Annotated in this window: 58 protein-coding genes (1 of these 58 cut by a window edge); 36 read left to right on the forward strand and 22 right to left on the reverse strand. The window is 61.1% G+C overall.

From position 1 onward, the window contains the following. On the forward strand, positions 1 to 1278 hold the 3' portion of the coding sequence (locus CQ041_RS05165) for an MFS transporter (protein WP_105521394.1). It extends 33 nt beyond the left edge of the window; the window shows 1278 of its 1311 coding nt (coding positions 34–1311); its start codon lies beyond the left edge, outside the window; its stop codon occupies positions 1276 to 1278. A gap of 58 nt (positions 1279 to 1336) precedes the next feature. Here CQ041_RS05165 and CQ041_RS05170 read toward each other — a convergent pair whose 3' ends face one another. The 3 genes from CQ041_RS05170 to trpB form a co-directional block, all read right to left on the reverse strand. Further along, on the reverse strand, positions 1337 to 1780 hold the full coding sequence (locus CQ041_RS05170; protein WP_105521395.1) for an anti-virulence regulator CigR family protein: 444 nt from the start codon (positions 1778 to 1780) through the stop codon (positions 1337 to 1339). Between the two features lie 137 nt (positions 1781 to 1917). Next, complete coding sequence (gene trpA / locus CQ041_RS05175) at positions 1918 to 2727, reverse strand: tryptophan synthase subunit alpha (RefSeq protein ID WP_105521396.1); 810 nt, start codon at positions 2725 to 2727, stop codon at positions 1918 to 1920. Continuing rightward, a complete protein-coding gene (trpB, locus tag CQ041_RS05180) occupies positions 2727 to 3953 on the reverse strand; it encodes a tryptophan synthase subunit beta (protein ID WP_105521397.1) in 1227 nt (408 codons plus the stop codon). Before trpB ends, trpA begins: the two co-directional genes overlap by 1 nt. 110 nt (positions 3954 to 4063) lie before the next feature. On the opposite strand from trpB, the gene CQ041_RS05185 reads away from it, so the two are divergent. Further along, positions 4064 to 4960, forward strand: a complete 897-nt coding sequence (locus CQ041_RS05185; RefSeq protein WP_105521398.1) for a LysR family transcriptional regulator — start codon at positions 4064 to 4066, stop codon at positions 4958 to 4960. On the opposite strand, the gene CQ041_RS05190 is transcribed toward CQ041_RS05185, so the two are convergent. Continuing rightward, entirely contained in the window at positions 4957 to 5283 is a 327-nt protein-coding gene (locus CQ041_RS05190) for a YqjD family protein (RefSeq protein WP_032885107.1), read from the reverse strand. The two genes, CQ041_RS05185 and CQ041_RS05190, sit on opposite strands and share 4 nt — an antisense overlap. A gap of 156 nt (positions 5284 to 5439) precedes the next feature. Between CQ041_RS05190 and CQ041_RS05195 the strand changes: the two genes are divergently transcribed. Together CQ041_RS05195 and CQ041_RS05200 are read left to right on the forward strand one after the other, a co-directional pair. Then, on the forward strand, positions 5440 to 5655 hold the full coding sequence (locus CQ041_RS05195; RefSeq protein ID WP_005783406.1) for a dodecin: 216 nt from the start codon (positions 5440 to 5442) through the stop codon (positions 5653 to 5655). 113 nt (positions 5656 to 5768) lie between these two features. Continuing rightward, positions 5769 to 5996 carry a DUF1161 domain-containing protein gene (locus CQ041_RS05200; RefSeq protein WP_105521399.1) on the forward strand — a complete coding sequence of 76 codons (228 nt, stop codon included), beginning with the start codon at positions 5769 to 5771 and terminating at the stop codon, positions 5994 to 5996. Between the two features lie 58 nt (positions 5997 to 6054). On the opposite strand, the gene CQ041_RS05205 is transcribed toward CQ041_RS05200, so the two are convergent. After that, a complete protein-coding gene (locus CQ041_RS05205) occupies positions 6055 to 7056 on the reverse strand; it encodes an LLM class flavin-dependent oxidoreductase (RefSeq protein ID WP_105521400.1) in 1002 nt (333 codons plus the stop codon). A gap of 220 nt (positions 7057 to 7276) precedes the next feature. On the opposite strand from CQ041_RS05205, the gene CQ041_RS05210 reads away from it, so the two are divergent. Together CQ041_RS05210 and CQ041_RS05215 are read left to right on the forward strand one after the other, a co-directional pair. Next, a complete protein-coding gene (locus tag CQ041_RS05210; RefSeq protein ID WP_105521401.1) occupies positions 7277 to 7708 on the forward strand; it encodes an OsmC family protein in 432 nt (143 codons plus the stop codon). 210 nt (positions 7709 to 7918) lie between these two features. Then, entirely contained in the window at positions 7919 to 8158 is a 240-nt protein-coding gene (locus CQ041_RS05215) for a DUF1161 domain-containing protein (protein ID WP_017734725.1), read from the forward strand. Here CQ041_RS05215 and CQ041_RS05220 read toward each other — a convergent pair whose 3' ends face one another. Beyond that, positions 8159 to 8581 carry a hypothetical protein gene (locus CQ041_RS05220; RefSeq protein ID WP_105521402.1) on the reverse strand — a complete coding sequence of 141 codons (423 nt, stop codon included), beginning with the start codon at positions 8579 to 8581 and terminating at the stop codon, positions 8159 to 8161. It abuts the gene before it with no gap. Positions 8582 to 8700: 119 nt separating this feature from the next. Between CQ041_RS05220 and CQ041_RS05225 the strand changes: the two genes are divergently transcribed. Continuing rightward, a complete protein-coding gene (locus tag CQ041_RS05225; protein ID WP_105521403.1) occupies positions 8701 to 9747 on the forward strand; it encodes an aminopeptidase in 1047 nt (348 codons plus the stop codon). A 5-nt stretch (positions 9748 to 9752) separates the two neighbouring features. On the opposite strand, the gene CQ041_RS05230 is transcribed toward CQ041_RS05225, so the two are convergent. Together CQ041_RS05230 and CQ041_RS05235 are read right to left on the reverse strand one after the other, a co-directional pair. Continuing rightward, a complete protein-coding gene (locus CQ041_RS05230) occupies positions 9753 to 10412 on the reverse strand; it encodes an HAD family hydrolase (RefSeq protein ID WP_105521404.1) in 660 nt (219 codons plus the stop codon). After that, entirely contained in the window at positions 10409 to 10951 is a 543-nt protein-coding gene (locus CQ041_RS05235; protein WP_105521405.1) for a gamma carbonic anhydrase family protein, read from the reverse strand. The genes CQ041_RS05230 and CQ041_RS05235 overlap by 4 nt, the downstream gene beginning before the upstream one ends. Positions 10952 to 11005: 54 nt before the next feature. On the opposite strand from CQ041_RS05235, the gene prlC reads away from it, so the two are divergent. From prlC to CQ041_RS05275, 8 genes are all read left to right on the forward strand, one after another. After that, entirely contained in the window at positions 11006 to 13105 is a 2100-nt protein-coding gene (prlC, locus tag CQ041_RS05240) for an oligopeptidase A (protein WP_177429350.1), read from the forward strand. Next, positions 13102 to 13377 carry a YheV family putative zinc ribbon protein gene (locus CQ041_RS05245; protein ID WP_017528719.1) on the forward strand — a complete coding sequence of 92 codons (276 nt, stop codon included), beginning with the start codon at positions 13102 to 13104 and terminating at the stop codon, positions 13375 to 13377. The genes prlC and CQ041_RS05245 overlap by 4 nt, the downstream gene beginning before the upstream one ends. Before the next feature lie 248 nt (positions 13378 to 13625). After that, positions 13626 to 14378, forward strand: coding sequence for a gluconate 2-dehydrogenase subunit 3 family protein (locus CQ041_RS05250; protein ID WP_105521407.1), 753 nt, complete (start codon positions 13626 to 13628; stop codon positions 14376 to 14378). Positions 14379 to 14380: 2 nt separating this feature from the next. Next, a complete protein-coding gene (locus CQ041_RS05255; RefSeq protein WP_105521408.1) occupies positions 14381 to 16165 on the forward strand; it encodes a GMC family oxidoreductase in 1785 nt (594 codons plus the stop codon). A 12-nt stretch (positions 16166 to 16177) separates the two neighbouring features. Continuing rightward, on the forward strand, positions 16178 to 17476 hold the full coding sequence (locus CQ041_RS05260; protein WP_105521409.1) for a cytochrome c: 1299 nt from the start codon (positions 16178 to 16180) through the stop codon (positions 17474 to 17476). An 80-nt stretch (positions 17477 to 17556) separates the two neighbouring features. Next, the gene (locus tag CQ041_RS05265; RefSeq protein WP_105521410.1) at positions 17557 to 18615 is read left to right on the forward strand and encodes a PA0069 family radical SAM protein; all 1059 of its coding nucleotides are present in this window, start codon (positions 17557 to 17559) and stop codon (positions 18613 to 18615) included. Positions 18616 to 18841: 226 nt separating this feature from the next. Continuing rightward, complete coding sequence (locus CQ041_RS05270) at positions 18842 to 19573, forward strand: carbonic anhydrase (RefSeq protein ID WP_105521411.1); 732 nt, start codon at positions 18842 to 18844, stop codon at positions 19571 to 19573. 85 nt (positions 19574 to 19658) lie between these two features. After that, positions 19659 to 21194 carry a SulP family inorganic anion transporter gene (locus CQ041_RS05275; RefSeq protein ID WP_105521412.1) on the forward strand — a complete coding sequence of 512 codons (1536 nt, stop codon included), beginning with the start codon at positions 19659 to 19661 and terminating at the stop codon, positions 21192 to 21194. A 70-nt stretch (positions 21195 to 21264) separates the two neighbouring features. Here CQ041_RS05275 and CQ041_RS05280 read toward each other — a convergent pair whose 3' ends face one another. Beyond that, the gene (locus CQ041_RS05280; protein WP_105521413.1) at positions 21265 to 21912 is read right to left on the reverse strand and encodes a hypothetical protein; all 648 of its coding nucleotides are present in this window, start codon (positions 21910 to 21912) and stop codon (positions 21265 to 21267) included. A 368-nt stretch (positions 21913 to 22280) separates the two neighbouring features. Here CQ041_RS05280 and coxB point away from each other — a divergent pair, with 368 nt between their 5' ends. From coxB to CQ041_RS05300, 4 genes are all read left to right on the forward strand, one after another. Beyond that, positions 22281 to 23408 carry a cytochrome c oxidase subunit II gene (coxB, locus tag CQ041_RS05285; RefSeq protein WP_105521414.1) on the forward strand — a complete coding sequence of 376 codons (1128 nt, stop codon included), beginning with the start codon at positions 22281 to 22283 and terminating at the stop codon, positions 23406 to 23408. Between the two features lie 58 nt (positions 23409 to 23466). Beyond that, on the forward strand, positions 23467 to 25053 hold the full coding sequence (gene ctaD / locus CQ041_RS05290) for a cytochrome c oxidase subunit I (RefSeq protein WP_105521415.1): 1587 nt from the start codon (positions 23467 to 23469) through the stop codon (positions 25051 to 25053). Positions 25054 to 25125: 72 nt separating this feature from the next. After that, positions 25126 to 25677, forward strand: a complete 552-nt coding sequence (locus CQ041_RS05295) for a cytochrome c oxidase assembly protein (RefSeq protein WP_105521476.1) — start codon at positions 25126 to 25128, stop codon at positions 25675 to 25677. A 35-nt stretch (positions 25678 to 25712) separates the two neighbouring features. Then, a complete protein-coding gene (locus tag CQ041_RS05300; RefSeq protein ID WP_105521416.1) occupies positions 25713 to 26600 on the forward strand; it encodes a cytochrome c oxidase subunit 3 in 888 nt (295 codons plus the stop codon). Positions 26601 to 26606: 6 nt separating this feature from the next. Here CQ041_RS05300 and CQ041_RS05305 read toward each other — a convergent pair whose 3' ends face one another. Beyond that, entirely contained in the window at positions 26607 to 26810 is a 204-nt protein-coding gene (locus tag CQ041_RS05305; protein ID WP_105521417.1) for a twin transmembrane helix small protein, read from the reverse strand. Between the two features lie 28 nt (positions 26811 to 26838). Between CQ041_RS05305 and CQ041_RS05310 the strand changes: the two genes are divergently transcribed. From CQ041_RS05310 to CQ041_RS05330, 5 genes are read left to right on the forward strand one after another with little or no spacing between them, the layout of a single operon-like run. Next, on the forward strand, positions 26839 to 27603 hold the full coding sequence (locus tag CQ041_RS05310; RefSeq protein ID WP_105521418.1) for an SURF1 family protein: 765 nt from the start codon (positions 26839 to 26841) through the stop codon (positions 27601 to 27603). Then, the gene (locus CQ041_RS05315; protein WP_105521477.1) at positions 27569 to 28153 is read left to right on the forward strand and encodes a hypothetical protein; all 585 of its coding nucleotides are present in this window, start codon (positions 27569 to 27571) and stop codon (positions 28151 to 28153) included. The genes CQ041_RS05310 and CQ041_RS05315 overlap by 35 nt, the downstream gene beginning before the upstream one ends. Positions 28154 to 28163: 10 nt before the next feature. Beyond that, positions 28164 to 29243 carry a heme A synthase gene (locus CQ041_RS05320; protein WP_105521419.1) on the forward strand — a complete coding sequence of 360 codons (1080 nt, stop codon included), beginning with the start codon at positions 28164 to 28166 and terminating at the stop codon, positions 29241 to 29243. Then, on the forward strand, positions 29231 to 30130 hold the full coding sequence (gene cyoE, locus CQ041_RS05325; RefSeq protein WP_105521420.1) for a heme o synthase: 900 nt from the start codon (positions 29231 to 29233) through the stop codon (positions 30128 to 30130). Before CQ041_RS05320 ends, cyoE begins: the two co-directional genes overlap by 13 nt. After that, positions 30127 to 30762, forward strand: coding sequence for an SCO family protein (locus tag CQ041_RS05330; protein WP_105521421.1), 636 nt, complete (start codon positions 30127 to 30129; stop codon positions 30760 to 30762). Before cyoE ends, CQ041_RS05330 begins: the two co-directional genes overlap by 4 nt. 80 nt (positions 30763 to 30842) lie before the next feature. On the opposite strand, the gene CQ041_RS05335 is transcribed toward CQ041_RS05330, so the two are convergent. From CQ041_RS05335 to CQ041_RS05345, 3 genes are read right to left on the reverse strand one after another with little or no spacing between them, the layout of a single operon-like run. After that, entirely contained in the window at positions 30843 to 31613 is a 771-nt protein-coding gene (locus tag CQ041_RS05335; protein ID WP_105521422.1) for a MetQ/NlpA family ABC transporter substrate-binding protein, read from the reverse strand. 52 nt (positions 31614 to 31665) lie between these two features. Next, complete coding sequence (locus CQ041_RS05340; RefSeq protein WP_099488106.1) at positions 31666 to 32340, reverse strand: methionine ABC transporter permease; 675 nt, start codon at positions 32338 to 32340, stop codon at positions 31666 to 31668. Beyond that, complete coding sequence (locus CQ041_RS05345; protein ID WP_105521423.1) at positions 32340 to 33347, reverse strand: methionine ABC transporter ATP-binding protein; 1008 nt, start codon at positions 33345 to 33347, stop codon at positions 32340 to 32342. Before CQ041_RS05345 ends, CQ041_RS05340 begins: the two co-directional genes overlap by 1 nt. A 193-nt stretch (positions 33348 to 33540) precedes the next feature. Between CQ041_RS05345 and katE the strand changes: the two genes are divergently transcribed. After that, the gene (katE, locus tag CQ041_RS05350; RefSeq protein ID WP_256586742.1) at positions 33541 to 35754 is read left to right on the forward strand and encodes a catalase HPII; all 2214 of its coding nucleotides are present in this window, start codon (positions 33541 to 33543) and stop codon (positions 35752 to 35754) included. Positions 35755 to 35856: 102 nt separating this feature from the next. Here the strand turns inward: katE and CQ041_RS05355 are convergent, their stop codons facing one another. Genes CQ041_RS05355 through zur form a run of 4 tightly spaced genes read right to left on the reverse strand, consistent with a single transcriptional unit; the run spans position 35857 to position 38662 of the window. Continuing rightward, positions 35857 to 36576, reverse strand: coding sequence for a PA5502 family lipoprotein (locus CQ041_RS05355; protein WP_105521424.1), 720 nt, complete (start codon positions 36574 to 36576; stop codon positions 35857 to 35859). Between the two features lie 37 nt (positions 36577 to 36613). Then, complete coding sequence (gene znuB / locus CQ041_RS05360) at positions 36614 to 37402, reverse strand: zinc ABC transporter permease subunit ZnuB (protein ID WP_105521425.1); 789 nt, start codon at positions 37400 to 37402, stop codon at positions 36614 to 36616. Further along, entirely contained in the window at positions 37395 to 38180 is a 786-nt protein-coding gene (gene znuC, locus CQ041_RS05365) for a zinc ABC transporter ATP-binding protein ZnuC (protein ID WP_105521426.1), read from the reverse strand. Before znuC ends, znuB begins: the two co-directional genes overlap by 8 nt. Further along, positions 38180 to 38662, reverse strand: a complete 483-nt coding sequence (gene zur / locus CQ041_RS05370; protein WP_026136513.1) for a zinc uptake transcriptional repressor Zur — start codon at positions 38660 to 38662, stop codon at positions 38180 to 38182. The genes znuC and zur overlap by 1 nt, the downstream gene beginning before the upstream one ends. A gap of 57 nt (positions 38663 to 38719) precedes the next feature. Here zur and CQ041_RS05375 point away from each other — a divergent pair, with 57 nt between their 5' ends. After that, positions 38720 to 39649, forward strand: coding sequence for a zinc ABC transporter substrate-binding protein ZnuA (locus tag CQ041_RS05375; protein WP_105521427.1), 930 nt, complete (start codon positions 38720 to 38722; stop codon positions 39647 to 39649). Between the two features lie 62 nt (positions 39650 to 39711). Here the strand turns inward: CQ041_RS05375 and CQ041_RS05380 are convergent, their stop codons facing one another. Together CQ041_RS05380 and CQ041_RS05385 are read right to left on the reverse strand one after the other, a co-directional pair. Beyond that, complete coding sequence (locus CQ041_RS05380) at positions 39712 to 40665, reverse strand: homoserine kinase (RefSeq protein ID WP_105521428.1); 954 nt, start codon at positions 40663 to 40665, stop codon at positions 39712 to 39714. Positions 40666 to 40721: 56 nt separating this feature from the next. Next, positions 40722 to 41012 (reverse strand): DUF2782 domain-containing protein, encoded by a 291-nt coding sequence (locus tag CQ041_RS05385; protein ID WP_105521429.1) that lies wholly within the window; start codon positions 41010 to 41012, stop codon positions 40722 to 40724. Positions 41013 to 41086: 74 nt separating this feature from the next. Here CQ041_RS05385 and polA point away from each other — a divergent pair, with 74 nt between their 5' ends. Further along, the gene (gene polA, locus CQ041_RS05390; RefSeq protein ID WP_105521430.1) at positions 41087 to 43864 is read left to right on the forward strand and encodes a DNA polymerase I; all 2778 of its coding nucleotides are present in this window, start codon (positions 41087 to 41089) and stop codon (positions 43862 to 43864) included. Positions 43865 to 44133: 269 nt separating this feature from the next. Here the strand turns inward: polA and yihA are convergent, their stop codons facing one another. Then, a complete protein-coding gene (yihA, locus tag CQ041_RS05395; protein ID WP_105521431.1) occupies positions 44134 to 44775 on the reverse strand; it encodes a ribosome biogenesis GTP-binding protein YihA/YsxC in 642 nt (213 codons plus the stop codon). Positions 44776 to 44967: 192 nt separating this feature from the next. On the opposite strand from yihA, the gene CQ041_RS05400 reads away from it, so the two are divergent. From CQ041_RS05400 to CQ041_RS05425, 6 genes are all read left to right on the forward strand, one after another. Further along, positions 44968 to 45270, forward strand: a complete 303-nt coding sequence (locus CQ041_RS05400; protein WP_105521432.1) for a cytochrome c5 family protein — start codon at positions 44968 to 44970, stop codon at positions 45268 to 45270. Positions 45271 to 45303: 33 nt separating this feature from the next. After that, positions 45304 to 45915 carry a cytochrome c gene (locus CQ041_RS05405; protein WP_105521433.1) on the forward strand — a complete coding sequence of 204 codons (612 nt, stop codon included), beginning with the start codon at positions 45304 to 45306 and terminating at the stop codon, positions 45913 to 45915. A 169-nt stretch (positions 45916 to 46084) separates the two neighbouring features. After that, complete coding sequence (gene dsbA, locus CQ041_RS05410; RefSeq protein ID WP_105521434.1) at positions 46085 to 46720, forward strand: thiol:disulfide interchange protein DsbA; 636 nt, start codon at positions 46085 to 46087, stop codon at positions 46718 to 46720. A gap of 10 nt (positions 46721 to 46730) precedes the next feature. Further along, complete coding sequence (locus CQ041_RS05415; protein ID WP_105521435.1) at positions 46731 to 47609, forward strand: endonuclease/exonuclease/phosphatase family protein; 879 nt, start codon at positions 46731 to 46733, stop codon at positions 47607 to 47609. Further along, positions 47606 to 49600 (forward strand): GGDEF domain-containing protein, encoded by a 1995-nt coding sequence (locus tag CQ041_RS05420; protein WP_105521436.1) that lies wholly within the window; start codon positions 47606 to 47608, stop codon positions 49598 to 49600. The genes CQ041_RS05415 and CQ041_RS05420 overlap by 4 nt, the downstream gene beginning before the upstream one ends. Positions 49601 to 49688: 88 nt before the next feature. Next, the gene (locus tag CQ041_RS05425) at positions 49689 to 50465 is read left to right on the forward strand and encodes an N-acetylmuramoyl-L-alanine amidase (RefSeq protein ID WP_105521437.1); all 777 of its coding nucleotides are present in this window, start codon (positions 49689 to 49691) and stop codon (positions 50463 to 50465) included. A 63-nt stretch (positions 50466 to 50528) separates the two neighbouring features. On the opposite strand, the gene CQ041_RS05430 is transcribed toward CQ041_RS05425, so the two are convergent. Both CQ041_RS05430 and algB read right to left on the reverse strand, forming a co-directional pair. Next, a complete protein-coding gene (locus tag CQ041_RS05430; RefSeq protein ID WP_105521438.1) occupies positions 50529 to 52316 on the reverse strand; it encodes a KinB sensor domain-containing domain in 1788 nt (595 codons plus the stop codon). A gap of 10 nt (positions 52317 to 52326) precedes the next feature. After that, entirely contained in the window at positions 52327 to 53673 is a 1347-nt protein-coding gene (algB, locus tag CQ041_RS05435) for a sigma-54-dependent response regulator transcription factor AlgB (protein ID WP_105521439.1), read from the reverse strand. 379 nt (positions 53674 to 54052) lie between these two features. On the opposite strand from algB, the gene CQ041_RS05440 reads away from it, so the two are divergent. From CQ041_RS05440 to CQ041_RS05450, 3 genes are all read left to right on the forward strand, one after another. Then, positions 54053 to 54337: a hypothetical protein gene (locus CQ041_RS05440; RefSeq protein ID WP_105521479.1), complete on the forward strand. Its 285-nt coding sequence runs from the start codon at positions 54053 to 54055 to the stop codon at positions 54335 to 54337. A gap of 79 nt (positions 54338 to 54416) precedes the next feature. Next, on the forward strand, positions 54417 to 54581 hold the full coding sequence (locus CQ041_RS05445; protein WP_003170804.1) for a DUF1328 domain-containing protein: 165 nt from the start codon (positions 54417 to 54419) through the stop codon (positions 54579 to 54581). Positions 54582 to 54583: 2 nt separating this feature from the next. After that, positions 54584 to 55051: an inhibitor of vertebrate lysozyme family protein gene (locus tag CQ041_RS05450; RefSeq protein ID WP_105521440.1), complete on the forward strand. Its 468-nt coding sequence runs from the start codon at positions 54584 to 54586 to the stop codon at positions 55049 to 55051. Positions 55052 to 55239 lie beyond the last annotated feature (188 nt).

A 55239-nucleotide genomic window follows, 5' to 3' on the forward strand; every position in this document is an offset into this window, starting at 1 on the left:
TTAGTCACGCCTACGCGAAAGCGTTTTTTCATCATGGTGCTGCTGTTCATCACCGTGGTCATCAATTATCTCGACCGCAGCAACCTGTCGATTGCCGCCCCGGCGCTGACCAGTGAACTGGGCATCGACCCGGTGCACGTCGGCCTGATCTTCTCCGCGTTCGGCTGGACCTACGCCGCGATGCAGATCCCCGGCGGCTGGCTGGTAGACCGCGTGCCGCCGCGGATTCTCTACACCGCCGCCCTGCTGCTGTGGTCCATCGCCACGGTGATGCTGGGTTTTGCCGCCAGCTTTATCGCGCTGTTCGTGCTGCGCATGGCAGTGGGCGCGCTGGAAGCGCCGGCTTACCCGATCAACAGCCGCGTGGTCACCACCTGGTTTCCCGAGCGTGAGCGCGCCACGGCGATTGGCTTTTACACGTCCGGGCAATTTGTCGGGCTGGCGTTTCTCACGCCGGTGCTGGCGTGGCTGCAGCATGCCTTCGGTTGGCACATGGTGTTTGTCGTCACCGGTGGCGTGGGCATCCTGTGGGCGGCGATCTGGTACGCGGTGTACCGCGAACCCAAGGATTTCAAAGGCGTCAACGCAGCGGAAATCGAGCTGATCCGCGAAGGCGGTGGCCTGGTGGACATGCAGGAAAAAGCCGCCAAGGCGCCGTTCAGCTGGGTCGACCTCGGGATTGTGCTGAGCAAGCGCAAGCTGTGGGGCATCTACCTGGGGCAGTTCTGCCTGAATTCCACACTGTGGTTTTTCCTGACCTGGTTCCCGACCTACCTGGTGAAATATCGCGGCATGGACTTCATCAAGTCCGGCCTGCTGGCATCGCTGCCGTTCCTCGCTGCGTTTGTGGGCGTGCTGTGCAGCGGGATATTTTCCGACTGGCTGATTCGTCGCGGTGCCTCGGTGGGTTTCGCGCGCAAGTTGCCGATCATTGGCGGGCTGTTGATTTCCACCGCAATAATCGGCGCCAATTACGTGGACTCCACCGCGTGGGTGATTGCATTCCTGGCGGTGGCATTCTTTGGCAATGGTTTGGCGTCGATCACCTGGTCGCTGGTCTCGACCCTGGCACCCGCTCGGCTGCTGGGCTTGACCGGTGGGGTGTTCAACTTCATCGGCAACTTGTCGGCCATCGCCACACCCATCGTGATCGGCTTCCTGGCCAGCGGTGACTCGTTTGCGCCGGCGATTACCTACATTGCAGTGCTGGCGTTGCTCGGGGCCCTTTCCTACGTGTTGTTGGTGGGCAAAGTCGAACGCATCGAACTTGACGAATAACCTGTGGCGAAGGAACAAGCGCCTTCGCCACAACCCGCCCTGTTGCATGGAGCCGGGGTTAATTGAGGACGCCGTCGAGGATTTCGTAGACGATGCCGGAGCCTACGGCGATCAGCACAATATCCGGCCCGGAGCGGCGCCATTCGTAACCCGGGTACACCGGCAGCCGTTCCAGGGCGCGGCGGTCGAGGCGTTCGCCGTAGTAACCGTGGGGCAGCGGCTGCCCGCGTACCAGGCGCACATTCGGCGGCGGCGGTGCGCCACGGGAGAATTGGCCGTGGTTGTCGCGGATGACTTGGCGCACGGGGCCGAAGTCCTGGGGTGGGCCGCCGCGACGGTTGGCCTGGGGCGCGCGATGGTCATCGCCACGCGGCTGCTCATGTTGGCCTTGCGGACCGCCACGGTCAGGGCCGTGCGGGTCATTCGGCGCGGCCTGCACCAGGGCGCTGGCACCCAGCACCAGCACGCCAAGACCGGCAATCACGGATTTAGGTATTTTCATCGGGTATTCCTCAGGGCACACAAACAAAAAAGGGATCTCGAACGAGGTTCGAAATCCCTTGGTCTTGTCAGTTTAGGTACTGGATTGCCCGTTTGATTCCTCTGTATCAGGAACTTTACCTACTGCTTACGAGGCGCTTACTTACGCGCGCTGCGGACGCCTTCAGATAGCGCTGCACACAAGCCCAGCACGCCATCAATGGCTTGCTGATCGTTTTTCGCAGTGGCGATGTGGTCGATCAGCGCCGAACCCACTACCACGCCGTCAGCCAGACGGGCGATGGCCGCCGCTTGTTCCGGGGTGCGGATACCAAAGCCGATGCTGATGGGCAGGTCGGTATGCCGACGCAGGCGGGCCACGGCTTCCTCGACATGTTCCAGGGTCGCAGCACCGGCACCGGTCACGCCAGCCACCGACACGTAGTACACAAAGCCGGAACTGCCGTTGAGTACAGTCGGCAGGCGCGCGTCATCGGTGGTCGGCGTGGTCAGGCGGATGAAGTCGATGCCCGCAGCCTGGGCCGGGTCGCACAGCTCGCCGTTGTGCTCAGGCGGCATGTCCACGACGATCAGGCCGTCGACGCCGGCTTCTTTCGCGTCGGCGATGAAGGCCGGCACGCCGTATTTGTGGATCGGGTTGAAATAACCCATCAGCACCAGCGGCGTTTCGTTGTTGTCCTTGCGGAACTCGCGGACCATCTGCAGGGTTTTCAGCAGGTTCTGCTTGGCTTCCAACGCGCGGATGTTGGCCAGTTGGATCGCCGGGCCGTCGGCCATCGGATCGGTGAAGGGCATGCCCAGTTCGATCACATCGGCGCCGGCCGCAGGCAAGCCTTTGAGGATTGCTAGGGACGTGTCGTAGCCCGGGTCGCCGGCGGTAACGAAGGTTACCAGGGCGGCACGGTTTTGTTCCTTGAGCTGGGCAAAGCGGGTTTGCAGGCGGCTCATCAGTGTTTCTCCTGCTGGGACTGTTCCATGTGGTGCATGACGGTCTGCATGTCTTTGTCGCCACGGCCGGACAGGTTGACCACCATCAGGTGATCTTTCGGCAAGGTCGGTGCGCGTTTGAATACCTCGGCCAGGGCGTGGGCGCTTTCCAGTGCAGGAATGATCCCTTCCAGGCGGCAGCATTTGTGGAAGGCGTCGAGGGCTTCGTCGTCGGTCACCGAGGTGTACTGGACGCGGCCGATATCATGCAACCAGGCGTGTTCCGGGCCGATGCCGGGGTAATCAAGGCCGGCGGAGATCGAGTGGGCGTCGATGATCTGGCCGTCGTCGTCCTGCAACAGGAAGGTACGGTTGCCGTGGAGTACGCCCGGAACGCCGCCGTTGAGGCTCGCAGCGTGCTTGCCGGTTTCGATGCCATGGCCGGCCGCTTCAACGCCGATGATTTCCACGCTCTTGTCATCCAGGAACGGGTGGAACAGACCCATGGCGTTGGAACCGCCGCCGATGCATGCGACCAGGCTGTCCGGCAGGCGGCCTTCCTGGGCTTGCAGTTGGTCGCGGGTTTCCTTGCCGATCACGGCCTGGAAGTCGCGCACCATGGCAGGGTACGGGTGCGGGCCGGCGACGGTGCCGATCAGGTAGAAGGTACTGTCGACGTTGGTCACCCAGTCACGCAGGGCTTCGTTCATCGCGTCTTTCAGGGTGCCGGTGCCGGCAACCACCGGGATGACTTCGGCGCCCAGCAACTTCATGCGGAACACGTTGGCCTGCTGGCGCTCGATGTCGGTGGTGCCCATGTAGATCACACATTGCAGGCCGAAGCGCGCCGCCACGGTGGCAGTCGCCACGCCGTGCATGCCGGCGCCGGTCTCGGCGATGATGCGTTTTTTGCCCATGCGCCGCGCCAGCAGGATCTGGCCGATGCAGTTGTTGATCTTGTGCGCGCCGGTGTGGTTCAGCTCTTCGCGCTTGAGGTAGATCTTGGCACCGCCGCAGAACTCGGTCAGGCGCTCGGCGAAGTACAACGGGCTTGGACGGCCCACGTAGTCGCGCTGGAAGTAGGCCAGTTCTTCCTTGAATGCAGGATCTTCCTTGGCCGCTTCGTATTCGCGGGCCAGTTCGAGGATCAACGGCATCAGGGTTTCAGCGACGTAGCGGCCGCCGAACGCGCCAAACAGGCCGCTGGCGTCTGGGCCGTTGCGTAGATCGGTCTGGGACTGAGTCATGGGACGCTCCAGGAAAGAAAAGGTGTAGGAAACAATGAGAGCCACTCTACCCTTCACGGTGTAGGCTGAAAACCGATAAGATCGCCGCAACCTGTCAGGAAAACTCACAGATGAGCCGAGACCTTCCACCGCTTAATGCCCTGCGCGCCTTTGAGGCCACTGCGCGGCTGAACAGTGTCAGTCAGGCGGCAGAGCAACTGCACGTGACCCACGGCGCGGTGAGTCGGCAGTTGAAGCTGCTTGAAGAACACCTCGGCGTGAGTCTCTTCGTCAAGGATGGGCGTGGCCTTAAACTCACAGATTCGGGCGTGCGATTGCGGGATGCCAGTGCCGATGCGTTCGAGCGGTTGCGGGATGTGTGCGCAGAGCTGACCCAGGCCAGTGCCGACGCGCCATTTGTTCTCGGCTGTTCCGGCAGTTTGCTGGCGCGCTGGCTGATCCCGCGCCTGGGCCGTTTGAATGCGGACCTACCGGCTCTGCGTCTGCATTTGTCGGCGGGCGATGGAGATCTGGATCCCCGCCGGCCCGGTCTGGACGCATTGCTGGTCTTCGCCGAACCCCCGTGGCCAGCCGACATGCAGGTGTTTGAGCTGGCCAGCGAGCGCATCGGGCCGGTGCTCAGCCCGCGTTTCGCCGGCTATGAACGCCTGCGCCAGGCCCCGGCTTCAGCCTTGTGCGGCGAAGCGTTGCTGCACACCACCTCACGCCCGCAAGCCTGGCCCAGTTGGGCGCAGCAACACGGCATCGCGCCCGACACGTTGAAACACGGCCAAGGGTTTGAGCATTTGTATTATTTGCTGGAAGCGGCGGTGGCCGGGCTGGGAGTGGCGATTGCGCCGGAGCCGCTGGTGGCCGAGGATGTGCGGGCTGGTCGCCTGGTGGCGCCTTGGGGTTTCAGCGAAACCTCGGCGCACCTGGCGCTGTGGCTGCCCAAGCGCGCCGCAGACGGGCGCGCCGGGCAACTGGCGCAGTGGCTCAAGGCTGAGCTTGAGCACCCGCCCCTTTAATCACCGCGTTTGCACAGCAGGTAAGCCGCCAGCAGGCCCAGTGCACCTACAGCGACACCGGCTGTAGTCCATGGGTGCTCTTGTGCGTAGTCCCGGGTTGCAACACTGGTTTCGCGGATTTTGACTTTGCTTTCTTCGTAGGCGTCGCTGATCAGGTGGCGGGAATGCTTGAGGGCATTCTCGGCATTGCTTTTCAGGGCCTTCAACGTTTTGCGCGACTCATCGGACGCATCGTCCTTGAGGCTTTCAAGGGATTTGAGCAGGCTCGAAATCTCGGCTTCCATGCTTTCCAGCGACGCTTTGCGTAAAGAAGTGTTGGCCATGTGGACTCTCCTGAAGTGATTGAGTGGCATGTGTAGATACCGACTGCGCCACTTTCAGAAAGTGCAGTAATTCTGAACTTTCCAGTAGGAACAGTCGCCAGAAGCAGTACGAACATTGACTGCTACGCTTGCTTAACGACCCTTAGGAGAACTGCCATGAGTGATCATCACACCTACAAGAAAGTCGAACTGGTGGGCTCGTCCACCACCAGCATCGAAGACGCCATCAACAATGCCCTGGCTGAAGCCAACAAGAGCATCAAGCACTTGGAGTGGTTTGAGGTGACTGAAACCCGCGGGCACATCAAGGACGGCAAGGCGGCGCACTTCCAAGTGACCCTCAAAGTGGGGTTCCGCATCGCCAGCAGTTGATCGCATCGGTTGAACTTTGCTAACTGGCCGATTGCCATAACCTGCGCTACAACCAATGGGTGCCGATGCTTTGCGTCGGCACGCTTTATTTGATCAGCGCAAGGAAGTAACGGATGAAGAAGTTCCTGTTTGCGGTAGGTTTGTTGAGCATTGCCGGCACCACGCTGGCGGCGGGCAAGCCTTGTGAAGAGCTGAAAAGCGAGATTGCGGCGAAAATCGACGCCAAGGGTGCTTCGGGTTATTCGCTGGAAGTGGTGGACAAAGGCGCAGCGCCGAGTGATCACACAGTGGTTGGCACCTGCGAAGGTGACACCAAGGAAATTGCCTACAAGCGCGGTTAATCCCGTGGTGCGGACAAAAAAACCGACGCAATGCGTCGGTTTTTTTTGCCTGAAGGATTCAGCTCTTCATCAAATTCGCCAGCAGCTCGTAGGAATGAATCCGATCGGCGTGTTCATACAGGTCGCAGGTGAAGATCAACTCGTCGGCGCCGGTTTGCTCCACCAACACCTCCAGTTTGGCGCGAATCTTCGCCGGACTGCCGACCATCGCCAATCCCAGGAAGCTACCCACCGCGTCCTTCTCATGGGGCAGCCACAGGCCGTCCATGGTCTTGACCGGTGGGCGCTGCACCAGGCTTTGGCCGCGCATCAACGCGAGGATGCGCTGGTACACCGAGGTGGCCAGGTACTCGGCCTGTTCGTCGGTGTCGGCGGCCACCAGCGGAATCCCGAGCATCACGTAGGGCTTGTCCAGCACGGCTGAAGGCTTGAAGTGATTGCGGTAGACGCGAATCGCCTCATGCATCAGGCGCGGTGCGAAGTGGGAAGCGAATGCGTAAGGCAACCCGCGTTCCCCCGCCAACTGCGCGCTGAACAGGCTGGAGCCCAGCAACCACACGGGCACATTAGTGCCAGTGCCCGGCACCGCGATGATGCGCTGGTCGGGAGTGCGTGGGCCGAGGTAGGCCATCAGTTCGGCGACATCTTCAGGGAATTCGTCGGCGCTGCCGGAGCGCTCGCGGCGCAGGGCGCGGGCGGTCATTTGATCGGAACCGGGGGCGCGGCCCAGGCCCAGGTCAATACGCCCGGGATAGAGGCTTTCCAGGGTGCCAAACTGCTCGGCGATCACCAGCGGTGCATGGTTGGGCAGCATCACACCGCCGGAGCCTACACGAATGGTCGAGGTGCCGCCGGCCAGGTAACCCAGCAACACCGAAGTCGCCGAGCTGGCGATACCGTCCATGTTGTGGTGTTCCGCTACCCAGAAACGGTTGTAGCCGAATTTTTCCACGTGCTGGGCCAGGTCCAAGGAATTGCGCAGCGACTGCGCGGGACTGCCGTTGGCGCGCACGGGCACCAGGTCGAGGGTCGAGAACTTTACGTCGGACAGCGATTTCATAAGCCTGCTTCTCCAAAGGGGGCGCGCAGGCTGTCAAGACGAATCAAAACCTGCCGCTTCATGTGCATGTTCTATGCAATGAGGGCATATACCCGAGATTCAAGAGTCGGCTGGAAAATTTCCTACTGAATTGCTGGGTTTCTCTTACAGTGTGAACTTTGCTGGTCCGACTATCCTCAGAACCCTTACTTACGCAAAACCACCGTTCGAGGAGACCGCTATGAGTATCGTGAAAAAAGCATCCGCGCATTGGGAAGGCGACCTGAAGACTGGCCTGGGCTCCATTTCCACGGAAACCGGCGTACTGCGCGAAGCGCCCTACGGCTTCAAGGCACGTTTCGAAGGCGGCAAGGGCACCAATCCGGAAGAGCTGATCGGTGCGGCCCATGCTGGTTGTTTCTCCATGGCCTTCTCCATGATTCTCGGTGATGCCGGGCTCAAGGCTGACAGTATCGACACCCAGGCTGAAGTGACCCTGGATCAGGTGGAGGGCGGTTTTGCGATTACCGCGGTGCACTTGATTCTCAAGGCCAAGATCCCGGGCGCGAGCCAGGCGCAGTTCGATGAATTGAGCAAAAAGGCCAAGGAAGGGTGCCCGGTGTCCAAGGTACTGAATGCCCAAATCAGCCTGGATGCGACGCTGGTCAACTGACCCCGCTGCTCAAAAAAATGTGGGAGGGGGCTTGCCCCCGATAGCGGAGAAACAGTCAGTGCACAGCTGGCTGAACCACCGCCATCGGGAGCAAGCCCCTTCCTGCATTTGGTTTTGCGTTAAGTCAGAACCAGTGTTCAGGAATTGTGGTCCTATACACAGGCAGCCTAGGCGCACATCCGTGCGCGGTGCATTCAGGGAGCTTCACCTATGAAACGTTTTGCCTTGGCGATCATCTGCGGTGTGTTGGCCACTTCGGCCGTGGCCGCGCCAAAAGATTGTGAGGAGTTGCGCAAGGAAATCGAGGTCAAGATTCAGGCGAACGCCGTGCCGTCCTACACCCTGGAGATTGTGTCCAAGGAAGAAGCCGACAAGCACGATGTGGCCATGGTCGTCGGCAGCTGTGAGAACGGTACCAAGGCCATCATCTATCAGAAGAACAACGACTGATCAGATGCAATTGACGCTGCGTTCTTCTGCCAGCAATTGGCGTGCAGAGTCATACAGGCGGATGTTCGGCGTGAATGCCAGCGAGCGTCCCTCCAGCACATAGCGCTCACCGGCCTTGAAGTGGTCGTACTGCAGCGTCATGAAGCAGGTGCGTTCGGTCGTCTGTCCCATCCCGCCAAACCCCCCGCCGGTCGGCACTTCGAAATCAAAGCGCACCATCAATTCGTGGGGCCCTGGCGGCAGTTGGAAGAAACGCCCGTCATTCAGGTTCTTGCCGTCCAGGCGTTGGGCCATGACGAGCTTTGCACCCGGCGTCGGCGTGGCGAAGTCGACCCAGGCCTGTTGCGGGTCTACCGCTGGCAAGGGGGTCGAAACGCAGGCACTGAGGGACAGGGCGATGACGGGTAGCAAGAGCTGGCGCATGGCGGGCACTCGATGAAAGAAAAGAATTGAGCCTGACAAGCCAGACCCTCTCTGAGTATAAACACCGCACGCCATGGAAAAATTCCCTGGCGAACACATCACCCAGGAGCGGTTGGGGCATGGTCAGGGGTTTTTTTCCAGGTTTGCTGGTGGTGCTGCTCAGTGGCTGTTCCAGTGTGCAGTATTACAGCCAGCTCGCGGCAGGCCAGGTGCAGTTGCTGCGGGCGCGGGAGCCGGTCGCCAAGGTGATCGCCGACACCTCCCGGCCTCAGGCATTGCGTGAGCATTTGGAGCAGTCGCAAAAAGCACGCACCTTTGCCTCTGAGCACCTACGTCTGCCAGACAACAAAAGTTATCGCTTATATGCGGACATCGGCCGCTCATACGTAGTCTGGAACGTCTTCGCCACGCAGGAATTTTCCCTTTCCCCTGAGACCCATTGCTTCCCCATCGCCGGTTGTGTCGCCTACCGCGGCTATTACAACCAGGGCGCTGCGCGCGGTGAGGCGGCGGTGTTGCGCCAGCGTGGCATGGATGTGTCGATCGGTGGCGTGGAGGCGTACTCAACCCTGGGCTGGTTCAACGATCCGATCATGAATTCCATGCTGCACTGGGGCGATGAGCGGCTGGCTACGCTGATATTTCATGAACTGGCGCACCAGCGCTTTTATGTGAAGGACGATACGGCGTTCAACGAGTCATTTGCGAGTTTTGTCGAGCAGGAAGGCACGCGACAGTGGCGTGCTGCGCGGGGCTTGGCGCCGCAGAGCCTGTCGGCGTCGAAGCAGCGCGACCAGTTTATTCAGTTGGTCCTCGATGCTCGGCAACGCTTGGGAACACTCTACGCCCAGCCGTTAACCGCTGATGCGATGCGCCAGGCCAAGGCTGCGCAGTTTGAGCGTTTGCGCAGCGAATACCGACAACTACGCGACAGCCAGTGGGGTGGAGATAACCGCTATGACGCCTGGGTCAACCAGCCCATGAACAACGCGCGGCTGCTGCCGTTCGGGCTGTATGACCAGTGGGTGCCGGCGTTTGCAGCATTGTTCGCGCAGGAAGGTGGGGATTGGGCGAAGTTTTATAAAGCGGTGGAGAAGATGGGCGGGATGCCGGAGGCGCAACGCAAAGCGGCGTTGAGGCAGTTGCAAGGGGCTTGCCTGCGATAGCTATTTTACGGCCGCCGCAAAAAAGCCTGATGCATCTCATCCAATGTTTCAAAGTGCCAGGTCGGCGCCTCGGCATTCAACTCTTCAAAACTGCCAAACCCATACCCTACCGCCGCTGAATCCAGCCCATTGCTGCGTGCGCCGATCAGGTCGTGCTTACGGTCGCCGATCATCAGCGTGCCGGCCGGGTCCAGGCCTTCTTCCTGCATCAGGTGGGCGATCAACTCGACCTTGTTGGTGCGCGTGCCATCCAGTTCGCTGCCGTAGATCACCTTGAAGTATTTGGCGAAATCGAAATGCCTGGCGATCTCGCGGGCAAATTCCCACGGTTTGGAGGTGGCCACATAGAGCTGGCGACCCTGGCTGTTCAGCGCTTCCAACAGCGGTATCACACCGTCAAACACGCGGTTTTCATACAGGCCGGTGACCTTGAAGCGCTCGCGATAGAAATTCACCGCTTGCCAGGCCTTGGCTTCATCGAAGCCATAGAACTGCATGAAGGCTTGCAGCAATGGCGGGCCGATAAAATGCTCGAGTTTGGTCAGGTCCGGCTCGTCAATGCCGAGCTTGGCGAGCGCGTACTGGATCGAGCGGGTGATGCCTTCACGCGGGTCGGTGAGGGTGCCGTCCAGGTCGAACAGCACGGTGTGGTAATGCAGGGTCATCGGTCGAATCCTTCAGCCAGGTGCAGGTCTTTGAGCTTCACGTAGTTCGCGGCGCTGTAGGTGAAAAAGGCGCGTTCCTTGTCAGTCAACGGGCGGATCTGTTTAACCGGGCTGCCCACGTACAAGAAGCCGCTTTCAAGTTTCTTGCCGGGGGGCACCAGGCTGCCAGCGCCGATGATCACGTCGTCCTCCACCACGGCGCCATCCATCACGATGCTGCCCATGCCGATCAGGATGCGGTTGCCAACCGAGCAGCCATGCAGCATGACCTTGTGGGCGATGGTCACATCGTCGCCGACCAGCAGCGGGAAACCATCAGGATTGAAGGGGCCGGCATGGGTAATGTGCAGCACGCAGCCATCCTGCACGCTGGTGCGCGCACCGATACGGATACGGTGCATGTCGCCGCGAATCACGGTCAGCGGCCATACGGAGCTGTCGGCGCCAATTTCCACGTCGCCGATCACCACCGCCGAAACATCGACAAAAGCCCCGGCGCCAAGGGTTGGCGTATGGTTCTGATAGGTGCGAAGGGTCACGATAGCCTCTCTCTCTTCTGCTGATAGCTGCGGTGGGCGTTGATTGTAATTAAGATGGCCCCATCTTTGTTCTTACATGTTTCTTCAGCCAAGGTGCCAACCGTGAGCGCGAACAACCCTCTTCTGCAGCCCTATGACCTGCCGCCGTTCTCGGCGATCCGTGCCGAGCACGTCCAGCCGGCCATCGAACAGATTCTCGCCGACAACCGTGTCGCCATCGAAGGCATCCTGCAAAGCCAGGGGAAAAATCCGACGTGGGCCGGGCTGGTGCTGGCCATGGACGAACTGAATGACCGCCTGGGCGCCGCCTGGAGCCCGGTCAGCCACCTCAACGCCGTGTGCAACAGCGCCGAACTGCGTGAAGCCTACGAAGGCTGCCTGCCGGCGTTGAGCGCCTACTCCACCGAGATGGGCCAGAACCGCGCGTTGTTCCAGGCTTTCGAAGCCCTGGCCAACAGCCCGGAAGCCGCCGGTTTCGACGTGGCGCAAAAAACCATTCTGGAACACTCCCTGCGCGACTTCCGCCTGTCGGGCATCGATTTGCCGCCGGAGCAGCAGAAGCGCTACGCCGAGGTGCAAAGCAAGCTCTCCGAACTGGGCAGCAAGTTCTCCAACCAACTGCTCGACGCCACCCAGGCCTGGACCAAACACGTCACCGATGAGACCACCCTCGCCGGCCTGACCGACTCGGCCAAGGCGCAGATGGCTGCGGCCGCCCAGTCCAAAGGCCTCGACGGTTGGCTGATCACCCTCGAGTTTCCCAGCTACTACGCAGTTATGACCTACGCCCAGGACCGCGCGCTGCGTGAAGAAGTCTACGCGGCCTACTGCACCCGTGCGTCGGACCAAGGCCCGAATGCCGGTCAGAACGACAATGGCCCGGTGATGGAACAGATCCTCGACCTGCGTCAGGAACTGGCCAGGCTCTTGGGCTATGCCTCCTTCTCCGAGCTGAGCCTGGCCACCAAGATGGCCGAGTCCAGCGACCAGGTGCTGAGCTTCCTTCGCGACCTGGCCAAGCGCAGCAAGCCGTTTGCCGCCCAGGACCTGCAACAGCTCAAGGCCTACGCCGCCGAACAAGGCTGCACCGACCTGCAAAGCTGGGACAGCGGTTTCTTCGGCGAAAAACTCCGCGAGCAGCGCTACAGCGTGTCCCAGGAAGCGCTGCGCGCCTACTTTCCGATCGACAAGGTGCTGGGCGGCCTGTTTGCCATCGTGCAACGCCTGTACGGCATCGAAATCGCCGAGCAAAAGGGCTTCGACACCTGGCACCCGGATGTACGCCTGTTCGAAATCAAGGAAAACGGCGAACATGTCGGCCGCTTCTTCTTCGACCTGTACGCCCGCGCCAACAAGCGTGGTGGCGCCTGGATGGACGGCGCGCGCGACCGTCGCCGCAAAATCGACGGCGTGCTGCAAAGCCCGGTGGCCAACCTGGTGTGCAACTTCACCCCGGCCGACAGCGGCAAGCCTGCGCTGCTGACCCACGACGAAGTGACCACCCTGTTCCACGAGTTTGGCCACGGCCTGCATCACCTGCTCACCCGTGTAGAGCATGCTGGCGTATCCGGTATCAACGGCGTCGCCTGGGATGCGGTGGAATTGCCGAGCCAGTTCATGGAGAACTGGTGCTGGGAGCCGGAAGGCCTGGCGTTGATCTCCGGCCACTATGAAACCGGTGAACCGCTGCCCCAGGACCTGCTGGAAAAAATGCTCGCGGCGAAGAACTTCCAGTCTGGCCTGATGATGGTGCGCCAGTTGGAATTCTCGTTGTTCGACTTCGAACTGCACGCTACCCACGGTGATGGTCGCAGCGTCGCCCAAGTGCTGGAAGGCGTTCGCGATGAAGTCTCGGTGATGCGTCCGCCGGCCTACAACCGCTTCCCGAACAGCTTTGCGCACATCTTTGCCGGCGGTTATGCAGCAGGGTATTACAGCTACAAGTGGGCCGAAGTGCTGTCCGCCGATGCCTTCTCCAAGTTTGAAGAAGATGGCGTGCTCAATGCCGAAACCGGCCGTGCTTTCCGCGAAGCGATCCTGGCGCGTGGCGGTTCCCAGGCGCCGATGGTGCTGTTCGTCGACTTCCGCGGACGTACGCCGTCGATTGACGCACTCTTGCGCCACAGCGGCCTGAGTGAGGACGCGGCAGCATGAGTGAAGGGCCTGTGATTACCAAGAAGCAGTTCATCGCCGGGGCGGTCTGCCCGGCGTGCAGCGAGCCGGACAAGTTGAAGATGTGGACCGAAGACAGCGTGCCGCACCGTGAGTGTGTGGCTTGCGGGTATACCGACACCCTGAATGACCAGGGTTTGTCGGTGCCTAAGGAACTGGGGACGCGGGTCAATACCTCCGCGCTGAAAGCCCCTGCCGACCCTAAGGTGCAGGCGGTGCAGTTCTTTCCTAATCCGAAGCTGAAAAAAGACTAGCCGTCTTACGCAGACCAGAGGTGGGAGGGGGCTTGCCCCCGATAGCGGTCTATCAGCCAGCGTATCTGGCAGTGGTAAACCAGCATCGGGAGCAAGCCCCCTCCCATTTTTTTTGCCCGCATTTATGCGACTTAGGTCGCTGAATCGATTGCTTACTTCCTTAGCCTGCTATCATTTGTAACCATTGATTGCCAAGCCGCTCCCGAGAAGCGGCTGGCGAGCCCGTGACCACATGATGAGGTGCCCCCATGTCTGATCAAGATCAAGACAACCCCCGGCGTGACTTTTTGCGCAAATCCTTGACCTTGATCCCCGTGGTCACGGTCGCCAGCACCGGCCTTGGCGGCTCGATGCTGATGGCGACACCTGAGCCGGCGCAGGCCGCCACGCCCAAGCCTGCCGCTGATGGAAAAGCCTACGAACCCACCTACTTCACTGCAGAAGAGTGGGCGTTTATCAACGCCGCCGTCGCGCAGTTGATCCCCGCCGATGCCCAAGGCCCTGGCGCCCTGGAAGCGGGTGTGCCGGAATACATCGACCGTCAGATGAACACGCCCTACGCCAGTGGTGCGCTGTGGTTCATGCAAGGCCCATTCAACGCTGATGCACCGCCGGAGATGGGCTGGCAAAGCAAGTTGGTGCCCAAGGATATCTACCGCCTCGGCATCGCCGCGACGGATGCCTGGTCGAAAGCGTTCAATGGTAAGGTTTTTTCTGCTCAAGACAGCGCTACCCGAGACGATATCTTGCGTCGTTTAGAGGCCGGTGGCGGTGAAGTGGCCACACACTTCGATGCCGTGCCGCCGAAAATATTCTTTAACTTGCTGCTGCAAAACACCAAGGAAGGGTTCTTCTGCGACCCTATCCACGGCGGCAACAAAGGCATGGTCGGCTGGACCATGATCGGCTTTCCCGGCGCCCGCGCCGACTTCATGGACTGGGTTGAACGCAACGAGCAATACCCCTTCCCGGCAGTTTCCATCCGCGGCGAGAGGGCATAAACGTGGCGACCATCATGAAGAAAGTAGACGCGGTGATTGTCGGCTTCGGCTGGACCGGCGCGATCATGGCCAAGGAACTGACGGAAGCCGGCCTGAACGTGGTAGCGCTGGAGCGCGGCCCGATGCAGGACACTTACCCGGACGGCAACTATCCCCAGGTCATCGACGAACTGACCTACAGCGTGCGTAAAAAACTCTTCCAGGACATCTCCAAGGAAACGGTGACTATTCGCCACAGTGTGAAGGACGTCGCTCTGCCCAACCGTCAGTTGGGTGCGTTCCTGCCGGGCAATGGCGTCGGCGGTGCCGGCCTGCACTGGTCGGGTGTGCATTTCCGGGTCGACCCGATCGAATTGCGCATGCGCAGCCATTACGAAGAGCGCTACGGCAAGCACTTCATCCCCAAGGACATGACCATCCAGGACTTCGGCGTCAGCTATGAAGAGCTGGAACCGTTCTTCGACTATGCCGAAAAAGTCTTCGGCACCTCCGGCCAGGCCTGGACCGTCAAAGGCCAGTTGGTGGGCGAAGGCCGTGGCGGCAACCCGTATGCGCCGGATCGCTCCAACCCGTTTCCACTGGAAGCACAGAAAAATACCGTGTCCGCACAGCTGTTTCAGAAAGCGGCTGCGGAAGTCGGCTACAAACCCTACAACCTGCCGTCGGCGAATACCTCGGGGCCGTACACCAACCCCTATGGCGCGCAGATGGGCCCGTGCAACTTCTGCGGCTTTTGCAGCGGCTACGTGTGCTACATGTATTCCAAGGCGTCGCCGAACGTGAACATCCTGCCGGCGCTGCGCCAGGTGCCGAATTTTGAACTGCGGCCCAACTCCCACGTGCTCAAGGTCAACCTCGACAGCACCAAGAGCAAGGCCACCGGTGTGACCTACATCGATGCCCAGGGCCGTGAGTGCGAGCAGCCGGCGGACCTGGTGATCCTCGGTGCGTTCCAGTTCCACAACGTGCGCTTGATGCTGCTGTCGGGCATCGGCAAACCCTACGACCCGGTCACCAACGAAGGTGTGGTGGGGCGCAACTTTGCCTACCAGAACATGGCGACCATCAAGGCGTTCTTCGACAAGGACACCCACACCAACAACTTCATCGGCGCGGGCGGCAACGGCGTGGCGATGGATGACTTCAACGCCGACAACTTCGATCACGGGCCCCATGGCTTTGTGGGCGGCTCGCCGATGTGGGTCAACCAGGCCGGCAGTCGGCCGATTGCCGGCACGTCCAACCCGCCGGGCACGCCGGCGTGGGGCAGCGCCTGGAAGCGCGCCACGGCTGATTACTACACCCACCAGGTGTCGATGGATGCCCACGGCGCCCATCAGTCCTACCGGGGCAACTACCTTGATCTGGATCCGGTGTACCGTGATTCCTACGGTCTGCCTCTGCTGCGGATGACCTTCGACTGGCAGGAAAACGACATCAAGATGAACCGCTTCATGGTCGAGAAAATGGGCAAGGTCGCCGAGGCGATGAACCCCAAGGCGATTGCCGTACTCGGCAAAAAAGTCGGCGAGCACTTCAACACCGCGTCGTACCAGACCACCCACCTCAACGGCGGCGCGATCATGGGCACCGACCCGAAGACCAGCGCGTTGAACCGCTATTTGCAGTGCTGGGACGTACACAACGTGTTTGTTCCAGGCGCATCCGCGTTCCCGCAAGGCTTGGGCTACAACCCTACGGGCCTGGTGGCGGCGTTGACCTATTGGTCGGCGCGGGCGATCCGCGAGCAGTACCTGAAAAACCCCGGCCCACTGGTTCAGGCATAAGGAGCGATGACCATGAAAGCATTTGTTATCGCCTCCCTGGCATTCTTCAGCAGTTGCTCGGTAAGCGCGGCTGAAACCGACCTGGTCAAGCAGGGCGAATACCTGGCCCGCGCCGGTGACTGCGTGGCCTGCCACACCGCCAAGGGCGGCAAGCCGTTTGCCGGTGGCTTGCCAATGGAAACGCCGATTGGCGTGATCTATTCCACCAACATTACCCCGGACAAGACCGGCCTGGGCGACTACAGCTTCGAAGACTTCGACAAGGCCGTGCGCCATGGCGTCGCCAAAAGCGGTAGTACGCTTTACCCGGCGATGCCCTACCCGTCTTACGCACGTGTCAGCGAAAGCGACATGCAGGCGCTGTATGCGTACTTCATGAAGGGCGTGGAGCCCGTCGCCCAAGAGAACAAGCCCAGCGATATTCCCTGGCCGCTGAGCATGCGCTGGCCGCTGGCGGCGTGGCGCTGGATGTTTGCACCTGAGGTCGCGGACTACCAGGCAGCGGCGGGTGCCGATCCGGTGATCAGCCGGGGTGCCTACCTGGTGGAAGGCCTCGGCCACTGCGGCGCGTGCCACACCCCCCGTGCCCTGACCATGCAGGAAAAATCCCTGAGCGCCGCGGACGGCAACACGTTCCTGTCCGGCAGTGCGCCGCTGGAAGGCTGGATCGCCAAAAGCCTGCGCGGCGACCACAAGGACGGCCTCGGCAGTTGGAGCGAGGAGCAGTTGGTGCAGTTCCTCAAGACCGGCCGCAGTGACCGCAGCGCGGTGTTTGGTGGCATGAGCGATGTTGTCGTCCACAGCATGCAGTACATGTCGGAAAAAGACCTGACGGCTATCGCCCGATACCTCAAGAGCCTGCCGGCGGTAGACCCCAAGGATCAGCCTCACCAGTACGACAAGCAGGTGGCCGAGGCGTTGTGGAAAGGCGATGACAGCAAGCCGGGGGCGTCGGTGTATATCGATAACTGCGCGGCCTGCCACCGTACCGATGGGCATGGCTACACGCGGGTGTTCCCGGCGCTGGCAGGTAACCCGGTGCTGCAGACGGCGGATGCTACGTCGTTGATCAACATCGTGTTGAACGGTGGCACCTTGCCGGCCACCCATGCAGCGCCGTCCACCTTTACCATGCCGGCGTTCGCCTGGCGTCTGTCGGATCAGGAAGTGGCGGATGTGGTCAGCTTCATCCGTGGCAGCTGGGGCAATAAGGGCGAGCCGGTCAAGGCCAGTGATGTGGCGGACTTGCGCAAGAGCGATCTGCGCACGACCTCGGGTGATGACCTCGGGCAAGTGACACAGAAGCACTGATCCCGGCTGACCGCTGAACGGCACTGGTCAAAAACCCTGCGCCTCGATACTGTATATAAAAACAGTATCGAGGCATTTTCATGTCTACTCCGCTGCCGCCCCGTGGCCGGGGCACGGCCACCAATCTGCACAACCGTTTCGCGCCCACGGTCAGCGTGGTCGAGGACGACGGATGGTTCCAGGAAGTGCCGCCGACCCAGGGCACCGAGGTGCGCATAGAGACGGCCAAGACCATCATCACCCGCAACAACTCGCCCGACCTGCCCTTCGACCGTTCGATCAATCCCTATCGCGGCTGCGAGCACGGTTGCATCTACTGCTATGCGCGGCCCAGCCATGCCTATTGGGACATGTCGCCGGGACTGGATTTCGAGACCAGACTGATCGCCAAGACCAACGCCGCCAATGTGCTGGAGCAGCAGTTGTCGAAGCCGGGCTATGTGTGTGCGCCGATCAACCTGGGCTCCAATACCGACCCGTACCAGCCGATCGAGCGCGATTACAAGATCACCCGGCAAACCCTGCAAGTGCTGCTGCGGTATCGGCACCCGGTGACCATCATCACCAAGGGTTCGCTGATCCTGCGTGACCTGGATTTGCTCACGGAGCTGGCGAGTCAAAAGCTGGTGGCCGTGATGATCAGCCTCACCAGCCTGGACGACGAGCTCAAGCGCATTCTGGAACCGCGCACGGCAGCGCCCAAGGCGCGGTTGCGGGCGATCCGGGTGATGCGCGAAGCAGGCATTCCAGTGGGCGTGCTGTGCTCGCCGATGATCCCGATGATCAACGACAGCGAACTGGAAAGCCTGCTCACCGAGGCCCACGCTGCGGGTGCGCAGAGTGCGGCGTACATGATGTTGCGCCTGCCCCTGGAAGTGGCGCCGTTGTTCGAGGAGTGGCTGGCGGCGCATTACCCGCAACGTGCCGCCCATGTGATGAGCCTGGTACGCCAGGTACGGGGTGGCGAGGTATACGACAGCCGCTTCGGCGTGCGCATGCGCGGTGAAGGGCCGTTTGCCGATCTGCTGGCCCAGCGCTTCAGCAAGGCGATCAAGCGGCTGGGGATGGATCGGCGGGAGGGGTTCAACCTGGATTGCACGGCATTCTGTCCACCGGGCAGACAGATGGCATTGTTGTAAACTGATGGGGCGTGCGCACCTTTCTTGTAGGAGTAGTCGCGTTTTGACATCACTGAAACCCGCGATCTAGAGCGGTTCATTCAGTTTGAGTTAAGTTTCGACGGTTACTTTGTTCAGCGAGTGACTGACGAGTCGGTAACCGGGTCTGTGGTTTTTACAACTATTCCACTGGCCTGGCGTCGAACTGACCTGAAAACTCCCCTGCATAATTCAAGAGGATGAATCCATGAGTGATAAGGATAAACAGCCGTTGGCTGCGTCGGCTCCAGCCCCTCAGGTGGCGGAAAGCGCCGATGCAGCGCTGCAGCATATCGTTGACGGTTTTTTGCATTTCCATCACGACGTCTTCCCTCAGCAGGAAGAACTGTTCAAGAAACTCGCTACGGCCCAAAGCCCGCGTGCGATGTTCATTACCTGTGCCGACTCGCGCATCGTGCCAGAGCTGATCACCCAGAGCTCGCCGGGTGATCTGTTCGTGACCCGTAACGTCGGCAACGTGGTCCCGCCCTACGGCCAGATGAACGGCGGTGTATCCACAGCCATCGAGTACGCGGTACTCGCCTTGGGCGTGCAGCACATTATCGTCTGCGGGCACTCCGATTGCGGCGCCATGCGTGCGGTGCTCAACCCGGACAGCCTGGAGAAGATGCCGACGGTCAAGGCCTGGTTGCGTCACGCCGAGGTCGCCAAGGCCATGGTCCATGACAACTGCGACTGCGCCAACGAAGGCGAGAGCATGAAGGTGCTGACCGAAGAAAACGTCATCGCCCAGTTGCAACATTTGCGCACCCACCCTTCTGTGGCTTCGCGCATGGCTAATGGTCAGTTGTTTATCCATGGGTGGATCTACAACATCGAGACCAGCGAAATCCGTGCCTATGACGCGGATCAATCGGCATTCCGACCGCTGGGCGGCGAAGGCCCGATCCCTTCGGCGACGCCTAAAGCGCGCTTCTAAAACACTTCCCTGCCGGGTAAAGCGGTGGCTGCCATGGATGCAGCCAGGCTTTGCCGCGCCCGGCGAATGCCTCGGGAGAGTCATCATGCGTGCTGCTCAATTGAAAGCTGTATTGCCACGGGAGCTGCTCGCCTCGGTGGTTGTGTTTCTGGTCGCCCTGCCCTTGTGCATGGGGATCGCAATCGCATCCGGGATGCCGCCGGCGAAGGGCTTGATCACCGGGATCATCGGTGGCCTGGTGGTGGGCTGGTTGGCGGGGTCGCCGCTGCAGGTCAGCGGTCCGGCGGCCGGTTTGGCGGTGCTGGTGTTCGAGCTGGTGCGTCAACACGGCATGCTGATGCTTGGCCCGATCCTGTTGCTGGCGGGCTTTCTGCAACTGGTGGCCGGGCGTCTGCGACTGGGCTGCTGGTTTCGCGTCACGGCACCGGCAGTGGTGTACGGCATGCTCGCGGGGATTGGCGTGCTGATCGTGCTGTCGCAGATCCACGTGATGCTCGACGGCGCGCCCAAGCCTTCGGGGCTCGATAACCTGGCCGGGTTCCCGGCGGCGGTGGCGCAAGCCATTCCAAGCCTGGGCTGGCAGGCCGGCTTGCTCGGGCTATCGACCATGCTGGTCATGTACCTGTGGGACAAGTTGCGCCCGCACAGCTTGCGCTTCGTGCCTGGCGCGTTGTTGGGCGTGGGCCTGACCACGGTGGTCAGCCTGGTGCTGGCCTTGCAGGTCAAGCGCGTGGAGGTCCCGGAAAACCTGGCCGACGCCATCGATTGGCTGCGGCCCAGTGACTTGCTGAACCTGGCCGACCCACAACTGCTGATCGCCGCCTTCGCCGTGGCCTTTATCGCCAGCGCCGAAACCTTGCTCTCGGCCGCCGCGGTGGACCGTATGCACAGCGGCCAGCGTTCTGATTTCGACAAGGAATTGTCCGCCCAAGGTGTAGGCAACATGCTCTGTGGTCTGGTCGGTGCACTGCCGATGACCGGCGTGATCGTACGCAGTTCGGCTAACGTGCAGGCCGGTGCCACCACGCGGCTGTCGGCGATGTTCCACGGCTTGTGGTTGCTGGCGTTCGTGCTGTTGCTGTCGAGTGTGCTGCAAAGCATCCCGGTGGCGAGCCTGGCCGGCGTGCTGGTGTACACCGGTATCAAGCTGGTGGACCTCAAGGCATTCAAGGCGCTGGGGCGTTACGGGCGGATGCCGATGTTCACTTATGCGGCCACAGCCTTGGCGATCATCTTCACCGACTTGCTGACGGGCGTGCTGGTGGGCTTCGGGCTGACGCTGCTCAAGCTGGCCTTCAAGGCTTCGCGGCTGAAAGTCAGCCTGATCGACCTGCCTCAAGACGGAGAGATGGAGTTGCGCCTGACCGGTGCGGCGACGTTCCTGAAAGTACCGGCATTGACCCAGGTGCTGTCGACGGTGCCGGCGGGGAGTACCGTGCATGTGCCGTTGAGCAACTTGAGCTATATCGACCATTCCTGCCTGGAGTTGCTGGAGGAGTGGGGGCGTGCCAATGCGGCGAAGGGCTCGACGTTGGTGATCGAAGCGCGTGGGTTGAAGCGCCGTCTGGAAGGTCGGGTGCGGACGACGACGGGGATAGGTTCCGCGCCATCCACCACCTGACGGAACCGGATCAACAATGTGGAAGCGGGCAAGCCCGGCTCCCACATTGGTTCTGCCGATCGCTCGAGCGTCAGGCAGGCTGATCCAGCGCCAACTCAACCCCCAACTGGCGCGACAGGCACGGCCAGCGCTTCCACGCCGCTTCCGTGTCCGGGCTCTTCAACTGTTCGCGGTAAGCCTCCACCGATTCCAGCGCAAAGCTGTCTTCGTTGAGCATTTCATCGACCGCGTGGTGCACCGCCTCATCCAGCTGATTGGCGAAATCTTCACCGATCAGTTGGTGGGCAATCACGTTGGCCACAGTGGTATCAGCTGGAATCAGTGGCTGGCCGAAATGCTTGATGTACAGATCGTTCACTTCTTCCACCAGACGATGGGCCAGGTAGGCCTCATCCAGCAGGCCGTCGAGCCCTTCATGCCCGGCCAGGATCGCGGGCGGTTGCAGGAAGAATTGCTCGGCAATCTTCAGCACCGGCTTGATCTGGCTTTCGATGCCGGCCTCGCGGGCCACGTCGTTGGCAGCGTCCAGCAGGTCCGGTACGAGGTCGATGTAGGCGGTCACGAAGCGAGTCATGACAATGTTGCGATCACCGTCAGCCAGGGAGATGGCCGAATGCAGGTGCGGCAATTGGGATTCCAGTTGCTGGGCAAGCTGGCCCGTGCTGGCTTCGTGTTGATGGGCACGGGAAATCTGCTCGCGCAATGCGGCGGTGTTCATGAGGGCTCCAGTGAAACAGGCGTAAGAAAAGGAAGACGATAAGGTAGCTCGTTTAAACGAGCGCCTCAGACGCATTTGTCATAATTATTTCATGGTTATGCGTGTGCGTTATATCGAAACGCCATCGTTCGTCGGATAAACGATTCCGCACCCGGTTTTATTAGCTGAAAACCTTCATTTTTGCTGATTTGACCCTACACATTGCGGGGTTGCAGTCCCTGTCTATACTCGGATTTGTACGCGATTAGCTGATGACGCCAGACTGCATAAGCAGGCAAGGCTAAGCGGTTGTTAGCAGTATGGAGAGCCGCTCCCTTCGACGCAGGTGCAAACCGGCGGGATAACAAGAACGATAAGGGGAACCCGCAATGATGCGACATCCACACGTTTGGATGGGCCTCCTGTTGTGGTCGGTATTCGGCCAGGCGCACGCCGCCTGGACAACGAATATGGCGCCAGGGGCGACTGAAGTCAGTCACGCTGTGTTTGACCTGCACATGACCATTTTCTGGATCTGTGTGGTGATCGGCATCATCGTGTTTGGCGCGATGTTCTGGTCGATGATGGTGCACCGACGCTCCACCGGCCAGGTCGCTGCCCGGTTCCACGAGAGCACGACCGTGGAAATCCTCTGGACCGTGGTGCCCTTGTTGATCCTTGTGGCGATGGCCATCCCGGCGACCAAGACCCTGATCAATATCTACGACAGCAGTGAGTCGGATATCGATATTCAGGTCACCGGCTACCAGTGGAAATGGCACTACAAATACCTGGGCCAGGACGTCGAGTTCTTCAGCAACCTGGCCACCCCCGCCGAGCAGATTCATAACCAGGCCACCAAGGGCGAACACTACTTGCTGGAAGTCGACCAGCCGCTGGTGCTGCCGGTGGGCGCCAAGGTGCGCTTCCTGGTGACCGCCGCCGACGTGATCCATTCCTGGTGGGTGCCGGCGTTTGCGGTCAAGCGCGACGCCATACCCGGCTTCGTCAACGAAGCCTGGACTCGGGTCGAGAAGCCCGGCATCTACCGTGGCCAGTGCGCCGAGCTGTGCGGCAAGGACCACGGCTTCATGCCGATCGTGGTTGAGGTCAAGTCCAAGGCCGACTACGAAACCTGGCTTGGCGAGCGCAAGGAAGAAGCCGCCAAACTCAAGGAATTGACCTCCAAGGAGTGGACGCTTGAAGAACTGGTGGCCCGTGGCGACAAGGTCTACCACACCACCTGCGTGGCCTGTCACCAGGCCGAGGGCCAGGGCCTGCCGCCGATGTTCCCGGCGCTCAAGGGCTCGAAAATCGCCACCGGGCCTGCGGCCGATCACCTGGGCATCGTCTATCACGGCAAGCCGGGCACCGCGATGGCGGCCTTCGGCAAACAGCTTTCTGAAGTCGATATCGCCGCCGTGGTCACTTACGAGCGCAATGCCTGGGGCAACAACAAAGGCGACATGGTCACGCCTAAAGACGTGCTGGCCATCAAGCAGGCGGAAAGCAAATGACCTATTCCAAGGCGTTTAACTCGACCCGCCGCGCCCACTCGCTTGCAGGAGAACGGCCATGAGCACTGTGATCGATGACCATGGTCACGCCGACCATGCCCACGGCCCCGCCAAAGGCTTGATGCGCTGGGTGCTGACCACCAACCACAAAGACATCGGCACGATGTACCTGTGGTTCGCATTCGCCATGTTCTTGCTCGGCGGTTCATTCGCCATGGTGATCCGTGCCGAGCTGTTTCAGCCGGGCTTGCAGATCGTCGAGCCAGCGTTCTTCAACCAGATGACCACCATGCACGGCCTGATCATGGTATTTGGCGCGGTCATGCCGGCGTTCGTCGGGCTGGCCAACTGGATGATCCCGCTGATGATCGGCGCGCCGGACATGGCCCTGCCGCGCATGAACAACTTCAGCTTCTGGCTGTTGCCGGCGGCATTCCTGCTGCTGGTATCGACCCTGTTCAGCCCGGGTGGCGGGCCGAATTTCGGCTGGACCTTCTACGCCCCGCTCTCCACCACCTACGCGCCGGAAAGCGTGACGTTCTTTATCTTCGCCATTCACTTGATGGGCATCAGCTCGATCATGGGCGCGATCAACGTAGTCGCCACCATCCTCAACCTGCGCGCACCGGGCATGACGTTGATGAAAATGCCATTGTTCGTGTGGACCTGGCTGATCACCGCCTTCCTGCTGATTGCGGTCATGCCCGTACTGGCAGGCTGCGTGACCATGATGCTGATGGACATCCACTTCGGCACCAGCTTCTTCAGTGCGGCGGGCGGCGGTGATCCGGTGTTGTTCCAGCATGTGTTCTGGTTCTTCGGCCATCCCGAGGTGTACATCATGATCCTGCCGGCCTTTGGCGCCGTCAGCTCGATCATCCCTACGTTCTCGCGCAAACCGTTGTTCGGCTACACCTCAATGGTCTACGCCACCGCGAGCATCGCGTTCCTGTCGTTCATCGTATGGGCGCACCACATGTTCGTGGTCGGCATTCCATTGGTGGGCGAACTGTTCTTCATGTACGCCACGCTGCTGATCGCCGTGCCGACGGGCGTGAAGGTGTTCAACTGGGTCAGCACCATGTGGCAAGGCTCGCTGACGTTCGAGACGCCGATGTTGTTCGCCGTGGCCTTCGTGATCCTGTTCACCATCGGTGGGTTTTCGGGGCTGATGCTGGCGATTGCGCCGGCTGACTTCCAGTACCACGACACCTACTTTGTGGTGGCGCACTTCCATTACGTACTGGTGCCCGGCGCGATCTTCGGCATCTTTGCCTCGGCGTACTACTGGCTGCCGAAATGGACCGGCCACATGTACGACGAAACCTTGGGCAAGCTGCACTTCTGGCTGTCTTTCGTGGGCATGAACATGGCGTTCTTCCCGATGCACTTCGTGGGGCTGGCCGGCATGCCGCGCCGGGTGCCGGACTACAACCTGCAATTCGCCGACTTCAACATGGTGTCGTCGATTGGCGCATTCATGTTTGGCGCCACGCAGATCTTCTTCCTGTTCATCGTGATCAAGTGCATCCGTGGTGGCCCGCCGGCGCCGGCCAAGCCGTGGGATGGGGCTGAAGGGCTGGAGTGGAGCGTCCCTTCACCAGCGCCCTATCACACCTTCACCACGCCGCCGGAGGTCAAATGAACAGGCCGCTCGCCAAGTCACCCCAAATCCCCTGTGGGAGCCACCTTGATCGAGTTCACTTTGGGGGGCGTCATGGCTGAGTCCGTGCCCATCAGGCGGCTGGTCACCCGCCTGCTCATTTTGGTGGTCGCCATGTTCGCCTTCGGCTTTGCGCTGGTGCCGATCTACGACGTGATGTGCAAGGCATTCGGCATCAATGGCAAGACTGCCGGGCAGTACGAAGGCTCGCAGGTGGTGGATGTATCGCGCCAGGTGCGGGTGCAGTTTCTGTCCACCAATGCCATCGACATGGTCTGGGAATTCCATTCCAAGGCTGACGAGGTAGTGGTCAATCCCGGTGCAGTGACCGAGATGCTGTTTGTGGCCCATAACCCCACGGACAAGGCGATGACCGCCCAGGCGGTACCGAGTATTTCCCCGGCCGAAGCGGCGATGTATTTCCACAAGACCGAATGTTTTTGCTTCACCCAGCAGGTGCTGCAGCCCGGTGAGCGCATCGAAATGCCGGTGCGTTTTATCGTCGATCGCGACATGCCCAAGGATGTGAAGCATTTGACCCTGGCGTACACGCTATTTGATATCACTGCCCGCCAACCGCCGGTGGCTGCCCACAGCGGCGGCTAGCTACTGTTTGCCCCCTCAATCAGGAGAGCGAATACATGTCGTCTCATGATACGTACTACGTACCAGCGCAAAGTAAATGGCCAATAATTGCGACGTTTGGCCTGTTGATCACGGTGTACGGCCTGGGTTTGTGGTTCAACGACCTCAAGGCGGCGCGAGCGGAGTCCCACGGGCCGTGGATTTTTTTCGTCGGCGGGCTGTTGCTGGCCTACATGCTGTTCGGCTGGTTCGGCGCGGTGATCAAGGAAAGTCGCGCCGGGTTGTACAGCGCGCAGATGGACCGCTCGTTTCGCTGGGGCATGTCGTGGTTCATCTTTTCCGAGGTGATGTTCTTCATCGCGTTCTTCGGCGCACTGTTTTACGTGCGACACATGTCGGCGCCCTGGTTGGCGGGCGAAGGTTCAAAAGGCATCGCGCACATGCTCTGGCCGAACTTCGAGTTTGCCTGGCCGCTGCTCAACAACCCTGACCCCAAACTGTATCCCGCACCCGAAGGCACCATCAGCCCGTGGGGCCTGCCGCTGGTCAATACCATCCTGCTGGTGAGTTCCAGCGTGACCATCACCATCGCCCACCATGCCCTGCGCAAGGGTCATCGCGGCGCGTTGAAGATCTGGCTGGCGATCACCGTGCTGCTGGGCCTGGCGTTCCTGGGGTTTCAGGCCGAGGAATACATCCATGCGTACAAAGAACTGGGCCTCACACTGGGTTCCGGCGTGTACGGCGCGACGTTCTTCATGTTGACGGGGTTTCATGGCGCCCACGTGACCATCGGCACGATTATTTTGTTCGTGATGCTGATGCGTGTGATGCGCGGGCACTTCAACGCCGAGCACCAGTTCGGGTTCGAGGCGGCCAGCTGGTATTGGCACTTTGTGGATGTGGTGTGGATCGGGCTGTTCTTCTTCGTCTACGTGCTGTGAGGAGCGTTACCAAGGCGCATGGGAAACCAACTGGCCGCTGAAAAAGCCCCAGGTGATCAACCCCAGGGTGATCACGGCCAAGATCACGCGCACGGTCAGGGCGTTGACGAGGCGGTTGGAGTGGCCGCCGTCCTTGACCAGGAAAAACAGGCCACTGAGCAGGCTCACAACGGTCGCGATCAGCATCAGGGCGATGGCAGCTTTGAGCATGGGGCGGCTCCAATGGGATGGGCGGGCAATGAAAACAAGTATAGCCAGCGCCGCAAAAGGCTTTCATCCAGGCATCGCACCGACGTTGGTGGTGCTGGTGTTGCTGCCCGTGATGGTGGGGATGGGGCTTTGGCAGCTGTCCCGCGGCCAGGAAAAACAACAGCTGGTGGACAGTTATGCCGAGCGGCGCGCGGCTGAGCCGATCAGCAGCGTGCAGCTCAACGAGCTCACCGACCCGGCCTTCCGTCGCGTCCGCCTGCGCGGCCAATTCGATGCCGCGCACACGGTGCTGCTCGACAACCGCATGCGCGACGGCAAGGCCGGCGTCGAGCTGCTGCAACCCTTCCATGACCAGGCCAGCGGCCTGTGGCTATTGCTCAATCGCGGCTGGCTGCCGTGGCCGGATCGGCGCCTGCCGCCGGCATTCACCACCCCCGACCAGCCGTTGAACCTGGACGCCTGGGTCTACGTCGCCCCCGGCGAAACCTTCCAACTGCACGCCGACCCGGCCAATGCCCAATGGCCGCGTCTACTGACCGCCTTGCATCCTGCCGCGCTCTGGGCCGAGTTGGGGCGCAGTGGTTTTGCCTATGAGCTGCGTGCCGAAGCCGGCCCCGGCACGTATGAAACCACCTGGCCGATTGTCGCGATGGGCCCGGAAAAACACTTGGCGTATGCGGTGCAGTGGTTCGCCATGGCCTTGGCGCTGATGGCGCTTTACGTCTATCTCGGACGGCACAACACACAGGAGAAGTCCCATGGGAGCGGCCATGAATCCACCCAGCGCATCTGAGCTGCCGGACCGGCGCAAAGGTCGCTGGCAGTTGATCCTGATCCTGATGATGGTGATCGGCCCGATGGCGCTGGCCACCTTCATGTACAAGCTGCAGTTCTGGGTGCCGGACAGCCGCAGCTATCACGGCGAGATGATCGGCAACGGCCAGACGCGCGCGGAGATCGGCGTGCAGGCGGATGAGCAGCGCTGGCAGTTGTTGGTCACGGCGCCCGCTGCCTGTGCTGCCGATTGCCAGCAGTTGGTGTACCTGGCGCGCCAACTGCAAATCAGCCTGGGCCGCGATGCGTCACGCGCCAGCCATGCGTTGGCCAGTGCGCAGCCGGTCGGCGCCGAGTACGAGGCCAAATTGAAAGTCGAATACCCGCAGCTGCAACGCTACCCACTGGACCTGTCGACCTTCACCAAGGGCGCCACTGCACCAGGCGATGCGCAATTGTGGATCGTCGACCCCCACGGCAACCTGGTGCTGCGCTACGACGCCGGGGTCAAGGGCAAGGACTTGCTCAATGACCTGCGACACCTGCTGAAACTGTCGAACATCGGATAAGGGCATCGTCATGGCCAAGCCTGGATTTCGCCTTGCGTTGTTTGCCACCCTGCTGGCGCTGATCGTGGTGCTGCTCGGGGCCTATACCCGCTTGACCCATGCCGGCCTGGGCTGCCCGGACTGGCCCGGTTGCTATGGGTTTATCAGCGTGCCGCAGAGCGAAGCCCAACTGGCCCATGCCGAACTGCATTTTCCCGACGCTCCGGTGGAAGCGGACAAGGGCTGGAGCGAGATGATTCATCGCTACTTCGCCGGTACCCTGGGGCTGTTGATCGCACTGCTGGCGGCGCGCTCGTGGAGCCATCGGCGTGACCCAGGCCAACCGGTGAAGTTGCCGCTGTTTGTGCTCGCGGTAGTCGTCGCTCAGGCGGCGTTTGGCATGTGGACGGTCACGTTGAAGCTCTGGCCCCAGGTGGTGACGGGGCATCTGCTGGGGGGCTTTGCGACCTTGAGCCTGCTGTTCCTGCTGACCTTGCGATTGTCCGGCGTGCTGCCGGCGCTGATTGTGCCCAAACGCCTGCAATACTGGGCCACGGCGGGGCTGGTGCTGGTGATCGGCCAGATTGCGTTGGGCGGTTGGGTCAGCTCCAACTACGCGGCGGTGGCCTGTATCGACCTGCCGACCTGTCATGGCCAGTGGTGGCCTGCGGCGGACTTTGCCAACGGCTTTCACCTCACCCAGCACATCGGCCCCAACTATTTGGGCGGGCAGCTGGACAGCGAGGCGCGCACGGCGATTCATCTGACCCATCGTCTTGGCGCTGTGGTGGTCACGCTGGCGCTGCTGGGCCTGGCCTGGCAGTTGCGGCTGGTGGGCATGACGCGTCTGGCTGGCCTGCTGCTGATCGCATTGGCGGCGCAACTCTGCCTGGGCCTGAGCAACGTGTATTTTCATCTGCCACTGCCGGTGGCGGTCGCCCATAACGCCGGCGGCGCGGCCTTGTTGCTGACGCTGGTGCTGGTCAACTACCACGCACGCACCAGCCTCGTTCGGGTGCGTAACCAGCAGCCCTTCGGCTGGCGATTTATCCCGCGCAAACAGGTGTCGGGCCTCATCACCCTCAAAGGAGAGATGCCATGGCGTCCTTGATCGGTGCGCGTCACGACCAGGCGCTCTGGCGTGATTACCTGGAGCTGACCAAGCCGAAAGTGGTGGTGTTGATGCTCATCACCTCGCTGGTGGGGATGTTCCTGGCGACGCGTGCCGGCGTGCCGTGGACGGTGCTGGTGTTCGGCAACCTCGGGATTGCCCTGTGCGCGGGCGGCGCGGCGGCGGTGAACCATGTGGTGGACCGGCGTATCGATGCAGTCATGGCGCGTACGCATAAACGGCCGCTGGCCCAGGGACGTGTGGCGCCAGGGGCAGCGTTGGCCTTTGCATTGTTTCTGGCTGTTGCAGGTTTAGCCCTGCTGCTGGCGTTTACCAACCCCTTGGCGGCGTGGCTGACCTTGGCTTCGCTGCTGGGCTATGCGGTGATCTACACCGGATTCCTCAAGCGCGCGACACCGCAGAATATCGTCATCGGCGGCCTCGCCGGGGCGGCACCGCCGCTGTTGGGCTGGGTGGCCGTCACCGGGCATATCAGCGCCGAGCCCTTGTTGCTGGTGCTGATCATCTTCGCCTGGACCCCGCCGCACTTCTGGGCCCTGGCCATCCATCGCAAAGAGGAATACGCGAAGGCCGATATTCCGATGCTGCCGGTGACCCACGGCGAGCAGTACACCAAGGTGCATATCCTGCTCTACACCTTCGCCCTGCTGGCGGTGAGCCTGATGCCTTATGTGATCCATATGAGCGGCCCGCTCTACCTGGCCTGCGCACTGCTATTGGGTGCGCGCTTTCTGCAATGGGCCTGGGTGTTGTACCGTGGCGGTCGGCCGCACGCGGCGATCAACACCTTCAAGTACTCTATCTGGTACTTGCTGCTGCTGTTCATCGCCCTGCTCGTAGACCACTACCTACTGTTGAACCTATGACCCGAACTCAGAAAACCGTCTTCATCCTGGTCGCCATCGTCGCGCTGATCATGGGCCTGACCGTCAACAAGGTGCTCAATGGCAAAGGCCAGGGCGACCCCACTGCGCTGATCGACGCAGGGATCATCCTGCTGCCGCAAAGCCGTCAGTTGCCCCCCGTCAGTATGAGCAACCAGGACGGCCAGCCGGTGCTGGTCAATGAGTTGAAGGGCAAGTGGAGCCTGCTGTTCTTTGGCTACACGTTCTGCCCGGATATCTGTCCTACCACTCTCGCCCAGTTGCGCCAGATCAAGAGCGAGCTGCCCAAGGACGTCGTGGACAAGTTGCAGGTGATCCTGGTGAGTGTCGATCCGCACCGCGATACGCCGGCTCAGCTCAAGCAGTACCTGGGGTACTTCGATCCGCAGTTCGTGGGCTTGACTGGTGCGAACGTGGAGGACGTGCAGAAGGTGTCGAATGCGGTGAGCATTCCGTTTATTCCGGCCGATACCAGCAAGCCGAATTACACCGTGGACCACAGTGGCAACCTGGCGTTGATCGGGCCGGACGGGACCCAGCGTGGGTTTATCCGGGCGCCGTTGAACAACCAGAAGCTAATCGCGCAACTGCCTGGCCTGTTGCAGCGAAAATAACTAACGCCACAAAACAACGGTGGGAGGGGGCCAGCCCCCTCCCACCTTTTGATCTCCGGTAGTTGGGAGATCGAGTCGGATCAGAACGCCGGCTTGATCGCGCCTTTGTACTTCTCTTCGATGAACTTCTTCACTTCAGGCGTGTGCAGGGCTGCCACCAGCTTCTTCACCGCGTCCGCGTCCTTGTTGTCTTCGCGGGTCACCAGAATGTTCACGTAAGGCGAGTCGCTGCCTTCAATGACCAGGGCGTCCTTGGACGGGTCCAGCTTGGCTTCCAGCGCATAGTTGGTGTTGATCAGCGCCAGGTCGACCTGGGTCAGCACGCGCGGCAGGGTCGCGGCTTCCAGTTCACGGAACTTCAGGTTTTTCGGGTTGGCAGTGATGTCCTTGATGGTCGACAGGATGTTGCTCGGGTCCTTCAAGGTGATCAGGCCGTTCTTGGCCAGCAGCAACAGTGCGCGGCCGCCGTTGGTGGCGTCGTTCGGAATCACCACGTTGGCGCCGCTTGGCAGCTCGTCGAGCTTCTTGTACTTGCTGGAGTAGGCGCCCAGGGGCTCCAGGTGCACGGCACCGACGCTCACCAGGTGAGTGCCCTTGGCCTTGTTGAATTCATCCAGGTACGGCTGGTGCTGGAAGAAGTTGGCGTCCAGGCGCTTTTCAGCCACTTGTACGTTCGGCTGCACGTAGTCGGTGAAGACTTTGACCTGCAGGTCCACGCCTTCTTTGGCGAGTGCAGGTTTCACGAACTCCAGGATTTCCGCATGCGGCACCGGCGACGCAGCGACGGTAATGGTTTCGGCGTGGGCGGAAAACGCGGCAACGGCGGCGAAAGCAACCAGTAGTTTTTTCATCCAACAAGCTCCTTGTTCGGGCAGGTGCCGGCTTTTGGGCCGGCAGTGGCCGTTATTTTCGAGAAAAATGCACCACCAGCTTGTCGCCGACGGTTTGCAGAATTTGCACCAGGATCAGCAGCATCACCACGGTGACCACCATCACATCGGTCTGGAAACGCTGGTAACCGAAGCGGATCGCCAGGTCACCCAGGCCACCGGCACCGACCACACCGGCCATCGCCGTGTAGGACACCAGTGTAATCGCCGTCACCGTAATCGCCGCGAAAATGCCGGGGCGTGCTTCGGGCAACAAGGCGTTGGTGATGATCTGGCGCGTGCTGGCGCCCATGGATTGGGTGGCTTCGATAATGCCGCGGTCCACTTCACGCAGGGCGGTTTCCACCAGGCGTGCGAAGAATGGCGTCGCACCGACGACCAACGGCGGAATCGCCCCCGCCACACCCAGCGAAGTCCCGGTGATCAACACGGTGAACGGGATCATCACGATCAACAGGATGATGAACGGCAGCGAACGCAGGATGTTCACGATCAGCGACAGCAGCGCGTACAGGCCCTTTTGTTCGAACAGTTGGCGCGGGCTGGTCAGGAACAGCAGCACGCCCAGCGGCAGGCCCAGTACCACGGTAAAGAACAGCGAGCCGAACAGCATGGTCATGGTGTCGCCAGTGGCGAGCCAGATTTCGGACCAGTCGATATTGGCGAAGAAACTCAACAGGACTTCCATTAGCGCAGGACCTCCATGTGGACGTCGGCGGCGGTGAAGCGCGCGAAGGCGGCCTCCATGTCACCACCCGTGACGGCGAGGGTCAGTTGCCCGTAAGGGATGTCTTTGATGCGGTCGATACGGCCGGCAAGAATGCTGTAGTCCACTCCCGTTTCGCGGGCGACGGTACCCAGCAGCGGCGCGTAGGTCGCTTCGCCCTGGAACGTCAGGCGCACGATACGGCCCGGCACATGGGCGAAATCGTCGCGTTGTTCGTTTTCGTCGACCTGTTCGGACTCTTGCACGAAGCGCTTGGTGGTCGGGTGCTGGGGGTGCAGGAACACATCGGCCACCGAGCCTTGCTCGACGATCACGCCGGCGTCCATTACCGCCACCTGGTCGCAGACGCGGCGGATCACATCCATTTCATGGGTGATCAAGACGATGGTCAGTTTGAGCTCGCGGTTGATTTCGGCCAGCAGTTGCAGCACCGAGGCGGTGGTCTGCGGGTCGAGGGCGCTGGTGGCCTCGTCGCACAGCAAGATTTTTGGCTTGGTCGCCAGCGCGCGGGCGATGCCGACGCGCTGCTTCTGGCCCCCGGACAATTGCGCCGGGTACTTTTTGGCGTGATCTGACAGGCCAACCCGTGCGAGCAGTTGTGCGACGCGCAGGTCGATGTCCTTGCGGGACAATTCGCCCGCCAGGGTCAGCGGCAGCGCCACGTTGTCGGCGACGGTCTTGGAGGCCAGCAGGTTGAAGTGCTGGAAAATCATCCCGACTTGCTGGCGAAAACGGCGCAGGCCGTTGGCGTCCAGGGCAGTCACTTCTTCACCGTCGACGCTGATCTGCCCGCCGCTCGGTTCTTCGAGGCGATTGATCAGGCGCAGCAGGGTACTTTTGCCGGCACCCGAATGGCCGATGAGGCCAAACACCTGGCCGTTCTCGACGGTCAGGCTGGTGGGGTGCAGCGCGGGGATATCCTTACCGTCGACACGGTAGGTTTTATGGACGTTATGAAACTCGATCACGTAGCGAACCTTGTGGGGCGCATGGAAAAGGGATCAGCGGTTAGCCGGGCGCGCATTTTAGCCTGTCCAACTAGTGTTTCTTAGCATTTATTTCGCATCCATCCAGCGATTTGGCAATAACGCGATCAAAGGTCATATAAAAGGAACGGCCCCCAACCCCATCAGTCACTACTTAAGCAACTCGATTTCCCAGGTGCCGTGCCTGGGGTTTTGCTCAAACGAGCCGGGGATTGCTCTGGCCACTTTGAATAAGGAGTCATGTCTGATGAGCACCAAAAAGCCAGCTACCCCGCCGAAGAGTGAACTCGCGGGTACCGATACCCTGGACCGTGGCAATACCAACGCCAAGTTGCAGGCCTTGGAGGCGTTCCGTTCCGACGCAACCGGCCAGGCGCTGCGCACTAACCAAGGCGTCAAGATTTCCGATAACCAGAACAGCTTGAAGGCCGGCGCACGCGGGCCGTCGCTGCTGGAAGACTTCATCATGCGTGAAAAAATCACGCACTTTGACCATGAGCGCATCCCGGAGCGCATCGTGCATGCTCGTGGCACCGGCGCCCACGGGTATTTCCAGAGCTACGAGAACCACTCGGCTCTGACCAAGGCAGGGTTCCTGCGCGACCCAGGCCATAAAACCCCGGTATTCACCCGATTCTCCACCGTGCAGGGCCCTCGAGGTTCAGGCGATACCGTGCGAGACGTGCGTGGTTTCGCCGTGAAGTTCTTCACCGACGAGGGCAACTTCGACCTGGTGGGCAACAACATACCGGTGTTTTTTATCCAGGACGCAATCAAGTTTCCCGACTTCGTCCACGCGGTGAAGCCTGAACCGCACAACGAAATTCCAACCGGCGGTTCGGCCCATGACACGTTCTGGGATTTTGTCTCGCTGCAGCCTGAGTCTGCGCACATGGTCATTTGGGCCATGTCTGACCGTGCCATTCCAAAAAGCCTACGCAGCATGCAGGGCTTTGGCGTGCACACCTTCCGTTTTATCAATGCCGAAGGCGTGTCCAACTTTGTCAAATTCCACTGGCGTCCTACGGCGGGTACCTGTTCGCTGGTGTGGGACGAAGCGCAAAAGCTTGCCGGTAAAGATACCGACTACCACCGTCGCGACCTGTGGGAAGCCATTGAAATGGGCGATTACCCAGAGTGGGAACTGGGTGTGCAGGTGATTCCAGAAGACAAGGAACACGCGTTCGATTTCGACATCCTCGATCCCACCAAGCTGATACCCGAGGAATTGGTGCCCATCACGCCGCTGGGCAAGATGGTGCTCAACCGCAACCCGGACAACTTTTTTGCCGAAGTTGAACAGGTGGCGTTCTGCCCTGGCCACATCGTGCCCGGGATCGACTTCTCCAATGACCCGCTGCTGCAAGGTCGGTTGTTTTCCTACACCGATACGCAGATCAGCCGACTCGGTGGTCCGAACTTTCACGAATTGCCGATTAATCGACCGGTCGCCCCCTTCCATAACGGCCAGCGTGATGCGATGCACCGCACCACCATCGACAAGGGGCGTGCGGCCTATGAGCCAAACTCCATCGACGGCGGCTGGCCCAGCGAGACAGCGCCGGCTGCCGAGGATGGTGGTTTCGAATCCTATTACGAGCGCGTCGACGCCAACAAAGTGCGCGAGCGCAGCGAGTCGTTCGGGGATCACTTCTCCCAGGCGCGCCTGTTCTTCCGCAGCATGAGTGCGCATGAGCAAGAGCACATCATTGCGGCGTACAGCTTTGAGTTGGGCAAGGTGGAGCGTGAGTTTATCCGCGCGCGCCAGGTCAACGAGATTCTGGCCAACATCGATCTGGAACTGGCCAAACGCGTGGCGCAGAACCTGGGGCTGCCGGCACCGACAAAAGGCACGGTAGCGGAGCTCAAGACCAAACCCGAGCGCTCCCCTGCATTGAGTCAGGCGAATTTGTTGCCGGGCGATATCAAGACCCGCAAGGTGGCGATTCTGGCGGCCAATGGCGTGGACGGTGCGGCGATTGCCGCGTTGAAGGCGGCGCTGGAAGCCGAGGGTGCTCACGCCAAGCTGTTGGGGCCGACGTCGGCGCCGGTGAAGACGGCGGATGGCAAGAGCCTGCCGGTGGATGCGTCGATGGAAGGCATGCCGTCCATTGCGTTTGACGCGGTATTTGTTCCCGGCGGCAAAGAGTCGGTCAAGGCGTTGAGCGGCGACGGTGTGGCACTGCATTACGTGCTGGAAGCGTACAAGCACCTGAAGGCGATTACGGTTGCCGATGATGCCAAGCCGTTGCTGGACGTGCTCAAGCTCGAGGCGGATGCGGGGTTGATCGTGGGTTCGGACGCCAAGGCGTTCAAGGCGTTCTTTGCCGCGATTGGCCAGCATCGGGTGTGGGATCGTGAGCCCAAGGCTAAAGCTATTCCGGCTTAAGCTTTTGGTTGTTTGTTAGATGGCTATCGGGGGCAAGCCCCCTCCCACACGTTGAATGTATTCACAGATCAGAATGTGGGAGGGGGCTTGCCCCCGATGGTTTTACTCAGCCTTACGCGGAATCAAAACAACCTGCGCCGGAATCTTCTTCAAGATCTGCCGGTGAATCTTCAGCTCATAGGCCGAATCAATTCGTTTCACCCGTTTGGTCAGCAATGTGGCCAGCCACGGGTAATCCTCGGTGCGCGGTGCCTGGATACTCACGTCACACTGGTAATTCACCACGTCGGTCGCAATCGCATCCAACTGATGACGCAGCGCTTCGATATCGGTGAGGTTCAGCGCGACCGTGGTGCTGGGCGCCGCCGGGTCGATGACCTTTGCGGCGGGCTTGGATTCCGCGGCCTTGAGGGCGGCCTCGGCTTGATCCAGCTCGGCCTTGCGGGCGTGGCTGATGGCGCTGTTGACGCCACCGGTGAGCGCCGGGGCCTTGGGCATCAAGGCGCGGGCACGGCTCAGGGCGGTGGCTGCAGCGTTGACATCACCTTTTTGCAGCACGATCTGGCTGCGCTGCAAGTAGGCTTCGGCCAATTGGCGCTGGTGGGCCTCGAGCGCCGGGTCGTTGGGCGACTGGGCCTGCAAGGCGGCCAACTGGTCTTCGGCGGTAGCCAACTCGCTGCTAGCGAGGTTTTGCTCCAGCTGTGCGATGGCAGCAGCACGCGCATCCGGGACCTCTGGGGCCGCGGGCGGTGTGCTTTGACAGGCGCCCAGCAGCAGGGAAAATGCGGCAAGGAGCAGATAACGGGAGGTGAACGGCTTCATTCCTGCGACTCTCTATTTGCGCAAAAAGCGAGCAAGTCTACACCCCTCGACGGGGCAGGACAAAACTCAGCAGAAACAGGGCGGCGGCCGTGACCACAATCGATGGCCCGGCCGGGGTGTCCTTGAACCAGGACAGCGACAGCCCTCCGCACACTGCAAGCATCCCCAGCAGGCTGGCGCCGATCGCCATCTGCTCCGGTGAGCGGGCATGGCGCTGGGCGGCTGCGGCGGGAATGATCAGCAGCGACGTGATCAACAATACGCCGACTATCTTCATCGCGACAGCAATCACCACGGCGATCAACAGCATCAAGGCCATGCGCAGCGTCGGCACCGGCAGGCCTTCGACGGTGGCCAGTTCCTCGTGCACGGTGATCGCCAGCAGCGGGCGCCACAGGGCAATCAGCAACACCAGCACAATGGCGCTGCCGCCGAGAATCCACGCAAGGTCGGTTGGGCTGATCGCCAGCAGGTCGCCAAACAGGTACGCCATCAGGTCGATGCGCACTTCGTGCATGAAGCTCAGCACCACCAGGCCCAGGGACAGGGTACTCGGCGCGAGGATGCCCAGCAGGGTGTCCGACGCCAGCGGCTGGCGCTGTTGCAGGGTCACCAGCAGCACGGCCAGCAACAGGCAGCCCACGGTCACGGCGATGGTCGGGCTGACATCCAGCAGGAAGCCCATGGCCACCCCCAAGAGCGCCGCGTGGGACAAGGTGTCGCCAAAATAGGCCATGCGTCGCCAGACCACAAACGAGCCCAATGGGCCCGCCACCAACGCCAAGGCCAGGCCTGCCAGCAGGGCGTAGAGCAGAAAATCAGCCATGCTTGCAGCTATCTCCATGAACGTGGGTATGGGGTGCGGTGGGGTCATCGACGACTTCGCCATGCAGGTCATGGGCGTGGTCGTGATGGTGGTGGTAGATCGCCAGGCTCTGGGCGTTCTTGCCGAACAGCTCGACGAAGGCCGGGTCGCCGCTGACCTGTTCCGGGTGGCCGGAGCAGCATACGTGGCGGTTGAGGCACACCACCTGGTCGGTCGTGCTCATCACCAGGTGCAGGTCGTGGGAGACCATCAGCACGCCGCAGCCATGACGGTCGCGCAGGCGCGTGATCAGGCTGTACAGCTCGGCCTGGCCGGCGACGTCCACGCCTTGCACCGGCTCATCCAGCACCAGCAGTTCCGGCTCGCGCAACAGGGCGCGGGCCAGCAGCACGCGCTGCATTTCACCGCCGGAGATGCTTTGCACGGGGCTGTCGATCACCTGTTCGGCGCCCACTTCCCTGAGTGCGGCCTGGGCGCGGTCGCGGTCGACACCGGGGACCAGGCGCAAAAAACGCAGCACGGACAAGGGCAGGGTCGGGTCGACGTGCAGCTTCTGCGGCATGTAGCCGACGCGCAGCCTGGGCTTGCGCCACACGCTGCCGCTGTCGGGCTTGAGCAGGCCGAGCACGGCGCGTACCAGGGTGGTCTTGCCGGCGCCGTTGGGGCCGATCAGGGTAACGATCTGCCCCGGTTCGACGCTCAGTGCGATGTTATCCAGCACCGCTTGCCCGGCGAACGTGACGCCCACTTGCTCCAGGCGAATCAACGCATTGCTCATCAAGCCCCCTGGCAACCCGAGCACAGGCCGACCACTTCGACCGTTTGCCCTTCGACCCGGAAACCGACGTCGGCAGAACTCTTGATAATGGCGTCGCTGATGCTTTTTTGTTCAAGCTCGATGGCGGCGTGGCATTCGCGGCAGATCAGGAACTGGCCTTGGTGCGCATGTTCCGGGTGGTTGCAGCCGACAAAGGCGTTGAGCGAGGCGATGCGGTGTACCAGGCCGTTTTCCAGCAGGAAATCCAGCGCGCGGTACACGGTCGGCGGTGCGGCGCGACGGCCATCCTGCTCACTGAGCACGCCGAGGATGTCGTAGGCGCCCAGCGGCTTGTGGCTCTGCCACACCAACTCCAGCACGCGGCGACGCAGGGCGGTCAGGCGCAACCCTTTCTGCGCGCAGAGGGTGTCGGCCTCCGACAGCGCGGTGTGCACGCAGTGAGAGTGGTCGTGGGGACGGCTGGCAAGCGGTGTTTTAGGCATGAGCGGCGACGATATTTGATAGAGACGTTATTATGTTACCCGTTCCTACGCCATTGAGTGGTCATCGTGCCCAGACTTTTTCCCGTTTTTGTCGTATTTGTCGCCAGTTTGTTCATGACCGGCATCGCTCAGGCCGACGTGAAGGTGCTGACCAGCATCAAGCCGTTGCAGTTGATTGCCGCTGCCGTGCAGGACGGCGTGGCCGTTCCGGAGGTGTTGTTGCCGCCGGGCGCGTCGCCGCATAACTATGCGCTGCGCCCATCCGACGTACGGCGCGTGCAGTCGGTGGACCTGTTGTATTGGATCGGTCCAGATATGGAGACTTTCCTGCCGCGCGTGCTGAAAGGTCGTACAGCCCCGACGGTCGCCGTGCAGGATCTGCCCGGCATGAAGCTGCGCCGTTTCGCCGAAGATAGCCACTCCCACGCCGATGAAGCCGACGATCACGATCACGATCACCGCCCAGGCAGCCTGGATGCACATTTGTGGTTGTCGACGGTTAACGCCCGGGTGATCGCCGCGCGTATGGCGTCTGACCTCAGCGCCGCCGACCCGGCTAATGCCGCACGTTATCAGAGCAATGTGAAGGCCTTTACCGAGCGGCTGGATGCATTGGATGCGCGCTTGAAAGCGCGCCTGGCGACCATTGGCGATAAGCCCTACTTCGTGTTCCACGAAGCGTTCGATTATTTCGAAGAAGCCTACGGGCTCAAGCACGCCGGGGTATTCAGCGTGGCCGCCGAAGTGCAGCCTGGCGCTCAGCATGTGGCAGCGATGCGTACACGATTGCAGGAAGTGGGCAAGACATGCGTATTCAGCGAGCCGCCGCTGCGTCCGCGGTTGGCTGAAACCCTGGTGGCAGGCTTGCCGGTAAAGCTGGCGGAATTGGATGCGTTGGGCGGTTATACCCCGGCGACCGCTCAAGGTTATGAGCAGGTGTTGGAGAAGCTTGGTAACGACCTGGCCGGGTGCCTGAACTCGTTGTAACAGGCGGCGCCGATCGAATGTGGGAGCAGGCTTGCCAGCTCCCACAATGACCGGGTTGGGCTTTAGAGGGCGAACGGCAGTTGGATCGTGACCTGCTGACGTTGTGCCAGTCGATGCTCAAACTCCGCCGGGTCGTGGATCAGCACATCCTGGCCGGCAAACGACTCGGCGGCGATCAAACGCGACAGCCAGAACCGCACGCACGCCACCCGTAACATCGTCGGCCACAATTCGGCTTCCTTGGCCGTGAACGGCCGCAGGCCGGCGTAGGCGCCCAGCAGTGCGCGGGCGCGGGGCCCGTCGATGACGCCGTCGGCGTCCGAACACCAGTCATTCAGGGCGATGGCCACGTCGTACAGCATCGGGCCGGAGCAGGCGTTGTAGAAGTCGATCAGGCCTGTCAGGTGAGTGCCTTCGAACATGGCGTTGTCGCGAAACAGGTCGCCATGAAGGTTCGCGCGTGGCAGAGCCAGGATCTGTGCCTGGTGCGCCGCGATTTCATCCAGGGCCTCCTGCAGCAAGCGCTTTGGCGCCGCTTGCAGGTGCGAAATCAGCTGTGTGCCTTCGCTGAGCATCCAATCGAGGCCGCGATCGGTCTTGCGCTCCAGTACCTTCTCGCCCTGGGTCGCCTGGTGCAGATGGCCGAGCAGCTCGCCGACCTGGGCGCAGTGCTGGGCGTTGGCGTCCTTGATGTGCTTGCCGGCCAGGCGCGGTTGCAGCAGCGCCGGCTTGCCTTTCAGTTCGCGCAGGGCGACGCCGTCGGTGGTGCGCAGCGCGTAGGGTACGGGCAGGTCGGCATCGTGGAGGACGTCGAGCAGTTCGATGAAGAACGGCATTTCGGCGACGGGGCCGCGTTCAACCAGGGTCAGGACGAATTCGCCGTGTTCCAGGCTGATGAAGAAGTTGGTGTTTTCGCTACCGGCGGCAATTCCCTGGAAATCCAACAGGCGGCCGAGCCCGTAAGGGGCGAGAAAGGTTTCCAGCTCGGGCCGAGCCAGGGGAGTAAACACAGACATGGTTAAAACTGCCAGTACGGGCGCCGCAGTGCACGGCGCCAATTGAAGTTAAGAAATCATTTCCATTCGAAAATCTTCCATGACGGGATCAGCATATCCGGCTGGTCAGAGCGGATGAAGTTTGCATCAGTGCCGTCCGCCCGCACCAGAAAGTACGGTGGCGCGCCTTTCGGGGTGACCTTGATTGCATACAGGAACCCGTTTTGGCGGTACTCCTGGATAGTCTTGTCGCCTTCCGTGCGAATGGTAACTTCCGGATCGCCCGAAGGGGCGGTGTCTGCCGCCATGGCAGCCATCGGAGCGAGTGCAATCAAGCCAGTGAACAGCAGGCGATTGAATGTACGCATGATAACCTTGTCCCTTTGTCGTCATTGGTCCGGCTATTCTAGCGCCTGACCCGCCGAAAAGGTTGATCCTGCTCATGAGCCAAGCCCCCCTCGTCCTGGTGGACGGTTCTTCATATCTGTACCGCGCCTTCCACGCGCTGCCACCGCTGACCACCTCCAAAGGCCTGCCGACCGGTGCGGTCAAGGGCGTGTTGAACATGCTCAAGAGCCTGCGCAGGCAGTACCCGGACAGCCCGTTCGCGGTCGTGTTCGACGCTAAGGGTGGGACCTTTCGCGATGACATGTACGCCGAATACAAGGCCAATCGTCCGAGCATGCCCGATGACATGCGCGTGCAGATCGAGCCGCTGCACCAGAGCGTCATGGCCCTGGGCTTCCCGTTGCTGTGCGTCGAAGGCGTCGAGGCCGATGACGTGATCGGCACCCTGGCCCGCAGCAGTGCGGCCGCCGACCGGCCGGTGGTGATTTCTACCGGCGATAAAGACATGGCGCAGCTGGTGGACGGGCACATTACCTTGGTCAACACCATGACCGGTAGCTCGATGGACATCGAAGGCGTAAAGGAGAAATTTGGCGTCGCTCCGGAGCAGATCATCGACTATCTGGCGTTGATGGGCGATTCGTCCGACAACATTCCGGGCGTTCCGGGCATCGGTCCCAAGACGGCTTCCGGCTTGCTGGTGGGCGTGAACGGCGGCCTCAAGGAGCTTTACGAGCAACTCGACATCGTGCCGACCTTGCCGATCCGTGGGGCGAAAACCCTGCCGGCCAAGTTGGAAGAACACCGTGAAATGGCGTTCCTTTCCTACCAATTGGCGACGATCAAGGTCGATGTGCCGCTGGACGTAGGCCTGGATGATCTGCATCTGGCCGAGCCGGATCGCGAAAAACTGATGGAGTTGTACGCGCTGCTGGAGTTCAAGAGCTGGATCGACGAGATCCAGCGCGACGTCAAACGCGTCGAGCTCAAGGCAGCGCCGGCGGTTGAAGCCGTTGTCGAAGCCGTCGAGCCTGTGGAAGCGTCCTACACCACGGTACTGGACCAGGCCACGTTTGATACCTGGCTGAAAAAGCTCAACGACGCGAAGCTGTTCGCGTTTGACACCGAAACCACGGGTATCGACGCCCAACAGGCGCAATTGGTTGGCATCTCCTTTGCCGTGCAGCCCCACGAGGCGGCCTACATTCCGCTGACCCACTCCTACATCGACGCGCCGCAACAGCTGGACCGCGACACGGTGCTGCTGGCACTGAAACCGTTGCTGGAAGACCCGGCCAAGCTGAAGGTCGGCCAGCATGCCAAGTTCGACATGAACATCCTGGCCAACTGTGCCATCGGTGGCGACGCGGCGAATGGAATTACCGTGCGCGGTATTGCCTTCGACACCATGCTCGAATCCTACGTGCTCAATTCCACGGCCACCCGCCATGACATGGACAGCCTGGCCAAGAAGTACCTGGACTACGACACCGTCGCCTTCCAGGACATCGCCGGCAAGGGTGCCAAGCAGCTGACGTTCGACCAGATCGCTTTGGAGCAGGCTGGCCCTTACGCCGCGGAAGACGCCGATATCACCTTGTGTCTGCACCAGGCGCTGTTTGCACAACTGTCTGCCATCCCAAGTCTGGCGAGCGTGCTCACGGATATCGAAATCCCGCTGGTGCCGGTGTTGGCCCGTATCGAGCGCCAGGGCGCGTTGGTCGACAAGGAATTGCTGGGCATCCAGAGCATCGAGCTGGGCAACAAGATGGTCGAGCTGGAGCGCCAGGCGTTCGAGATCGCCGGTGAGGCATTCAACCTGGGCTCGCCCAAGCAGCTCGGCGCAATCCTGTATGAAAAACTGGGCTTGCCCGTTTTGAAAAAGACCGGCAAAGGCCAGGCCTCCACGGCTGAAGAAGTGCTGGCCAAGCTGGCCGAAGATGATTATCCGTTGCCCAAGGTGCTGATGCAGTACCGCAGCATGAGCAAGCTGAAAAGCACCTACACCGACCGCCTGCCAGAGCAGATCAACCCGCGTACCGGGCGGATCCACACGTCTTATCACCAGGCCGTGGCCGCGACCGGGCGTCTGTCTTCCAGTGACCCGAACCTGCAGAACATTCCGGTGCGCACGGCGGAAGGCCGACGGATTCGCCAGGCATTTGTCGCGCCAAAGGGCTACAAGCTGCTGGCGGCGGACTATTCGCAGATCGAGCTGCGGATCATGGCGCACCTGTCCAAGGACGAAGGGCTGATGAACGCCTTCCGCGACAACCTGGATGTGCACACGGCCACGGCGGCCGAAGTGTTCAAGGTTGAGTTGGGCGAGGTCTCGTCCGACCAGCGCCGCAGCGCCAAGGCGATCAACTTCGGCCTCATCTACGGCATGGGCGCCCAGAAGCTGGGCAAAGACATCGGCGTCGATACCAAGACGGCCAAGGCGTATATCGACGTGTATTTCGCCCGCTACCCCGGCGTGCGCGAATACATGGAGCGCACGCGCGCCCAGGCGGCAGATCAGGGTTACGTCGAGACCTTCTTCGGCCGCCGCTTGTACTTGCCGGACATCAATTCCAATAAGCCTCAGGAGCGCGCCGCCGCAGAACGTACGGCGATCAATGCGCCGATGCAGGGCACTGCTGCGGACATCATCAAGAAAGCCATGGTGCGGGTGGACAATTGGCTGACCGACTCGGGCCTGGATGCCAAGGTGATCCTGCAGGTGCACGATGAACTGGTGCTCGAGGTGCGCGAGGACCTGGTGGCCGAAGTCAGCGAGAAGATTCGCGAGCACATGAGCGCTGCTGCGGCGCTGGATGTGCCGCTGCTGGTGGAAGTGGGCGTGGGGAATAACTGGGACGAAGCGCACTGAGTCCGGGGCTCTGCCATCACCTTGCGTGGTGGCAGAGTGCTTTAGTGCGGAAATCGCCGTCGGTTATTTCAAATAGTTTTTCCAACCTGCCGGAACTTAACCCGTGAACTGCTACTCAGAGTTACTGAATGGGTGGTGAAGCCCTTCAATGCTCCTATGTTGTGTTAAGTGTTGGCAGATATCTGGACCCCGCCCTAGCGGTCCAGTACTTGAACCCCGAACTTCCCCTCCCCATACGAAGTCCGGGGTTTTTTTTGCCTGCAGAAAAGTTACTCGGCGAGTTCCGCGCCCTTGTCTGCCAGTTCCATCCAGTCGGCCAGTACCGTGTAGGCCTCTTCAAGGCCCAGGCGTTTTGGCGCCGAGAACAGCTGGATAGTGATTGCGTCACCCCAGCCCTTGCGGATTTCCGACTGCACCTTGAGCAGGGTGTTCTTGGCGGCGCCGTAGGTCAGCTTGTCAGCCTTGGTCAGCAGGATGTGCATCGGCATGCCGCTGGCGACTGCCCAATCGAGCATCAGCAGGTCGAAGTCGGTCATTGGATGACGGATGTCCATCATCAGGATCAAGCCCTTCAAACTCTCGCGGCCACCCAGGTAAGCCTCGAGGTGACGCTGCCAGTGAAGCTTCAATGGGATAGGGACTTTTGCGTAACCGTAGCCCGGCAGGTCGACCAGACGCCGATCATCGTCTAGCTTGAAGAAATTGAGGAGTTGCGTGCGGCCCGGGGTTTTCGAGGTGCGCGCCAGGCTGGCGTGGGTCAGGGTGTTCAGCGCGCTGGATTTACCAGCGTTGGAACGACCGGCAAAGGCGACTTCAAAACCTTCGTCATCGGGGCATTGGTCAACTTTGGCGGCGCTGAGCATGAACGTGGACTGTTGGCACAGGCCGAGGATGGGATTCTTGAGTTGCATGAGATTTCCGATGTGGGCGGTGCCGAGAAAAGGTGCGGCAAGCGGTGTCGTTTCCGTTTCAGTAGCGCCAGTATATAATGCCGCAGATTTTGTGTGTGCTTTGTCCCAGCGAAGGATGAGGTTCACGGGAGCGAAAGACCTTTATTGCGCATTAGAACGCAAAACGCTCTCAAACCCTGAATTGGTCGACGTATGACCAAGTGGTTGCTCGCGATCGGTCTCCTGATTCCGCTTTACGGCGCTCAGGCTACACAGGATCCGGAAGCGGTGTACAACCGAGTTTGCGTGGCTTGCCATGCCGGCCAGCTGCCAGGTGCCCCCAAGCGGGGTGATCAGGCGGCCTGGGCGCCAAGACTGGCGCAGGGCATGGACACGCTGGTCCAACACGTGACCCAGGGTTTCAAGGCAATGCCGCCGCGTGGTTTGTGCATGGACTGCAGTACTGAGGATTACCAGGCCGTCATTCAATTGATGGTGAGTAAACCCGGTAGATAACTCTTAAACCCTTAGCCGTAGTTGGATTAGCTGATGAACAAACTGATCGTGAGTCTGCTGTTGACCCTGGGCATCACCGGTGTTGCCCATGCTGCAGGCGACGCTACAGCGGGCCAGGCGAAAGCCGCCGTATGTGGTGCTTGCCACGGACCGGATGGCAACAGCCCGGCGCCGAACTTCCCCAAGCTGGCCGGCCAGGGTGAACGTTACCTGACCAAGCAGCTGCACGACATCAAGGACGGCAAGCGCACGGTGCTGGAAATGACCGGCTTGCTGACCAACCTCAGCGATCAGGACCTGGCGGACATCGCGGCCTATTACGCCAGCCAGAAAGGCAGTGTGGGAGCTGCCGATCCGAAGCTGGTAGCCCGGGGCGAGAAGCTGTTCCGCGGCGGTGACCTGGACAAGGGCCTGCCGGCCTGCACGGGCTGCCACTCGCCAAACGGCGCTGGCATTGCCGCCGCAGGCTTCCCGCACCTGAGCGGCCAGCACGCGCAATACATCGCCAAGCAACTGACCGATTTCCGCAAGGAAGAAGCGGGTCGCGCCAATGATGGCGACGCGATGATCATGCGCACGATTGCGCGCAAGCTCAGTGACGAGGACATCGCCGCGGTGTCCAGTTACATTCAAGGCCTGCACTGATTCGGGGCCTTGCGTTAACACTCGATTAATCCCGCGATGCAAGCATAAAAAGGGTGGCCCAGGCCGCCCTTTTTTGTGGCCGGTGCCGTTACACTAACGAACTCATGCCCGCGCAGGCCTGTCACAACAAAGGTCGCGTGAGGCGACTTTATTTGTCCAGGAGTAAAGCATGCGTAATCTGATCCTCAGCGCCGCTCTCGTCACGGCCAGCCTGTTCGGCATGACCGCACAAGCTGCCGACGTGCCGCTTGAAGCCGGTAAGACCTATGTTGAATTGGCCAACCCTGTTCCGGTTTCCGAGCCTGGCAAGATCGAAGTAGTGGAGCTGTTCTGGTACGGCTGCCCGCATTGCTACGCTTTTGAGCCGACCATCAACCCATGGGTTGAAAAGTTGCCCAAGGACGTGAACTTCAAGCGCATTCCCGCCATGTTCGGCGGCCCATGGGATGCCCACGGCCAACTGTTCCTGACCCTTGAAGCCATGGGCGTGGAGCACAAGGTGCACAACGCGGTATTCGATGCGATCCAGAAACAAGGCAAGCGTCTGACCAAACCGGACGAAATGGCTGACTTCGTGGCTACCCAGGGCGTCGACAAGGACAAGTTCCTGGCTACCTTCAACTCCTTCGCTATCCAGGGCCAGATCAAACAAGCCCGCGAACTGGCGCAGAAGTATGGCGTGCAAGGCGTACCGACCCTCATCGTCAACGGCAAGTACCGCTTTGACCTGGGTACCGCCGGTGGTCCTGAGGCGGTTCTCAATGTCGCCGACCAGTTGATCGCCAAAGAACGCGCAGCCAAGTAAGGGGCCCGTCATGCGTCGCTGGGGTACTGAACGTGTCGTTGGCCTGCATGACCCGCAGGTCAACGAGCATCACCTGGAATCCACGGGTTTGCCGGCAGACAGCCGGCTGCGCCTGCTCAGCTTCAATATCCAGGTGGGGATCAGCACCGAGAAATACCGGCACTACCTCACCCGTGGCTGGCAGCACCTGCTGCCCCACAACGGGCGTGCCGGCAACCTGCAGAAGATCGGCAGCCTGTTGAGTGATTTCGACCTGGTTGCCTTGCAGGAAGCCGACGGCGGCAGCTTGCGCTCCGGCTATATCAACCAGGTGGAACACCTGGCCCAGCTTGGCGCATTTCCCTACTGGTACCAGCAACTCAATCGCAACCTCGGGCGCCTGGCGCAGCACAGCAATGGCGTGCTCAGCCGCTTGAAACCTTCCGCCATCGAAGATCACCCGCTGCCGGGCCCCAAGGGCCGTGGCGCGATACTCGTGCGTTTTGGCGAGGGTCCAGAGGCGCTGGTGGTGGTGATGATGCACCTGGCGCTGGGTGCCCGTACCCGCACCCTGCAGCTGGCCTATATCCGCGAGCTGATTGGCAACTACAAGCACCAAGTGCTGATGGGTGACATGAACACCCATGCCAACGACTTGCTACTAAATTCTCCGCTGCGGGACCTGGGGCTATTGGCGCCGCAAGTCGAAGCCACGTTCCCCAGCTGGCGTCCGCAGCGCTGTCTTGACCATATCCTGCTCAGCCCTACCCTCACGCTCGAGAGTGTGCAGGTGCTGGCGCAGCCCATCTCCGATCACCTGCCGGTCGCGGTAGAGATTCGTCTACCGGGTTCGCTCACGGCTGATGCATTCCCCGCGTTGAGCCCAGGCACCAGCGGACCCCTTGCATGAGCGACGACGCCGAGCGTTGGAAAGAAAAATACCTGAAGAGCATCGAGCAGCAGGAAAAGCTGGAGCGTCGCTGGGCCGCCCGCCTCGACCTGCTGCGTCGAGGGCTGGTGCGCAGCACCCTGGCCGCCGAAGGCACTGACCGCGCAGTGGACCAGTGCATGAAGGAAATGCGCGACGTGGTCCGCACCGACGACATGGACGCCGCCCTCGCCGCCCTGTTGCCGCGCCTGGAAAAAGCCGTGCTCGACTCCGAGCAGCGCCGCGAAACCCGAGTGGACCAGATCGGCACCGCGCTGACCTCACTGGTCGCGCAGTTGCAAAAACTGCCGCTGCCCCGTGAGGTGGCCCGCCCGCTGAAAACCTTTGCCAAGCAATTGGATGGACGGGTCAGCCAGGCACGTGAAATCCCGCTGCTGCTCAGTGAGCTGAGTGGCCTGCAAGGGCAGGCACTGAGTAATCTGGACCCGGACGCCGAAGCCTCGCGCCCTGGGCCGGGCTTGCTGCAGCGTCTGTTTGGAACGAAGGACGGTGCAACCGAGGCGACAACCAGTGAGCCTGCACCCGTCCCGGCACTTCAGCCTGTCAGTGCTCCACCTGCGGCCGAGCCCCAGGCGCCTTTGCCATCGGCTGAGCCGCCGGCACCGGTGAAGGCGGCCGAGGTCGACACCGCTGAAGCCGTCGTTCGCGAGGGGATGGTTCCCGCGCCGTTGCCTGAAGCACCTGCGGCACGCATCGAGCCCGGCGCGTCCGAGCCAGAAGAGTCCGAGAGCGCGTCTGAAAGCGCCCTGGCCGCGTTTATCGAGATGCCAGAGGCGCCGGTTCAAACCCCGGATGAAACGGCGATTGGCAGCCTGTCCCTGCCCCCCGTATTGGAAACCGAAGAGCCCGACCCCGACGAGCTGCAACCGGACAGCCCTTTTTCCCTGCCGGACTCGCCAGAGCCGTCCTACAGTTCCGTCGCCAAGCATATCGAAGACACCCTGCTCGGCCTGCTGGACGAGCTGTCCCTGCCCGAACATCACCGTCCTCAGGCCGAAGCCATGCGCGAACGCCTGGCGCACGGGTTGAACTGGTACGAGCTACTGCCGATTCTCGATGACCTGGCGGTGCTGATGCTGGCGATTACCGACAGCGGCCAGCATGAGTTCGAGGCCTATCTCAAGCAACTCAACGAACGTCTCGAAGCTTTTCAGGGGCACCTGCAAGTGGCCAGCGACGGCCATGCCGACAGCCGGTCGGCTGCCCGTGAACTGGATACGCAGATTCGTAAGCAAGTGGACGGCCTGCAAAGCAGCGTCCAGGAAGCGGCTGATCTCAGCAGCCTCAAGCACGTTCTGGAAAGCCACCTTGAAGGCTTGCTGGGCACGATGGATGAGCACCAACAGCAACGCGACCAGCGTGAGCAGGAAGTGGCGGCGCGTCTCAAAGGTCTGGCCGAGCGTGTCGCCAGCATGGAGCAGGAAGCCCAGGGTTACCGTGAACACCTTGAGGTGCAGCGCCAGAAAGCCCTGATCGATCCGCTCACCGGCCTGCCCAACCGTGCAGCCTGGAGTGAGCGTCTGGACCATGAGGTCAACGCCTGGCAGCAGCACGGCAACAACCTGTCGCTGGCCATGCTCGACCTGGACCACTTCAAGCGCATCAACGATGGCTACGGCCACCTGGCCGGTGACAAAGTGTTGAAGATCATTGCCAGCGTGCTGCGCAAGCGGTTGCGCCCGAGCGATTTTATCGCGCGGTTCGGCGGTGAAGAGTTTGTGCTGCTGATGCCCGACTCTTCGCTGGCCGATGCCCTGGCGGTCGGCAATGCACTGCGCGCTGCCGTCGAGGCGTGCCCGTTCCACTTCAAGGGCGAGCCGGTGACCATCACGGTGTCCATGGGAGTGGCGCAGTTCCAACCGGGCGAGCGCAGCGACCTGGTGCTCAAGCGCGCCGATGCGGCGTTGTATCGGGCCAAGGCGGCCGGTCGCAACCAGGTACAGGCGGCGTAAAAAATGTTCCATTTTGTGATTTGACCGCCGGGCCCTGAGCGGTACGTTACACTGTTGCATTACCGTCTTCAGCGTAACGTTATCCGCCATGAAATTCCTGTCCTTCGCCTTTGTGTTTCTCCTGCTCGCGGGCTGCGCCAGCGGCCCTCGGCTTGACACCAGCCACCCTTCGGTGAACCACGACAACCGCGTGCAGTTCGTTGTGGTTCACTACACCTCCACCGACCTCGAGCGCTCACTGGCCCTGCTCACCCACGGGCAGGTCAGCAGTCATTACCTGATTGGCGACGACGCCTCCGGCACAATCTACAAGCTGGTGGACGAAAGCCAGCGGGCCTGGCACGCCGGCGAAAGTGAATGGATGGGCCGCACCTGGCTCAACTCCAGCTCCATCGGCATCGAGATCGTCAATCCAGGCTATCGGGACACGCCGACCGGGCGAGTCTGGTATCCGTACTCCGAAGCACAGGTGCAGTCGCTGGTGATCCTGCTCAAGGACATCAGCAAGCGTAATGGCATCGATCCCAAGAACATCATTGGCCACAGCGATATAGCACCGCTGCGCAAGTTGGATCCAGGGCCATTGTTCCCCTGGAAGCGCCTGGCGGCTGAAGGGTTGGGGGTGTGGCCGGATGCGCAGGCCGTCGCGCGCTTCCAGGTGCAGTACGCTGGCGAGTTGCCCAGCATCATCTGGTTCCAGCAGGAACTGGCCCGTCTGGGTTACCAGACACCGCAGACCGGGGAGTTGGATGTTGCCACCCGCCATGTGATCGCGGCGTTCCAGATGCATTTCCGGCCATCACGGTATGACGGTACGCCGGACGCGGAGAGTGCAGCGATCTTGCGGGCGCTCAACCACCGTTGAAGGATTGGGTTCGCCTGGTGTGGTGAGTACAGGGCGCAGCCCCTTCGCCACAAGCGCCGGCGCCTACAACGGAAGTGCCATGTAGAACTGGGTGCCCTGGCCGGGGCGCGAATAGACGCCCATGCGGCCACCGTGCAGTTGCACGATCTCCTTGCACAGGGCCAGGCCCAGGCCCGCGCCGCCCTTCTTGCGGCCCACCTGGACGAAGGGTTCGAAAATTCGCCCTTGCTGGCCATAGGCGATGCCTTCGCCATTGTCTTCCACACTGATGATGACCCGCTCACCATGGCGGCGTGCCTGCAGGCGAATCTGTCCGCCGTCGGCGGTGTGCCGCAGCGCATTGCCCAGCAGGTTGTCGAGGACGCGCTCCAACTGGGCCTGATCGGCATACAACCGGGGCAAGTCGGTTTGGGCTTCCACCACCAGTTCAATGTTCTGTGCCTTGGCCGGCTCTACAAACCGCGCGTGGGCGTGTTCAAGCAGGTCGTTAATGTCACAAGGCCCCAGGGTGAGTTTCTGCAGGCCGTTCTGATAGCGCGAGAAGTTGAGCAGGTCGTTGATCAGTTGCATCAAGCGTTGCATTTCTTCGTTAACGGTATCCAGCAGGTCCGCTTCACGGGATTCAGCGGGGAACTTCGCCCGTTCACGGAACAGGCCGAACGCCATATGCATACCGGTGACGGGCGTGCGCAGTTCATGGGAGGCACGCAACACGAACTCACTGCGCACCCTTTCGAATGCGCGCTGTTCGGTCACGTCGTGCAGCACCATCACGGCACCGAGGATATGCCCCTGGGTGTGGCTGACGGGCGTGAGGCTGTAAGTGAGCAGGCGCAACTCGCCTTCCACTTCCACTTCAAGATCATCCGGCGCACGCTCCAGGTTGCCGCCGCGCAGGACCAGTTGCAGCTGTTCATCCAGTTCCGGGCGCGCCAGCGCCTCGCCCAGGCCTTGGCCGAGGCGTTCCTCGTCCCAGCCAAGCTGGCGCTGGGCAACGGGGTTCAGATGCTCCAGGTGGCCCTGGCGGTCGATCATCAGCAAGCCATCGTCAATGCTGTCGAGCACGGCCTGCAGGCGCTGCTGACCGGCCAGGAGTTCGTCCACATTGGTCGCCTGGTGTTGGCGCAAGGCTTCGGCCATGATGCCGAAACGGCGGGTCAGCTGGTTCATTTCCGCTGCTGACGAGATCGGTAGCGTGACTTCAAAGTCGCCCTGCCCGATTTTATCCGCCGCCTTGGCCAGCGCTTCAATCGGCCCGCCAAAGCGGCGGGCGATGCCATGGGCGGTGACGAACCCGATGATCAGCACGGCCAGCCCCACCAATCCCAATAATCCCGCGACCAACAGCGCGCGCTCGCGTGACGTGTGTTCGCTGTTACTGATGTTTTGCAGTGCTTGCTTGTGCTCGGTGATCAGGCCGTTACGCAGTACGTTGAAGCTCTCGGTGAGCTTTTGCTTGCTGCCTGGCGGGGTTGAAGGTTGCTGGGATTGCTCAAACGCTTCCAGCAGCTTCTGGTAATCGGCCCGCGCCTGGACGAATCCGTGGCCTTGGTTATCGTGGCGTTCATGGGCAATGCCTTGCTCAAGCAAGTCCAGATACTGTTGCTTCGAGGCCTGCAGCGCCTGGGGGTCCGGGCGTGGTTCCAGCATCATGACCAATTGGTCGCCCAGGCTCTGGCGCAGCTTGAGCCCCAGGTCCAGGGTCACGAAGTTGCTGCGAATCAATGACTCCTGGGTCTTGGCCATTTGCATGACGCTGACCAGGCCCAGGATCAATCCCAGCAGGGCGACGGTAATCAGCGCTGAAATACTCAGGAACAACCGAGTGCGCAGTTTCATCGCAAGCTTCATAAGGTACCGCTCACAGGTTGTACTGTTTACGTTTACGGTACAGGGTCGAGGCGTCGATGCCGAGGGTGCGGGCCGCCTGATCCAGGGTATCGCTGGTGGCAAGCACTGCGCCGATATGCGCCTTTTCCAACTGATCCAGGCTCAGGGCTGCGCCAATGCGCGGCGCGTTGCTGGTCGGCTGGTCGGCCATACCCAGGTGGCTGATTTCGACTTTTTCCTGCGGGCAGATGATGCTCGCGCGCTCCACCACGTTGCGCAATTCACGGATATTGCCCGGCCAGCGGTAGTTGAGCAGCGCCTCACGCGCTTCATCGCTGAAGCCCCGCGCCGGTCGCGCATATTCCTTGACGAAGCGCGCCAGGAAGCGATCGGCCAAGGTCAGGATATCCTCACTGCGCTCGCGCAGCGGTGGCAGGTGCAAGGTGATGACGTTGAGGCGGTAGAGCAAGTCTTCGCGGAAACGCCCGTCGCGCACCATGTCTTCCAGGTTCAGGTTGGTGGCCGCGAGGATGCGAACATCGGCACGGCGAGTGACCGGGTCGCCGACGCGCTCGTATTCCTTGTCCTGGATAAATCGCAGTAACTTGGGTTGCAACGTGAGGGGAAAGTCGCCGATCTCGTCGAGGAACAGGGTGCCGCCATCCGCCTGGTTGACCCGCCCCAGGGTGCTTTCGCTGGCGCCGGTGAAAGCGCCACGGCTGTGGCCGAACAACTCACTTTCCATCAACTCGGCCGTCAGCGATGGGCAGTTGATGGTCACGCAGGATTTCTTCGCGCGCTTGCTCCAGCCGTGTATGGCGCGGGCGAGTTCACCTTTACCGGTGCCGGACTCACCGAGAATGAGGATGTTGGCGTCGGTCCCGGCCACCTGGCGTGCGGTTTCCAGCACCACCATCATTGCCGGGCTGTGGGAGTCGAGGCCGTCCTTCGGCTGACGCACGGCGCCTTCCAGTGCTTCAAGGCGCGCCGACAACTGGCGGACCTCCAACTGCTTGGCGGTGGCCAGGCGCAGTTGGTCGGGGCTGCAGGGCTTCACGAGGTAATCCGCCGCGCCGGCTTGAATGGCATCCACGGCAGTGTCGACCGCCGAATGGGCTGTGACGATAACCACGCGCATCCACGGCGCCTGGATGCGCATCTGCGCCAAAACGTCCAAGCCATTGTCTTCGCCCAGCCGCAGGTCCAGGAAGCACAGGTCGAACACTTGGCGCTGCATCAGCGCATCGGCCTGAGCGGCACTGTTGGCGGTGGCCACGGTATAGCCTTCGTCTTCCAGGCAGTAGCGGAAGGTGCGCAGGATCGCGGATTCGTCATCCACTAAAAGAATACGGCCTTGAAGTTCCTTGGCTGATTCCATCTGTTCCGCGCTCCTTAACTATGAATGATGGTGATTAGTCCCGGAAAAATCGGGCAAGTTGCATGGTTCATTCTGATCGATAAAAGGAAGCGTCGCGCAGGTATCTTCATGACATCCTACGAAACACCCTCCCTGATGGCGTTTTCATGCCGTCTAGCCACTTCGGCAATGCCTTTATCGCGTTCTATCCATCGGCCCGACCGCTGGCCATCGTGCATTTCGCACGGCCCCTCGGGGGGTATCGTGCAGGATGCTGGCCCCCAAGTGATTTTAAAAACTTTAACTCATTGATTTTATTGAGTTTTATTTTTGAAAAAAGCTGGCATGCACCCTGCAATATCCCTCCCAACGAATAATCAGAATGCGGGAGAACAGCAGCATGACTCGCCAAAGCCTCAGCCCATTGTGTGTATCTCCCCAGCGCCTGCAACAAGGTCTGCTTGCCAGCCTGGCGTTGATGATCACCTTGATTGCGGGCCAGCAGCTGCAGCAATGGCAGCAGAGTCAGCAGCAAACCCTGCACTTTGACCGTCCGGCCATGGGCCAGACCCACTTCAGTTCCATCGGTAGCGTTTCTGCCGATGCAACCGCCCCGCAGTTGCGTGTAGCCGACCAGGATTCAACTCTGGGTGAGCTGCCTGTGCAAGAGCGTTGGGTGTTCTAGGCAACAAAGCGGTTGTTCATTGTGAGCGACCGTACGGCACTACCGCTGTTACCTCTATAGAAGCGTAAGGAGAATCACCATGTTGAGTTGGGCAATCACATTTCTGATCATCGCCATTGTGGCTGCAGTCCTGGGCTTCGGTGGTATCGCGGGCACCGCCACGGGTATCGCCAAGATCCTGTTTGTGGTCTTCCTGGTGATGTTCATTGCGTCGTTCTTCTTTGGTCGTCGCGGCCGAGGCTGAATATGACCTCCCTGTCCTTTAAAGCCATGGCTGCCGCCCTGATCCTGGGCGGCAGCGGCCTGGCGATGGCCGCCAATGACGGCCAATCCCGAGCCAACCAAATGCTCAGCGCGGATCCGCAGTTGCGCGAGACGTGGCAAGACGTGGTGAAGAGTGAAGAGCGTCTGCCGGACTGGGTGATCAACCTGTCGGGCGCGGCCGAGCAAATGAATGGTGTGGAAGAGGATGGCGACAAGTATCTGGTGGGGCCGCTCTGCGAAACTGCCGATACCTGTCTGAACAAGCGCCTGATCGTTGCGTTCAGCCTCGATAAGGAAGATGCCTACGCCATGTTGGTGGAAGTCCCGGCCGGCCTGCCGGCGGACAAGTCGCCGACACGGCACGCCGATTACCGTTTTATCGGTAAGCCGGACGAAGGCATGCAGAAACTGTTGATGGAACAACTGAAGAAAGATCCGAATTGGTACTAGGTTTCGTCTGACGTATCTGTCGAAGACGGGACCAGCGTCCATAGAAGCCAGCCCATTCGCTTGCTTCTGTCTGTACCGCTCGCCAAGGGCGGTGCATGACCAAGGGGCCGGGTTGCTCTGATCAATCGAGATCGGCGTGACCTACGGGTACAGGGAGTGCCTGCGCAAGGGCCGGGTCAGGCGAAAAG

Source organism: Pseudomonas sp. MYb60 (assembly GCF_002979555.1).
In the GTDB taxonomy this organism is placed as follows: Bacteria; Pseudomonadota; Gammaproteobacteria; order Pseudomonadales; family Pseudomonadaceae; genus Aquipseudomonas.

Bases quoted from the DNA above. Each gene is read 5' to 3' on its own strand.
- CQ041_RS05400 (WP_105521432.1), top strand. From the start codon at position 44,968: ATGACCAAGTGGTTGCTCGCGATCGGTCTCCTGATTCCGCTTTACGGC.
- CQ041_RS05185 (WP_105521398.1), top strand. From the start codon at position 4,064: ATGAGCCGAGACCTTCCACCGCTTAATGCCCTGCGCGCCTTTGAGGCC.
- trpB (WP_105521397.1), bottom strand. From the start codon at position 3,953: ATGACTCAGTCCCAGACCGATCTACGCAACGGCCCAGACGCCAGCGGC.
- cyoE (WP_105521420.1), top strand. From the start codon at position 29,231: ATGGCGTCCTTGATCGGTGCGCGTCACGACCAGGCGCTCTGGCGTGAT.
- trpA (WP_105521396.1), bottom strand. From the start codon at position 2,727: ATGAGCCGCCTGCAAACCCGCTTTGCCCAGCTCAAGGAACAAAACCGT.
- CQ041_RS05310 (WP_105521418.1), top strand. From the start codon at position 26,839: ATGAAAACAAGTATAGCCAGCGCCGCAAAAGGCTTTCATCCAGGCATC.
- algB (WP_105521439.1), bottom strand. From the start codon at position 53,673: ATGGAATCAGCCAAGGAACTTCAAGGCCGTATTCTTTTAGTGGATGAC.
- CQ041_RS05190 (WP_032885107.1), bottom strand. From the start codon at position 5,283: ATGGCCAACACTTCTTTACGCAAAGCGTCGCTGGAAAGCATGGAAGCC.
- CQ041_RS05320 (WP_105521419.1), top strand. From the start codon at position 28,164: ATGGCCAAGCCTGGATTTCGCCTTGCGTTGTTTGCCACCCTGCTGGCG.
- CQ041_RS05330 (WP_105521421.1), top strand. From the start codon at position 30,127: ATGACCCGAACTCAGAAAACCGTCTTCATCCTGGTCGCCATCGTCGCG.
- CQ041_RS05215 (WP_017734725.1), top strand. From the start codon at position 7,919: ATGAAACGTTTTGCCTTGGCGATCATCTGCGGTGTGTTGGCCACTTCG.
- CQ041_RS05300 (WP_105521416.1), top strand. From the start codon at position 25,713: ATGTCGTCTCATGATACGTACTACGTACCAGCGCAAAGTAAATGGCCA.
- CQ041_RS05430 (WP_105521438.1), bottom strand. From the start codon at position 52,316: ATGAAGCTTGCGATGAAACTGCGCACTCGGTTGTTCCTGAGTATTTCA.
- CQ041_RS05315 (WP_105521477.1), top strand. From the start codon at position 27,569: ATGGGAGCGGCCATGAATCCACCCAGCGCATCTGAGCTGCCGGACCGG.
- CQ041_RS05280 (WP_105521413.1), bottom strand. From the start codon at position 21,912: ATGAACACCGCCGCATTGCGCGAGCAGATTTCCCGTGCCCATCAACAC.
- CQ041_RS05250 (WP_105521407.1), top strand. From the start codon at position 13,626: ATGTCTGATCAAGATCAAGACAACCCCCGGCGTGACTTTTTGCGCAAA.
- CQ041_RS05380 (WP_105521428.1), bottom strand. From the start codon at position 40,665: ATGTCTGTGTTTACTCCCCTGGCTCGGCCCGAGCTGGAAACCTTTCTC.
- CQ041_RS05440 (WP_105521479.1), top strand. From the start codon at position 54,053: ATGACTCGCCAAAGCCTCAGCCCATTGTGTGTATCTCCCCAGCGCCTG.
- CQ041_RS05415 (WP_105521435.1), top strand. From the start codon at position 46,731: ATGCGTCGCTGGGGTACTGAACGTGTCGTTGGCCTGCATGACCCGCAG.
- CQ041_RS05295 (WP_105521476.1), top strand. From the start codon at position 25,126: ATGGCTGAGTCCGTGCCCATCAGGCGGCTGGTCACCCGCCTGCTCATT.
- CQ041_RS05425 (WP_105521437.1), top strand. From the start codon at position 49,689: ATGAAATTCCTGTCCTTCGCCTTTGTGTTTCTCCTGCTCGCGGGCTGC.
- coxB (WP_105521414.1), top strand. From the start codon at position 22,281: ATGATGCGACATCCACACGTTTGGATGGGCCTCCTGTTGTGGTCGGTA.
- CQ041_RS05230 (WP_105521404.1), bottom strand. From the start codon at position 10,412: ATGACCCTGCATTACCACACCGTGCTGTTCGACCTGGACGGCACCCTC.
- CQ041_RS05420 (WP_105521436.1), top strand. From the start codon at position 47,606: ATGAGCGACGACGCCGAGCGTTGGAAAGAAAAATACCTGAAGAGCATC.
- CQ041_RS05355 (WP_105521424.1), bottom strand. From the start codon at position 36,576: ATGAAGCCGTTCACCTCCCGTTATCTGCTCCTTGCCGCATTTTCCCTG.
- yihA (WP_105521431.1), bottom strand. From the start codon at position 44,775: ATGCAACTCAAGAATCCCATCCTCGGCCTGTGCCAACAGTCCACGTTC.
- CQ041_RS05305 (WP_105521417.1), bottom strand. From the start codon at position 26,810: ATGCTCAAAGCTGCCATCGCCCTGATGCTGATCGCGACCGTTGTGAGC.
- CQ041_RS05385 (WP_105521429.1), bottom strand. From the start codon at position 41,012: ATGCGTACATTCAATCGCCTGCTGTTCACTGGCTTGATTGCACTCGCT.
- dsbA (WP_105521434.1), top strand. From the start codon at position 46,085: ATGCGTAATCTGATCCTCAGCGCCGCTCTCGTCACGGCCAGCCTGTTC.
- CQ041_RS05260 (WP_105521409.1), top strand. From the start codon at position 16,178: ATGAAAGCATTTGTTATCGCCTCCCTGGCATTCTTCAGCAGTTGCTCG.
- CQ041_RS05450 (WP_105521440.1), top strand. From the start codon at position 54,584: ATGACCTCCCTGTCCTTTAAAGCCATGGCTGCCGCCCTGATCCTGGGC.
- ctaD (WP_105521415.1), top strand. From the start codon at position 23,467: ATGAGCACTGTGATCGATGACCATGGTCACGCCGACCATGCCCACGGC.
- CQ041_RS05200 (WP_105521399.1), top strand. From the start codon at position 5,769: ATGAAGAAGTTCCTGTTTGCGGTAGGTTTGTTGAGCATTGCCGGCACC.
- prlC (WP_177429350.1), top strand. From the start codon at position 11,006: ATGGCCCCATCTTTGTTCTTACATGTTTCTTCAGCCAAGGTGCCAACC.
- znuB (WP_105521425.1), bottom strand. From the start codon at position 37,402: ATGGCTGATTTTCTGCTCTACGCCCTGCTGGCAGGCCTGGCCTTGGCG.
- CQ041_RS05340 (WP_099488106.1), bottom strand. From the start codon at position 32,340: ATGGAAGTCCTGTTGAGTTTCTTCGCCAATATCGACTGGTCCGAAATC.
- CQ041_RS05405 (WP_105521433.1), top strand. From the start codon at position 45,304: ATGAACAAACTGATCGTGAGTCTGCTGTTGACCCTGGGCATCACCGGT.
- CQ041_RS05445 (WP_003170804.1), top strand. From the start codon at position 54,417: ATGTTGAGTTGGGCAATCACATTTCTGATCATCGCCATTGTGGCTGCA.
- CQ041_RS05170 (WP_105521395.1), bottom strand. From the start codon at position 1,780: ATGAAAATACCTAAATCCGTGATTGCCGGTCTTGGCGTGCTGGTGCTG.
- CQ041_RS05225 (WP_105521403.1), top strand. From the start codon at position 8,701: ATGGTCAGGGGTTTTTTTCCAGGTTTGCTGGTGGTGCTGCTCAGTGGC.
- CQ041_RS05265 (WP_105521410.1), top strand. From the start codon at position 17,557: ATGTCTACTCCGCTGCCGCCCCGTGGCCGGGGCACGGCCACCAATCTG.
- polA (WP_105521430.1), top strand. From the start codon at position 41,087: ATGAGCCAAGCCCCCCTCGTCCTGGTGGACGGTTCTTCATATCTGTAC.
- CQ041_RS05270 (WP_105521411.1), top strand. From the start codon at position 18,842: ATGAGTGATAAGGATAAACAGCCGTTGGCTGCGTCGGCTCCAGCCCCT.
- CQ041_RS05245 (WP_017528719.1), top strand. From the start codon at position 13,102: ATGAGTGAAGGGCCTGTGATTACCAAGAAGCAGTTCATCGCCGGGGCG.
- zur (WP_026136513.1), bottom strand. From the start codon at position 38,662: ATGCCTAAAACACCGCTTGCCAGCCGTCCCCACGACCACTCTCACTGC.
- CQ041_RS05195 (WP_005783406.1), top strand. From the start codon at position 5,440: ATGAGTGATCATCACACCTACAAGAAAGTCGAACTGGTGGGCTCGTCC.
- CQ041_RS05220 (WP_105521402.1), bottom strand. From the start codon at position 8,581: ATGCGCCAGCTCTTGCTACCCGTCATCGCCCTGTCCCTCAGTGCCTGC.
- znuC (WP_105521426.1), bottom strand. From the start codon at position 38,180: ATGAGCAATGCGTTGATTCGCCTGGAGCAAGTGGGCGTCACGTTCGCC.
- CQ041_RS05210 (WP_105521401.1), top strand. From the start codon at position 7,277: ATGAGTATCGTGAAAAAAGCATCCGCGCATTGGGAAGGCGACCTGAAG.
- CQ041_RS05335 (WP_105521422.1), bottom strand. From the start codon at position 31,613: ATGAAAAAACTACTGGTTGCTTTCGCCGCCGTTGCCGCGTTTTCCGCC.
- CQ041_RS05205 (WP_105521400.1), bottom strand. From the start codon at position 7,056: ATGAAATCGCTGTCCGACGTAAAGTTCTCGACCCTCGACCTGGTGCCC.
- CQ041_RS05275 (WP_105521412.1), top strand. From the start codon at position 19,659: ATGCGTGCTGCTCAATTGAAAGCTGTATTGCCACGGGAGCTGCTCGCC.